At 66.1% G+C, this 57,671-nt stretch carries 51 protein-coding genes and 1 tRNA gene (1 of these 52 running past the window's edge); 22 read left to right on the forward strand and 30 right to left on the reverse strand.

Annotated elements, in window-relative coordinates:
* Positions 1 to 259: 259 nt before the first annotated feature.
* Genes MKW15_RS10755 through MKW15_RS10775 form a run of 5 tightly spaced genes read right to left on the reverse strand, consistent with a single transcriptional unit; the run spans position 260 to position 5,497 of the window.
* On the reverse strand, positions 260 to 1,003 hold the full coding sequence (locus tag MKW15_RS10755; RefSeq protein WP_240857614.1) for an SDR family oxidoreductase: 744 nt from the start codon (positions 1,001 to 1,003) through the stop codon (positions 260 to 262).
* A gap of 36 nt (positions 1,004 to 1,039) precedes the next feature.
* Entirely contained in the window at positions 1,040 to 2,089 is a 1,050-nt protein-coding gene (locus tag MKW15_RS10760) for a pyridoxal phosphate-dependent aminotransferase (RefSeq protein ID WP_240857615.1), read from the reverse strand.
* The gene (locus tag MKW15_RS10765) at positions 2,086 to 3,111 is read right to left on the reverse strand and encodes a 3-oxoacyl-ACP synthase III family protein (RefSeq protein WP_240857616.1); all 1,026 of its coding nucleotides are present in this window, start codon (positions 3,109 to 3,111) and stop codon (positions 2,086 to 2,088) included. Before MKW15_RS10765 ends, MKW15_RS10760 begins: the two co-directional genes overlap by 4 nt.
* Positions 3,108 to 3,773, reverse strand: coding sequence for an SRPBCC family protein (locus tag MKW15_RS10770; protein ID WP_240857617.1), 666 nt, complete (start codon positions 3,771 to 3,773; stop codon positions 3,108 to 3,110). Before MKW15_RS10770 ends, MKW15_RS10765 begins: the two co-directional genes overlap by 4 nt.
* 2 nt (positions 3,774 to 3,775) lie before the next feature.
* On the reverse strand, positions 3,776 to 5,497 hold the full coding sequence (locus MKW15_RS10775; protein ID WP_240857618.1) for a thiamine pyrophosphate-binding protein: 1,722 nt from the start codon (positions 5,495 to 5,497) through the stop codon (positions 3,776 to 3,778).
* Between the two features lie 117 nt (positions 5,498 to 5,614).
* Between MKW15_RS10775 and MKW15_RS10780 the strand changes: the two genes are divergently transcribed.
* Complete coding sequence (locus MKW15_RS10780; protein ID WP_240857619.1) at positions 5,615 to 7,078, forward strand: ATP-binding protein; 1,464 nt, start codon at positions 5,615 to 5,617, stop codon at positions 7,076 to 7,078.
* On the opposite strand, the gene MKW15_RS10785 is transcribed toward MKW15_RS10780, so the two are convergent.
* Together MKW15_RS10785 and MKW15_RS10790 are read right to left on the reverse strand one after the other, a co-directional pair.
* Positions 7,057 to 7,728 (reverse strand): response regulator transcription factor, encoded by a 672-nt coding sequence (locus tag MKW15_RS10785; protein WP_240857620.1) that lies wholly within the window; start codon positions 7,726 to 7,728, stop codon positions 7,057 to 7,059. The two genes, MKW15_RS10780 and MKW15_RS10785, sit on opposite strands and share 22 nt — an antisense overlap.
* A 2-nt stretch (positions 7,729 to 7,730) precedes the next feature.
* Positions 7,731 to 8,657 (reverse strand): Fpg/Nei family DNA glycosylase, encoded by a 927-nt coding sequence (locus MKW15_RS10790; protein WP_240857621.1) that lies wholly within the window; start codon positions 8,655 to 8,657, stop codon positions 7,731 to 7,733.
* A 25-nt stretch (positions 8,658 to 8,682) separates the two neighbouring features.
* Between MKW15_RS10790 and MKW15_RS10795 the strand changes: the two genes are divergently transcribed.
* Positions 8,683 to 9,423 (forward strand): 3'(2'),5'-bisphosphate nucleotidase CysQ, encoded by a 741-nt coding sequence (locus tag MKW15_RS10795; RefSeq protein WP_240857622.1) that lies wholly within the window; start codon positions 8,683 to 8,685, stop codon positions 9,421 to 9,423.
* Between the two features lie 456 nt (positions 9,424 to 9,879).
* Here MKW15_RS10795 and cobF read toward each other — a convergent pair whose 3' ends face one another.
* Together cobF and MKW15_RS10805 are read right to left on the reverse strand one after the other, a co-directional pair.
* Entirely contained in the window at positions 9,880 to 10,632 is a 753-nt protein-coding gene (cobF, locus tag MKW15_RS10800; protein WP_240857623.1) for a precorrin-6A synthase (deacetylating), read from the reverse strand.
* A 2-nt stretch (positions 10,633 to 10,634) separates the two neighbouring features.
* Positions 10,635 to 11,444, reverse strand: a complete 810-nt coding sequence (locus tag MKW15_RS10805; RefSeq protein ID WP_240857624.1) for an SDR family oxidoreductase — start codon at positions 11,442 to 11,444, stop codon at positions 10,635 to 10,637.
* Positions 11,445 to 11,572: 128 nt separating this feature from the next.
* Between MKW15_RS10805 and MKW15_RS10810 the strand changes: the two genes are divergently transcribed.
* The gene (locus MKW15_RS10810) at positions 11,573 to 12,025 is read left to right on the forward strand and encodes a flavodoxin family protein (protein WP_240857625.1); all 453 of its coding nucleotides are present in this window, start codon (positions 11,573 to 11,575) and stop codon (positions 12,023 to 12,025) included.
* A 56-nt stretch (positions 12,026 to 12,081) separates the two neighbouring features.
* On the opposite strand, the gene MKW15_RS10815 is transcribed toward MKW15_RS10810, so the two are convergent.
* A tRNA-Arg gene (locus MKW15_RS10815) sits at positions 12,082 to 12,154 on the reverse strand.
* Positions 12,155 to 12,393: 239 nt separating this feature from the next.
* On the opposite strand from MKW15_RS10815, the gene MKW15_RS10820 reads away from it, so the two are divergent.
* Together MKW15_RS10820 and MKW15_RS10825 are read left to right on the forward strand one after the other, a co-directional pair.
* On the forward strand, positions 12,394 to 13,554 hold the full coding sequence (locus tag MKW15_RS10820) for a hypothetical protein (RefSeq protein WP_240857626.1): 1,161 nt from the start codon (positions 12,394 to 12,396) through the stop codon (positions 13,552 to 13,554).
* Between the two features lie 515 nt (positions 13,555 to 14,069).
* The gene (locus MKW15_RS10825) at positions 14,070 to 15,380 is read left to right on the forward strand and encodes an acyltransferase (RefSeq protein WP_276614844.1); all 1,311 of its coding nucleotides are present in this window, start codon (positions 14,070 to 14,072) and stop codon (positions 15,378 to 15,380) included.
* Here the strand turns inward: MKW15_RS10825 and MKW15_RS10830 are convergent.
* Positions 15,377 to 16,600, reverse strand: coding sequence for an oxygenase MpaB family protein (locus MKW15_RS10830; RefSeq protein WP_240857627.1), 1,224 nt, complete (start codon positions 16,598 to 16,600; stop codon positions 15,377 to 15,379). The two genes, MKW15_RS10825 and MKW15_RS10830, sit on opposite strands and share 4 nt — an antisense overlap.
* A gap of 140 nt (positions 16,601 to 16,740) precedes the next feature.
* Here MKW15_RS10830 and MKW15_RS10835 point away from each other — a divergent pair, with 140 nt between their 5' ends.
* The 3 genes from MKW15_RS10835 to MKW15_RS10845 all read left to right on the forward strand — a co-directional run bounded on the left by MKW15_RS10835 (position 16,741) and on the right by MKW15_RS10845 (position 20,958).
* Positions 16,741 to 17,436, forward strand: coding sequence for a TetR/AcrR family transcriptional regulator (locus tag MKW15_RS10835; RefSeq protein WP_240857628.1), 696 nt, complete (start codon positions 16,741 to 16,743; stop codon positions 17,434 to 17,436).
* Positions 17,437 to 17,621: 185 nt separating this feature from the next.
* A complete protein-coding gene (locus MKW15_RS10840; RefSeq protein WP_240857629.1) occupies positions 17,622 to 19,265 on the forward strand; it encodes a cellulase family glycosylhydrolase in 1,644 nt (547 codons plus the stop codon).
* 67 nt (positions 19,266 to 19,332) lie between these two features.
* A complete protein-coding gene (locus tag MKW15_RS10845; protein WP_240857630.1) occupies positions 19,333 to 20,958 on the forward strand; it encodes an MFS transporter in 1,626 nt (541 codons plus the stop codon).
* A 769-nt stretch (positions 20,959 to 21,727) separates the two neighbouring features.
* Here the strand turns inward: MKW15_RS10845 and MKW15_RS10850 are convergent.
* Entirely contained in the window at positions 21,728 to 22,168 is a 441-nt protein-coding gene (locus MKW15_RS10850; protein WP_240857631.1) for an SRPBCC family protein, read from the reverse strand.
* A 131-nt stretch (positions 22,169 to 22,299) separates the two neighbouring features.
* Between MKW15_RS10850 and MKW15_RS10855 the strand changes: the two genes are divergently transcribed.
* Positions 22,300 to 24,261 carry a gamma-glutamyltransferase family protein gene (locus MKW15_RS10855; protein WP_240857632.1) on the forward strand — a complete coding sequence of 654 codons (1,962 nt, stop codon included), beginning with the start codon at positions 22,300 to 22,302 and terminating at the stop codon, positions 24,259 to 24,261.
* A 1-nt stretch (position 24,262) separates the two neighbouring features.
* Here MKW15_RS10855 and MKW15_RS10860 read toward each other — a convergent pair whose 3' ends face one another.
* Positions 24,263 to 24,751: a MarR family winged helix-turn-helix transcriptional regulator gene (locus MKW15_RS10860; protein WP_240857633.1), complete on the reverse strand. Its 489-nt coding sequence runs from the start codon at positions 24,749 to 24,751 to the stop codon at positions 24,263 to 24,265.
* Positions 24,752 to 24,791: 40 nt separating this feature from the next.
* On the opposite strand from MKW15_RS10860, the gene MKW15_RS10865 reads away from it, so the two are divergent.
* Together MKW15_RS10865 and MKW15_RS10870 are read left to right on the forward strand one after the other, a co-directional pair.
* A complete protein-coding gene (locus MKW15_RS10865) occupies positions 24,792 to 25,880 on the forward strand; it encodes an FUSC family protein (protein ID WP_240857634.1) in 1,089 nt (362 codons plus the stop codon).
* Positions 25,881 to 26,053: 173 nt separating this feature from the next.
* On the forward strand, positions 26,054 to 28,225 hold the full coding sequence (locus MKW15_RS10870) for a glutamine synthetase III family protein (protein ID WP_240857635.1): 2,172 nt from the start codon (positions 26,054 to 26,056) through the stop codon (positions 28,223 to 28,225).
* A 437-nt stretch (positions 28,226 to 28,662) separates the two neighbouring features.
* On the opposite strand, the gene MKW15_RS10875 is transcribed toward MKW15_RS10870, so the two are convergent.
* Positions 28,663 to 30,279 (reverse strand): PucR family transcriptional regulator, encoded by a 1,617-nt coding sequence (locus tag MKW15_RS10875; RefSeq protein ID WP_240857636.1) that lies wholly within the window; start codon positions 30,277 to 30,279, stop codon positions 28,663 to 28,665.
* A 74-nt stretch (positions 30,280 to 30,353) separates the two neighbouring features.
* On the opposite strand from MKW15_RS10875, the gene pruA reads away from it, so the two are divergent.
* Positions 30,354 to 31,988: an L-glutamate gamma-semialdehyde dehydrogenase gene (pruA, locus tag MKW15_RS10880; RefSeq protein ID WP_240857637.1), complete on the forward strand. Its 1,635-nt coding sequence runs from the start codon at positions 30,354 to 30,356 to the stop codon at positions 31,986 to 31,988.
* A 13-nt stretch (positions 31,989 to 32,001) separates the two neighbouring features.
* The gene (locus MKW15_RS10885; protein ID WP_240857638.1) at positions 32,002 to 32,952 is read left to right on the forward strand and encodes a proline dehydrogenase family protein; all 951 of its coding nucleotides are present in this window, start codon (positions 32,002 to 32,004) and stop codon (positions 32,950 to 32,952) included.
* A 7-nt stretch (positions 32,953 to 32,959) separates the two neighbouring features.
* Here MKW15_RS10885 and MKW15_RS10890 read toward each other — a convergent pair whose 3' ends face one another.
* The 7 genes from MKW15_RS10890 to MKW15_RS10915 form a co-directional block, all read right to left on the reverse strand.
* Positions 32,960 to 33,508: a molybdenum cofactor biosysynthesis protein gene (locus MKW15_RS10890; RefSeq protein WP_240857639.1), complete on the reverse strand. Its 549-nt coding sequence runs from the start codon at positions 33,506 to 33,508 to the stop codon at positions 32,960 to 32,962.
* Between the two features lie 131 nt (positions 33,509 to 33,639).
* Positions 33,640 to 34,743, reverse strand: coding sequence for a ferredoxin reductase domain-containing protein (locus MKW15_RS10895; protein ID WP_308221036.1), 1,104 nt, complete (start codon positions 34,741 to 34,743; stop codon positions 33,640 to 33,642).
* Between the two features lie 27 nt (positions 34,744 to 34,770).
* Positions 34,771 to 35,178: a hypothetical protein gene (locus MKW15_RS24545; RefSeq protein ID WP_308221037.1), complete on the reverse strand. Its 408-nt coding sequence runs from the start codon at positions 35,176 to 35,178 to the stop codon at positions 34,771 to 34,773.
* Positions 35,175 to 36,059, reverse strand: coding sequence for an FAD:protein FMN transferase (locus tag MKW15_RS10900; RefSeq protein WP_240857640.1), 885 nt, complete (start codon positions 36,057 to 36,059; stop codon positions 35,175 to 35,177). Before MKW15_RS10900 ends, MKW15_RS24545 begins: the two co-directional genes overlap by 4 nt.
* 28 nt (positions 36,060 to 36,087) lie before the next feature.
* A complete protein-coding gene (locus tag MKW15_RS10905; RefSeq protein WP_240857641.1) occupies positions 36,088 to 36,600 on the reverse strand; it encodes an FMN-binding protein in 513 nt (170 codons plus the stop codon).
* Between the two features lie 90 nt (positions 36,601 to 36,690).
* Positions 36,691 to 38,532, reverse strand: a complete 1,842-nt coding sequence (locus MKW15_RS10910; protein ID WP_240857642.1) for a substrate-binding domain-containing protein — start codon at positions 38,530 to 38,532, stop codon at positions 36,691 to 36,693.
* Between the two features lie 30 nt (positions 38,533 to 38,562).
* Positions 38,563 to 39,000 (reverse strand): type II toxin-antitoxin system Rv0910 family toxin, encoded by a 438-nt coding sequence (locus MKW15_RS10915; RefSeq protein ID WP_240857643.1) that lies wholly within the window; start codon positions 38,998 to 39,000, stop codon positions 38,563 to 38,565.
* Between MKW15_RS10915 and MKW15_RS10920 the strand changes: the two genes are divergently transcribed.
* Positions 38,978 to 39,586, forward strand: coding sequence for a DNA-3-methyladenine glycosylase (locus tag MKW15_RS10920; protein ID WP_240857644.1), 609 nt, complete (start codon positions 38,978 to 38,980; stop codon positions 39,584 to 39,586). The two genes, MKW15_RS10915 and MKW15_RS10920, sit on opposite strands and share 23 nt — an antisense overlap.
* 17 nt (positions 39,587 to 39,603) lie before the next feature.
* Here MKW15_RS10920 and MKW15_RS10925 read toward each other — a convergent pair whose 3' ends face one another.
* Genes MKW15_RS10925 through MKW15_RS10935 form a run of 3 tightly spaced genes read right to left on the reverse strand, consistent with a single transcriptional unit; the run spans position 39,604 to position 43,548 of the window.
* Positions 39,604 to 39,813 (reverse strand): antitoxin, encoded by a 210-nt coding sequence (locus tag MKW15_RS10925; protein WP_240857645.1) that lies wholly within the window; start codon positions 39,811 to 39,813, stop codon positions 39,604 to 39,606.
* 43 nt (positions 39,814 to 39,856) lie between these two features.
* Complete coding sequence (locus MKW15_RS10930; RefSeq protein WP_240857646.1) at positions 39,857 to 42,370, reverse strand: HAD-IC family P-type ATPase; 2,514 nt, start codon at positions 42,368 to 42,370, stop codon at positions 39,857 to 39,859.
* Positions 42,367 to 43,548: an MBL fold metallo-hydrolase gene (locus MKW15_RS10935; protein ID WP_240857647.1), complete on the reverse strand. Its 1,182-nt coding sequence runs from the start codon at positions 43,546 to 43,548 to the stop codon at positions 42,367 to 42,369. Before MKW15_RS10935 ends, MKW15_RS10930 begins: the two co-directional genes overlap by 4 nt.
* 138 nt (positions 43,549 to 43,686) lie before the next feature.
* On the opposite strand from MKW15_RS10935, the gene MKW15_RS10940 reads away from it, so the two are divergent.
* Genes MKW15_RS10940 through MKW15_RS10950 form a run of 3 tightly spaced genes read left to right on the forward strand, consistent with a single transcriptional unit; the run spans position 43,687 to position 46,884 of the window.
* Positions 43,687 to 44,310 carry a TetR/AcrR family transcriptional regulator gene (locus MKW15_RS10940; protein WP_240857729.1) on the forward strand — a complete coding sequence of 208 codons (624 nt, stop codon included), beginning with the start codon at positions 43,687 to 43,689 and terminating at the stop codon, positions 44,308 to 44,310.
* Positions 44,294 to 45,556 carry an alanine racemase gene (locus MKW15_RS10945; RefSeq protein ID WP_240857648.1) on the forward strand — a complete coding sequence of 421 codons (1,263 nt, stop codon included), beginning with the start codon at positions 44,294 to 44,296 and terminating at the stop codon, positions 45,554 to 45,556. The genes MKW15_RS10940 and MKW15_RS10945 overlap by 17 nt, the downstream gene beginning before the upstream one ends.
* Positions 45,553 to 46,884, forward strand: coding sequence for a D-arabinono-1,4-lactone oxidase (locus MKW15_RS10950; protein ID WP_240857730.1), 1,332 nt, complete (start codon positions 45,553 to 45,555; stop codon positions 46,882 to 46,884). Before MKW15_RS10945 ends, MKW15_RS10950 begins: the two co-directional genes overlap by 4 nt.
* 59 nt (positions 46,885 to 46,943) lie before the next feature.
* Here MKW15_RS10950 and MKW15_RS10955 read toward each other — a convergent pair whose 3' ends face one another.
* Positions 46,944 to 48,728, reverse strand: a complete 1,785-nt coding sequence (locus tag MKW15_RS10955) for a purine-cytosine permease family protein (protein WP_240857649.1) — start codon at positions 48,726 to 48,728, stop codon at positions 46,944 to 46,946.
* A 132-nt stretch (positions 48,729 to 48,860) separates the two neighbouring features.
* Positions 48,861 to 49,610, reverse strand: coding sequence for an enoyl-CoA hydratase (locus tag MKW15_RS10960; RefSeq protein ID WP_240857650.1), 750 nt, complete (start codon positions 49,608 to 49,610; stop codon positions 48,861 to 48,863).
* Positions 49,611 to 49,686: 76 nt separating this feature from the next.
* Here MKW15_RS10960 and MKW15_RS10965 point away from each other — a divergent pair, with 76 nt between their 5' ends.
* Positions 49,687 to 50,793, forward strand: coding sequence for an NAD(P)-binding domain-containing protein (locus MKW15_RS10965; protein WP_240857651.1), 1,107 nt, complete (start codon positions 49,687 to 49,689; stop codon positions 50,791 to 50,793).
* A gap of 119 nt (positions 50,794 to 50,912) precedes the next feature.
* Here MKW15_RS10965 and MKW15_RS10970 read toward each other — a convergent pair whose 3' ends face one another.
* The gene (locus MKW15_RS10970) at positions 50,913 to 51,368 is read right to left on the reverse strand and encodes a hypothetical protein (RefSeq protein ID WP_240857652.1); all 456 of its coding nucleotides are present in this window, start codon (positions 51,366 to 51,368) and stop codon (positions 50,913 to 50,915) included.
* Between the two features lie 159 nt (positions 51,369 to 51,527).
* Between MKW15_RS10970 and MKW15_RS10975 the strand changes: the two genes are divergently transcribed.
* The 4 genes from MKW15_RS10975 to MKW15_RS10990 are packed head-to-tail and all read left to right on the forward strand — an operon-like array spanning position 51,528 to position 54,604.
* Positions 51,528 to 51,857 carry a helix-turn-helix transcriptional regulator gene (locus MKW15_RS10975; protein ID WP_240857653.1) on the forward strand — a complete coding sequence of 110 codons (330 nt, stop codon included), beginning with the start codon at positions 51,528 to 51,530 and terminating at the stop codon, positions 51,855 to 51,857.
* Between the two features lie 28 nt (positions 51,858 to 51,885).
* The gene (locus tag MKW15_RS10980) at positions 51,886 to 52,494 is read left to right on the forward strand and encodes a hypothetical protein (protein ID WP_240857654.1); all 609 of its coding nucleotides are present in this window, start codon (positions 51,886 to 51,888) and stop codon (positions 52,492 to 52,494) included.
* The gene (locus MKW15_RS10985; RefSeq protein WP_240857655.1) at positions 52,491 to 53,399 is read left to right on the forward strand and encodes an ABC transporter ATP-binding protein; all 909 of its coding nucleotides are present in this window, start codon (positions 52,491 to 52,493) and stop codon (positions 53,397 to 53,399) included. Before MKW15_RS10980 ends, MKW15_RS10985 begins: the two co-directional genes overlap by 4 nt.
* Entirely contained in the window at positions 53,396 to 54,604 is a 1,209-nt protein-coding gene (locus tag MKW15_RS10990) for an ABC transporter permease (RefSeq protein WP_240857656.1), read from the forward strand. Before MKW15_RS10985 ends, MKW15_RS10990 begins: the two co-directional genes overlap by 4 nt.
* A 276-nt stretch (positions 54,605 to 54,880) precedes the next feature.
* Here MKW15_RS10990 and MKW15_RS10995 read toward each other — a convergent pair whose 3' ends face one another.
* The 3 genes in view from MKW15_RS10995 to MKW15_RS11005 are tightly spaced (at most 45 nt apart) and all read right to left on the reverse strand, a layout consistent with a single transcriptional unit that may run on beyond the window.
* Positions 54,881 to 56,155, reverse strand: a complete 1,275-nt coding sequence (locus tag MKW15_RS10995; protein ID WP_240857731.1) for a cryptochrome/photolyase family protein — start codon at positions 56,153 to 56,155, stop codon at positions 54,881 to 54,883.
* A gap of 16 nt (positions 56,156 to 56,171) precedes the next feature.
* Entirely contained in the window at positions 56,172 to 56,537 is a 366-nt protein-coding gene (locus MKW15_RS11000) for an FKBP-type peptidyl-prolyl cis-trans isomerase (protein WP_240857657.1), read from the reverse strand.
* A gap of 45 nt (positions 56,538 to 56,582) precedes the next feature.
* A protein-coding gene (locus MKW15_RS11005) for a citrate synthase (protein ID WP_240857658.1) crosses the window boundary here: on the reverse strand, positions 56,583 to 57,671 show its 3' portion. The gene runs 234 nt beyond the window's last position; 1,089 of the gene's 1,323 nt are visible here — the last part of the coding sequence; its start codon lies off the right edge, out of view — the gene reads right to left on this strand; its stop codon occupies positions 56,583 to 56,585.

The following is a 57,671-nucleotide window of genomic DNA, read 5'->3' on the forward strand; positions in this document are numbered from 1 at the left end:
CCAACGTCGCCTACATCGAACACGGACCCGACTACTACCAACGCCGCAACCCCGAACGCACCATGCGTAACGCGGTGCGCGCCCTGGAAAGCCTCGGCCTCGACGTCACCATCACCCCCCGCGAGGTCGCCTAACAGCCAACACCACACAGAAAGCGACTATTACATTTCCGCAGCTCAGCGGGATTGGTCACCTAACTCTTCGAGTCAGCGACCCACCCGCCGCCTGCGGCGGCGATCGTGGAGGCGGGAAGTGCCCGTCAGACGAGCCGACGCGCGATCGGTCCCGGGAGGTATTTCAGCGCGAACGCGATCGGCGCCCACGGCCACGCCGGTGCCGGCGCCCAGCCCTTCTCCGCCTCGATGGCGTTGACCATTGCGTCGACCCCGTCGGCGGTGTCGGCCATCAATGCGGTCTTCACGCCTCGGTTGATGTCGGTTTCGATGTAGCCGGGCAGCAGTACCGATACCTCGATCGGCGAGTTGGCGAACTCGGCCTGCAGTCCCTGGCCGAGCGCCGACAGACCCGCCTTCGACGCCGAGTACGCGGCCTGCGCCTTCGGAAGCCCGCGGATGGCGCTCATCGAGCTGATCAGGACCAAGTGACCGGAGTTCTGCTCGCGGAAGATCTCGAGGGCGGCTTCGATCTGGACGAGCGCACCGACCAGGTTGGTCTGGAGCGTCTCGATGTTGGCCTGCGCCTTTCCGGTACCCAGCGGTGCGCCTTTGCCGAGTCCGGCGTTGACGATCACACGGTCGAGTCCGCCGAGTTCGTCACGCAGTTTCCCGAACACCACCGGAACCGCATCGGTGTCGGTGACGTCGAGCTGTGCCACCGCCACCTGTGCGGCCGACGGCCGGAGTTCGTCGGCAAGCGTCTCGAGTCGGTCCAGACGCCGAGCCGCGAGCGCCAGCGACCGGCCCTCCCCGGCGAAGCGGCGCGCCATGCCCTCCCCAAGCCCGGAACTTGCGCCGGTGATCAAGATTCTCTGTCTCGTCCCCATGACCGCCAAGCCTACTGGCCGGTCAGGACCGCAGTGTCAGGCGGTTTGTGCGGTGAGACGTAGCGCGCCGATCAGGTAGTCGGTGGCGGCACGATCACCGACCGTCAGTCGATAGCCGAATCGACCACACGGTTTGCCCAGCACGCCGACCGCACTCAGGAGTCGGCCCAACTGGAGACCGTCATCTCCGGGGAGGAAGACAAAGTTTCCCTGACCCGGCAGCGGGGGCGCGCCGATCGATGCCAGCTTGTCGGACAGGCGCCGACGTTCGACTCGCATGGCACGGACCCGTTGTTCGAGATCGGCCTGGGCGGCCAAAGCAACGGGAACTGCCACTGCAGCAGCCGGATTCACCGCAAACGGGACCTCGCGGGCGCGCAGTGCGGCGGCGAACTCAGCGGCAGCGAACGCGTATCCCACTCGCAGGGCCGCCAGCCCGTGCGCCTTCGAGAAGGTCCGCACGCACACCAGCGATTCGAACCGCCGGGTCAACGCCACCATGTCCGGCGGGTCGTCGCAGAACTCCAGGTAGGCCTCGTCGAACAGGACCGTCACGTTCGGCGGCATGCTGCGCAGAAACTCGACGAGGTCGGCCTCGGGGACCACTGCACCGGTCGGATTGTGCGGCGAGCACAGCACGACGACGGCAGTGTCGTGATCGATGGCCGACGAGAGCGCGGCCAGATCCATCCCGCCATGGTCATCGAGTTCCACCGGAACCACACCCATCCCGACCATCCGAGCCAGGATCGGATAGCCGTCAAAGGTCGGGATCGGGGTCACCACAGCGGGTTCGGCCACTCCACGTCGCCGCGCGCGCCACCACGATTCCTGCAGGATGGTGTATGCCAATCCGGTCGCACCCGCTCCGACGGTCACCCGTCCGTGTTCGATCCCGAAGTGCCCGGCGATCACCTCACGCAGACGGTCCGGCAGGAATTCCGGATAGCGGTTCACCTCCGCGATCGTGCCGGCCAGCACCCGTGCCACCGCAGGCAGCGGTCCGTAGGGGGATTCGTTGAGGTGCAACCGATATGGACCGCCGCCGACCTCGGCAGGTATCGGGGGTACGACGGCCAGCGTCATCGTCCACCCCACCGGAAGGCCGCGGCTCCCGCGAAGTCGCCGGCGTGCGCGAACGCGGCCGTCATCACGACATCGCCGACACCGATCCGCCCGTCGGACACCGCGGCGTCGAGGGTCACCGGAATTCCGACGCCGAACAGGTTTCCGCACTCGTCGAAGGTGTCGGGATGCTTGGACTCCGGAAGTTCCAGTGCCTCACGCCAATTCCGCAAGAAGATGCGGTTCGGCTGATTGGTGATGAGCCAGTCCAGATCTGCGGGGGCGACACCGATCTCGTCGGCCACCTCGATCGCGACCTCGGGAACCATTCGATTTCCGCGAGCCAGCACCTTGGTGATCTTGGCGTCGGTGAAGCCGATGTGAATCTGGCCGGGGCCGGCTTCCCAGTACTTGCGATCGGGTTCGGCCACCGCGGTCATGTCACCCGAGTACTGACCGAAGGAATGGCAGCGCACACCCAGGACCGGACTTCCCCCAGCCACATTCGACGCGACCACCGCCATCGCCGCGCCGTCGCCGGGGATCGGTGCCTGCGCCTTGCCGCGCACCTGCTCCTGGGTGAACACCTGCGACGCGCTGTTCTGCGCAAGCGCGACAATGGCTTTGCCACCACCGCCCGCACGCAGCAGCGCGTCGGCGATCTCGATCATGTGCACGAAGGCCGCACATCCGCCGTTGTGCACGTCGAGCACCGTGCGCGGCCGCAGCCCCAACCGGTGCGCCAGTTCGCCGCCGCAGCCACGCACCGGCACCTCGGGCAGCTGACTGTGGGTGAGCACCACATCGACATCGTCGAACCAATCGGCGCCGTGCCGGTCGGTGAGCGTGTGGGCCGCCGCCATCATCATGTCTGCCGAGGTCTCCCCTTCGGCCGCGTGGTGCCGGTAGGCCGGAACCCGGAACATCGCGTTCCCTGCCAGCTGGTCGTCCTCGGCGAACTGCTCGAAATAGGCAGCCGGAATTCGTTTTTCGGGCAGGTAGCCGGCGACGTCGAGGAGAGTGACGGTGGGGTCGGTGATCATCGGCTCATCCAATCCGGAGTCAGCGGCAGGTTGTTGTGGTGGCGGAATTCGGCGATCGCCTTCAGATTGTCGAGTTCGAGTTGATGGCCGGCGGAGAACATGTCCCAGAAGTCGCCCACCCAGACCGGTCGTTTCGGCGGAGCGGTCTCCGGGTAGGGATTCTCGTCGTAGAACGGATGACGGCAGTTGGTCCACAGCACCACCGATCCGGGCTTGTCGAGCACCACCTGCGCGTCGACCACCCGCATCAGATAGACCATCCACAGATGCCTGCCCTGATCCCACGCACAGTGGTAGTCGACGGTCATCGCGTGCGGGTCCGCCACGGTGCGCGTGTAGATCTCGGTGTGTTCACCGAGCCGGTCGTAGGCGAGCCACAGCCCGGGTTCCTCGGTTTCGGTGAAACCTCGCAGGCTGTAGGTCCACTCCTCCAGGGAACGGGTGTCAGCCAGCCACTCGTACAGTTCGCGCGGCGGTGCATCGACATAGCCCTGGACGGTGCAGAAGTCGCCGAAGATCTTGTCGTGCGGATATACCGAGCGCAGCATGTCCACGATGATCGGCGTGGCCACCGGGCGGGGGTGTGTCTCGATACGGGTGAGTCCCGGCAACGATGCCGCGGAGTCACCGATATCCGAAAGTGCTGGCAGCGCAATGGTCATGGTCAACCTCTCGTCAGGAAGGGGGCGAACGGGGGAACTTCGTCGGCATCGATGTCGACGACGATGCAGTTGGGACCCGGGGCAGCCATCAGTTCGCGGCACGCCTCGGCGAGCGATGGGATGTCGGCCGGCGCCCGAACGTCGAGACCCGGGAACAGCGCGGCCAGGCCCGCTCCGAAGTCCGTGTGGCGGAACCGGTTCACACTCGGAGTGGTCGGAAAGAACTGCTGCTCCCGGGTGACACACATGCCGTGCGCGTCGTTGTTGAGCAACACCAGGGTCAGCGGTGCGTCGTATTCGACGGCGGTGTGAATCTCCATGCCGTGCATCAGGAATGCACCGTCGCCGGCGATCACGACCGTACGGCCGGGCTGCCGCGTGTGCGTGCTCGCGATCGCCTGGCCCACGCCGGCCGCGATCGCATACCCCATACCGCCCATACCGAGCGCGACGACGAAGCGTCCGCCCCCGAATGGCAGATGATGCACCGCGGCGGCTCCGGTGTTGCCGGCGTCGGCGAATACAGAGGAATCCGATCCCAGTGCCGCCCCGATGGTTTCGATGACCGCTCGAGTCGGCAGCCCCTTCGGCGACTCCGGCGTGGGGCAGGCCAGATTCTCGATGGTCACGGCGATCGAAGCGGGCGTGGTGTGGCCACGCAAATCCTTTGCCAGCCAACCGATCGTCTCCCGAAGATCCACGCACTCGATGATCTCGGCGGACGGGTTGGCCGAGACGACCGGGCACCGCGGACGATGCCGACCGAGGTGGATCAGCGACCGCGACGCCAGCACGGGGTCGAGGCCCGCCCGGTCGGTCACCGACATCCGGGTCCCGATCGCCAGGATGAGGTCGGCCTCGGCGAGCGCCCGGTGAGCCGACGGATGACCCATCACACCGGTGACGCCCGCACACCGATCCGGGTCGACGATCGCATCGCGGCCACCCGGCGACACCACGATCGGGGAGCCCAGAGATGCCGCAATCGAATCGATCTCGTCGGCGATCTGCAGGTAGGACGCCTCCTCCCCCGCCCACACGCACACCGTCTGGCCGTCACGCACAACCGCCGCGAGGCGGGCTGCGATTCCGCCGACCCGATCACGGAGCGCCGGGTCGGCCGCCACCGGCACCGGGCCGTCGAGCACCACCGCGGCCGGCGCGGCCTGCACGTCACGCGGGACGAGCAGCGCCGCCGGATAACCGTCGGCGAGCGCGGCACAAGCCCTTCTCAACGCGTCGTCGAGCCTCGACGGGTCGGACACCACGGCGCACGCCCCGACCACGCCCGACATCACGGCCACGAGATCGATGGTGTCCGGCGGTGTGCACATGTCCTGAAAGCCGCCTGCTCCGACAAGCGGGGTTGGCGGTGTCCCGATGATCGCGAGGATCGGCACGCGGCTGTCGTAGGCCTCCGCGAGCGCGGGGACGACGTTCATCGCGCCGCCTCCGGAGGTGGTGACCACCACGCCGTATCCACCGGAACACCGCGCGGACCCGTCGGCCATGGCGCCGGCCGCGAACTCGTGTTTGGCGACCACCGGAGTGACACCGACCGACCGCGTGGCGGCGTCGAAGACATGCTCGATGTTGGCGCCGTGCACGCCGAACACCGTCGAAACTCTCAGTGTACGAACGTAATCGATGAGGCAATCGGCTACGGTGCGCGTCGCCCCCGACGCCGACGCGACCTCCCCGATCTCCGGGTCACTCGCGGTCATGAGCCAACCATGCGACAACGAACCTGAAGGCCCGCTGAAACCGACGGCCTCGGCGACGGTTCCCTTGGACGGGCGGCGGACCTACCCTGGAACGCGGGTGACGACGAGGAGTCGACGATGGAACCATGTCGCGGTAGACGCGCCATCGGGCGAGTCCTGTTCAAGCGCAACCAGGGCGTGCGTCTGCGCTCCACCATCGTCGGAACCCTGCTTGTCGCAATCGCTCTCGCGATCGGTGCAGCCGTGATGCTGTTCATGCTCGGCCGCGCCGACAACCGGGCCATGTACGACACGACGAGCTATCACACCTATGAGATCGCCAACCTCATCGCCGACCACGGCGTGGCCGGTGTACCACCCGACGAGCTGGTCGAGGGCACCGGCGCCGATGTCATTCAAATCGTCGACGCGCAGGGGCGAGTGGTCGCGTCGTCGCCGTCGGCTCCCGACGCACCGCTCACCTCCACCCACCCGGCTCCCGGAGAATCCACCCAGGTCGAGGGCCGCTTGCTCCCGGACAGCGACGACGTGTTCTGCGGGACGGTCGCGACCGTGCGGCACGGCACCGAGGAGTACCGCGTGATCGCCGCGGTGTCTGCCGAACCGTACCGGCAGAGCCTGACCAACACCGCGATCCTGCTCGCTGTGGAGATGCCGTTCCTGGTTCTGATCGCCGGATTCGCGATCTATTACTTCGTCGGGCGGGCACTGCGTCCGGTCGGCCGGATCACCTCCGAGGTCAACTCGATCACCACGTCGGACCTGTCCCGCCGGGTTCCGGTCCCGGCGACCGACGACGAGGTGACCCGACTGGCCACCACCATGAACGCGATGCTCGAACGCCTCGAACGCAGCCACGACGCCCACCTGCGGTTTGTCGGGGACGCCTCGCATGAGTTGCGCAGCCCGTTGACCACCATCGTCGGGCTGCTCGATCTGGCCGATTGCACCGCCACGCCGGTCGACACCGACACGGTTCGCACGATCCTGCTGCCGGAGGCACGCCGGGTCCAGCACATGGTCGACGACCTGCTCCTGCTCGCCCGCGCCGACGAGAACGGCCTGCCACTGCGGACCACCGATGTGGATCTCGACGATATCGTCGTCGCCGAAGCACGACGTCTGCGCTCCCTCGGCATGGTCGCGGTGGAGACCAGCGTGGTCGCGATCCGGGTGTCCGGCGATCCGGACAAACTGGCGCGCGCCTTGCGCAACCTCACCGACAACGCCGCGCGGTACGCGTCGTCGACCGTCCGCTTGGACATGTCGCTGGACAGCGCGGCCGGACGCGCCCGGATCGCGGTGTCCGACGACGGGCCCGGCATCTCATCGGAATCCCGAAATCTGGTGTTCGACAGGTTCACCCGCGTCGGCGCCGACCGGCGCAACACCGCGGGCTCGGGACTCGGGTTGTCCATCACGCGGGAGATCGTGCGGGCCCACGGCGGCCAGGTCAGTGTCGAAGATCCGCATCCGGACCTGGAACACGGTGCCACCATGGTGATTTCGTTGCCGGTGGCGAGTACCGCCGCGCACGCCGACCACGAGGTACCCGAGGATCAGACGGCACGCAGCCGATAGCCTGCCCCGCGAACGGTTTCGATGGACCGCACACCGAACGGCGCGTCGATCCGTTTGCGCAAGTAGCCGATGTACACCTCGACGATGTTGGCGTCACCATCGAAGTTCTCGTCCCAGACCGCCTGCAGGATCTCGCTTTTGGAGACGACCGTGTCGACGTTGCGGATGAGGAACTCGAGGACCGCGAATTCGCGTGGGGTCACATCGATCTGACGGTCCCCGCGTCGGACGCTGTGCTCGGCAGGGTCGACGACGAGTTCGCCTGCGACGAGCTGCGCCGGCCGTTCCCGCACGCCGCGGCGCAGCAGCGCTCGCAGGTGGGCCTTGAGCACGACCACCGAGAACGGTTTCACCAGATAATCGTCGGCACCGACGTCGAGCGCCTCGGCCTGGTCGTACTCGCCGTCTTTGGCGGTCAGCATGAGCACCGGCGTCCAGATCCCGCGTGCCCTCAGTTCGCGGAGCACCACGTACCCGTTGTGGCCGGGCAGCATGATGTCGAGCACGATCACGTCGAAGCGCCCCTCGGTGGCGCGCCACAGACCGTCGACCCCGTCGTGCGCGGTGGTCACCGCCCATCCGTCGCTGGCCAGGGCTCGTCGCACGGTCTCGGCCACCCCGAGATCGTCGTCGACCACAAGTGCGTGCATGGCTACTTCAACAGTCGCGACATCCGTCGGTCGGCGAGGACCTTGCCGCCGGTCTGACAGGTGGGGCAGTACTGGAACGAGCGGTCGGCGAAGGACACCTCGCGGATGGTGTCACCGCACACCGGGCAGGGCAGTCCGGTGCGGGCATGCACGCGCAGACCGGTCCGCTTCTCCGACTTCAGGCGCGCCACCTCCTGCCCTTCGAGGCGGCTCGTGGCGTCGGTGAGCACCTGTCGGATCGCGTCGTGCAGGGTCGCGACCTGCGCCGGCGACAACGACTTCGCCGACGCGAACGGCGACAACTTGGCGGTGTGCAGGATCTCGTCGGAGTACGCGTTGCCGACACCGGCGATCGTGCGCTGGTCGGTGAGCACGTTCTTGATCCGCCCCGATGTCCCGGCGAGGATCGCGGCGAGGTCGTCGACGGTGAGCGAGAGGACGTCGGGTCCGAGGGTGGCCACCCGGTCGATGTCGGCGAGGTCGCGAACGATCCAGACCGCCAGGCGCTTCTGAGTCCCGGCCTCGGTCACGTCGAAACCCTCGCCACCTGCACTCGGCCCGCTCGCTCCGCTCCCGGCGCCGGAAGGCATCCCCGCGTGGACCCGCAGCGCGATCGGCGACTTGCCGCCGGGCCTCAGCGGTTTGGGTGACAGATCCTCACTCCACCGCAACCAGCCGGCCCGCGAGAGGTGGATGACCAGCAGGATCGTCGGCTCGGGGTCGTTCTCTTGCCCGGGGATGGTGCGGATCACCAGGTACTTCCCCACCCTGCTCACCGATTCGACGATGCGGCCCACGAGTGCGGTGTAGGGCGGGTCGGCGGTCTTGAGTACCGAGAGCGACGCGACATCGACGCGACGTATCGGCAGGCCGGCTGCGCGGCCGTCGACGTAGTCGGCGATCGCGGCCACCTCGGGAAGCTCTGGCATAAGCCCAGTGTGCTCTAGTTGGGGGATGAACTCCCGTCTTTCCGACGCCGACCTGGCCGCGCGGATCGCGGAGGGCGCCGGGCAGATCCTCCTCGGTGTCCGACACGGCGATCTGATGGGTGGTCGGCTGCTCGGCGACGTGGGAGACCGGATGGCGCAGGCGTGGATCGCGACCATCCTGGCCCGACACCGGCCGCACGACGCGGTGCTGTCCGAGGAGGCCGACGACGTCGGCGACCGAGCCACGGCCGACCGGGTATGGATCATCGATCCACTCGACGGCACAAGGGAATTCGCGAGCGGAACGGCCGACTGGGCCGTGCACGTCGCACTCACCGAGGGTGGCGTGGTGACCGCGGCCGCGGTGTCGCTGCCCGCCACCGGCGAGGTGTTTCGCACCGACACCGTCGAGACCACGTCGGGGCCGCTCACCCGTCGGCTCGCCACGTCCCGTTGGGGTGGCTCGTACGAGACCAGTTGGGTCTCGAGCCGTCTGCACCTGCAGATGGTGCCGATCGGATCCGCCGGCGCCAAGGCGATGGCCGTGGTGCGCGGCGACGCCGACGCCTACGTCCACGCCGGCGGTCAGTACGAGTGGGACAACGCCGCACCGGTCGGGGTCGCGCTGGCCGCGGGGCTGCACTGCAGTCGGCTCGACGGGTCGCAGATCGTCTACAACAACCCGCACCCGTACATGCCCGACTTCGTCATCTGCCGGACCGAGATCGCCGACGACATGCTGGTCGCGTTGGGCCAGATCTGGTAGAGGTGCGGTCCCGATTCGTCGGGTGAGTCCCGATGGCTGAGGTGCGAGCCTCGACGCCCCTCCCGATGGCTGAGGTGCGAGGAGCCCTGGCGACGAGCCTCGAAGCCCGCGGTGAGACAAGCACTTTCCGCACCCCGTGGTCGTCGATGATCTGGCCGATGACTGAGATCGGGCCTGTGAGGGTAGTCCTCCGGGATGTCCCGGAGCTCGGTGCTGAGGGGCCCGATCTCGGTCATGGCGTCAAGGGCCCTGGCTCGATCAACGATCTAAGGCCTCACCCGCCGACGTCGTCGGCGATCGTGGAAGCGCGGGGCGTTCCGGTGAGACCACAGGAACACGCCGCCAACCCCGTCGGATGTCTGTACGCCCCAGCCCTACCACGTGCACTGTGCATTTGACTGGGTTCCCAGGTACAGGTTTCCGCAGTTCAGGAGGCCGAACGCAGCGCTCTTCGGATCAGGGCTTTCGCAGCAAGTAGATGTCCATGATCCAGCCGATACGTTCGCGGGCCTGCGCGCGGACCGCGACGATCTCGTCGGACACCTCCCCGACCTTGCCGCTGATGAGGATCTCGTCGTCGGTGCCGAGGTAGGCGCCCCACCAGATGTGGTCGTCGGGGTCGGCGGTCTGGCGGAACGACAAGTCGCCGTCGAGCATGACGATCTGATTGGTGTCGGCACCCGGTGGGGTGTCGGCGAGACGGCGACCGGTGGTGATGTGGATGGGTTCGCCGACGCGGTTGGCGAGGATGCCGTGTGCGGCAGTGAGTGCGCTGGCGCTCGTCACGCCGGGGATCACCTCGACGTCGAGGTCGAGTCCCGGGCGCCGGGACAGGTCGTCGACGATGCGCAGCGTGCTGTCGTAGAGGGCGGGGTCGCCCCAGACCAGGAAGGCTGCCACGCCGCCGTCGGTGAGTTCGGCTCGCAACGCCGTTTCGATGAGCGCCGCTCGGGCCTCGTGCCAGCGCCGTACCTCGGCGTCGTAATCGGCGGGATGCCGGTCTCGCGGTGGATCGGCGAGTTCGAGCACCGTCCGGCCGGGGGCGTGTTGATCGAGGATGTCGCGTCGGACTTGAAGCAGGCCACCTTTGGCAGAGCCCTTGTCGAGCATGACGAATACGTCGACGTCGGCCATCGCGTCGATCGCCTGCAGGGTGATCTGCCGCGGACCGCCGGGCCCTATCCCGATGACCCGCAACGTGATTCGCACGTTCAGACCTTGACTTTGGGCAGTCCGTGCTTGCGCGCGGTCATGTCGAGGATGAACTGTCGCGGCAGCAGGCGGCGGAGCAAGAACACGACGCCGGCCTGATTTCCTCTCGCGTAGAACGGTTTCGGATGGTCGGCGAGCGCGGCGTCGACGATCTGTGCGGCCATCGACGCGGCGTCGATGCCCTCGTCTTCGTTGTGCCGGGTGGCGGCAGCGAGGGTTTCGTACTCGGCCTTGAATGGTGAATCGTCGCCGATGTAGATGCTCCGGCGGTCGCCGATGCCGGTGGCGATGGTGCCCGGTTCGACGCTGATCATCCGAATCCCGTACGGCGCCAACTCACGTCGCGATGCAAATGCGAACGCTTTGAGTGCCGACTTGGTGGCCGCGTAGTTGGAGCGGAAGGCAACCGGGAAACTCGACAGCATCGACCCGACCATCACCACGGTGCCACGACGACGCTCCCGCATCCCCGGCAGAACCGCCTTGGTCAGCGCGACCGGCCCGAAGACGTTGACCCGGAACAGATCTTCGACGGCCGACATCGGGGTGTCCTCGAGCGCACCCGCCTGCGACTCGCCGGCGTTGTTGATCAGGATGTCGATGTCCCCGACCTCGTCGACGCAGGTCTGAGCGGTGCTGTAGTCGGCGTTGTCGAGCCGCACATAGGTGACACCCGGGATGGGCTCGGCGACCGTGTCCGGATTGCGGGTGGTGCCGAAGACCGTGAGGCCTTTCTCGACGAACTGTCGCGCCACCTCGGCTCCGATACCGCTGGTCGCGCCGGTCACGAGCACTGTCTGCTGAGTCACGGGACTTACGGTAACAAGTGGTCGCCAGCTGCCGGCAGGACCCGGTTTGCAGCAGCGATGTCACATCCGATCCCGCGCCGGTGTCCTATGTCTGACAGTGGCAATCGACCATGACAGATTGAGGTGCAATGACGACCATCATCGTGACGTCCTCGCGATCCCCGCACGGCAATACCCGCCGCATTGCCGACACGCTGAGTGCCGGACTCGACGCGCGCGTCGTGTCACCTGCGCAGGCCACCGCGGACCTCCTGGCCGATGCCGATCTCATCGGATTCGGTTCAGGCATCTACTCTTTGGGGTTCGACGAGCGGCTGGTGGACTGCATAGCCACGCTTCCCGACATGGCCGGCCGCGCGGCATTCATCTTCGCGTCCAGCGGGCTGCCGGAACCGCCGTTCGCGCGGTATACGAAGAGGCTGGCACGACAACTCGAGCGCCGCGGCTTCCGCGTCGTGGGGACCTTCGTGTGCCGAGGCGTCGACACCTGGGGACCGTTCAAGCTGGTAGGAGGCGTCAGCAGAGAACATCCCTCGGCGGCCGACTTCGAGCGTGCACGCAGTTTCGCTGCGGGACTGTAACCGTAGGCCTCGCTGACCGATGTCCGGGACTCCACCCGACGGGCGGCCACGTCGAGTGCTCCCGGCAGGATTCGAACCTGCGACACCGGCTTTAGGAGAGCCGTGCTCTATCCCCTGAGCTACGAGAGCGGGACTGGGTGACCTCGTGGAGGAAATCGCAGGTCTGCGAGTTTCCGGCCCGCGTTCACGGCAGTCGCGGCCCGATCGGCCACATCAGCAGCGAATCGGACGGTCCAGAGTCTACGTCACGCGCCGGTCGGTGGGATCGGCGGTCAGCGCCGCTTACGCGCCGACCGCTCGAGCTCATCTTGTCGGAGGTGACCGCTACCGTCGCGTCATGTCACACCGGATATGGAAAACGGGGAAACATGAGTGAGTATCAGTACTACGAATTCATGGCCATCGACCGGCCGCTCACATCTGCCGAGCAGGCTCAGATGCGCTCGCTGTCGACCCGGGCACGCATCAGCGCAACGGGTTTCGTCAACGAGTACGAGTGGGGTGACTTCCGGGGCTCGCCTGATCAATTGATGGAGCCCTTCTACGACGCGCATCTGTACCTCAGCAATTGGGGCTCCCGCCGCCTGATGCTCCGTCTCCCCCGCGAAGTCCTCGACATCGATGTCGCGACGACCTACTGCACCGGGGAACCGGCCACCGCGTGGTCTACCGACGACTCGACGGTGCTCGACTTCTTTCACGAAGGCGACGGCGAGGACGATTACGGCGATCTCTACAACGCAGATGTGTTGCTGTCGACCATGATCGGTGTCCGTGCCGAACTGGCCGCCGGCGATTTGCGACCCCTCTACCTGGCGTGGCTCGGAACACTGGGCACGCCTGATCTCCAGCACATCGACGACGTCGACCACGAGGACCCGGCGCCGCCCATTCCGCCGGGTCTGGCCGACCTCACCCCGGCGCAGGATGCACTCGCCGAATTCCTCGGTGTCGATGACGACCTGCTGGCCATCGCCGCCGAATCCTCGCCGGAGCTCGAAACCCGCTCCGACACCGAGGCTCTCGCCGCGTGGATCTCCTCGCTCCCGAGCGGCGAGAAGGACGACCTGCTCCTTCGCGTCGCATCCGGCGACCCGATGCGGGTGCAGGTGGAACTATCGCGGCGCTTCGTCGACGCCACAACAACCGGACAACCCGCTACAGCATCCCCAACAGCAGCAGCCCTCATCACCGACGCGGCTCAACTCCGCACCGACCTGGACACGCAGACGGCCCTACGTCGCGCGGAGAACGACGCACGGCGCGAGCAGGAACGTGCCGCCGCCTACGAGCAAAAGATCGAGGAGCTGGCGTCGTCCCAGGATGTCGCGTGGTCACAGGTCGATTCGCTGATTTCCGTGCGCAAGCCGGACCACTACGACGCGGCCGTCGCGTTGCTCACCGACCTGCGCACCGTCGCCGAGCGCTGTGATAGCCAGGCGAGGTTCACCGAGCAGTGCAGTGCCCTGCGAAAGGCGCACTCCCGCAAGGTCACCCTCATCGAGCGACTGGATCTGGCGGGCATCTGACCAGAAACTGCCATCAAGCAGGTCTCGGCGCGCCGCCGCCTGGTCGACGCCGTCGTCGAGGCCACACCACTTTTTGGTCGTCGCCACCGGCCGTTTGTCGGCGAGGGATTCGACTGCCCTGCGCTCGACACGTTGTTCCTTGCCGCACCCATCGCGTTCAAGGGCCGCCTGGTGCAATATGCGGGCCGCGTGCTGCGCGTATCCCGGCAAGCAGACGGCCGAGGTGCACGACTACCACGATGTGGAGACCGGGGTTCTCGCCGCGTCGTTGGCCAAACGGTCACCCGGATACACCACTCTGGGGTTTCGAAGTCTGGGTTTTCGGAAACCGCCACGATGACCGGCGACCTGCACAACATTCACGGCAGCGATTCGCCGATCCAATCGCGTCCGGGACTATCGCCTCCGGCCTTGTGATGCATGTCACCGATTGCGCTCTCGTTGAGGTTATTGCCAGGAACGCTCCGTAAACTTCTGCGTTGCAGTTAGGTGACAATTTTCAGGAGGATGCTCTGTTGCGAAAGGCCAGTGACTCGCAGCGGCAGGGAATCCGAGAAAGCCGATCGATCGAAACGTCGCCCACCGCCGCGCCCGGAGCGCCGCGTCAGCCCAGAGCTCTGACCGCCGACTTCGTGCGTGCGGTGCTGTTCACCCTCGTGGTCGTGACGCACAGTGTCAACGCGATCGCCACCACCGACGTCATCCGCAATGCGGGTCTGGTCGGCACCCTGCTGCATCTCACCCGATACGGGTTCGTCGCCGTGACGCTCTACGTGCTGGTGCTCAGCATGCGCGGCAAGACGATGTCGCCACTGACCTTCTGGCGCAAACGCTTCGGGCTGGTCGTCGCGCCCTACCTGATCTGGACGGTCCTCTACAGCGTCACCGACCACATCATCATCCGCGACAACCCGTTCCCGCCCGCGGGCGAGTTCTTCACGTCGCTGGCGCAGCACAGTCTGATCGGCGAGGGCAAGTACCAGCTGTACTTCCTGCTCATCTCGATGCAGATCTACCTCTTCTTCCCCGCACTCGCATGGATGCACCGCAAGGTGGGATCGCATCCGTGGTGGATTCTCGGAGTCGCGGCAGCCATCCAGGCAACGTACTTCGTCGTCTACCAGTACCTGCCGCGTCCGGGCGGGCCGGCATGGACCTTCGTCTACGACCACGGCTGGAAACTGCTGCCGATGTACGCGCTGTTCATCGCGATCGGCATGCTGGCCGCTCATCATCGCACCGAGGTCGACGCTTGGATGCGCGAGCACGCGGTCGGCGTGATGGTCGCGGCCGGATTGTGCTTGTCGTTCAGCGTCGCGATGTACTTGATGTCGACGACGCCTGGCGTCTTCCCGGCCCAGGCCAGCACCCCGTGGAATCTTGCGTCGCTCCCCTGGTATCTCGGCGGGTTCGCGCTGTTGTGGCTGATCGCGCTGATGTGGAACGACCGCATCTCGGCCGGCCGAGGTCTTCTCTCCGCGGCCTTCGTGACGTGGGCGACCCTGCGTGCCTTCGGCGTCTTCGTCATCCACCCACTGATCCTGGACATCTTGGCCCGGATCGGATTCTTCGACTTCCTGTTCGCCGACGGCTTCCCGAATTCGCTGGCCAGCCGCGCGATCATCCTGGTGAGCACGGTGCTGGTGCTGTCGTTGGCGTCCGTCGAGCTCATCCTGCGTCTGCCGTTCAGCAAGTGGCTGGTCGCGCGGCCGCGTGTCCCGCTGTCGTTGGACTGGCTCCGCCGCATCACGGCGCGCATCCGAGCGACCCGTCGCGACGGCCGGGATGAGGAACCGACCGTCGCCGACGAGAGCGTCCCGGCTTAGCGGTAGTGCGGGTTGTTCAGAACCGGGATCTCGATGTTGATCGGCATCCGCAGTTCGGACATGTAGAACAGCACGAACTGACGCAGGAACTCGTCGATCATCCAGTACGCCTCCTTGGGCATGCCGACGTTCAAGATGCCCTCGCGGACCAGCACGTAAGGACCCCACGCGGTTTCGAGCAGCGGCGTCCAGACCGGTTCCCGCGGGATGTGCAGCGAGTCGGCGAACTTGTCTCCCAGCATGAATCGGGTGAGCGCACCGAGCACACCACGCGACAGCAGGGTCAGGTCGAGGTTCATGCCAAGGTCCAGCAGGATGTCGGCGAGCTTCTGCCCCTCGGGCGTCCAGTGCAGGATCGGGTCCAGCACCTGGCTCGCCTGCGCATCGGCCTGATCCCATGACGCCGGGATGTACTGATCCTGAACGCCCAGCATGTGGGCAGTGATCTGCCAGGAGTGCAGGAATCCCCTCGACTCGTCCTTCGCAATCGGGACGCGCCACTTCTCCAGATTGCGCATCACGGTCGTCGGCAGACTGTGCCAGGTGACCATGATGTCGGCCTGACTGATCGGCACCTTCTCCGTCGCGACATTCCTCCACCACGCCGACTGCGGGAGCATGTGACGGACCGCGGCATGGGCCAGACGGGTCTTGACGCAGGTCACAACCATCTCACCGTCGGGCCGATAGGCGTTGAGGGACCCGATGTCGTAGCCGAGTTTCGCGGTCTTGGTGATGCGGTCCTTCATGTCGGCGCCGCCACGCGAGTAGTACACGGCCTTGGCTTCGCGCGGGATCATCGTGCTCATCATGCCGCTGGCGAAACCATAGAGAACGCCCAGGTAGGTGCCGCGTTTCTGGTTGAACCGGACTGCTGTCTCGAGCTGACTCCGGTCGGCCCACGACGGCAGTTGCCGGGCGTGCTCCATGAAGTCACGCAGTTCACGCGGAAGTCCGGCCGGAAGCGGCTGGCCGTTCTTGGTCCAACTGCGGAGCAGCTGATTGACCTTGGGAACCTGGCCGCGGTCGAGCAGGTTCGCGACCACGGGATCGGCCTCGTCGTCCCACACCGTTCGCGGGTCGGCGCCGTTGCCGCGGCCGGGCACCGAGCCGGCCGGCGACCACGTCCAGGGTGTCCCCTGCGCGGCGACTGCCACGGCCCCCAGCGCTCCGACGGCACCTCCGGTCCGTAAGACCTGCCTTCTGCTGAGATTGTCCATTTTCCCCGTCCTTCATGTGGCAATGTGACAGTGATTGTCACCTTGTAACATTTCTATCACCGAGTGAGCCAGGACACAGCAGATTGTCAGAACTCGAAACAGTAGAATCAGGTCGAACGATCGTTCATCCAGGAGGCCCCGTGCGCGCAGCGCCGATCGAACCCGAGTCGACGCCCTCCCGATCGCGCCCGGAACAATCCCTGCTCGAGCGCGCATATCTCCGCGCACTCGACACCGCCGCCGACGAAGCGCCCGACCCCACCTCCGAACGTCTCCTCGATGCCGCATTTGACCTGTTCTGCCGCACCGGGATTCAGCGCACACCGATGGAGAAGGTCGCTCAACGAGCCGGAGTCACCCGCGTCACGCTCTACCGGAAGTTCGAGACCAAGGACGCCCTCGTCGAACATGTGGTGCTTCGCGAGTTCCGTCGATACTTCGACCAGTTCCGCACCAACATCCACAACGCGTCGACGGTCGAGGACCGCGTCGTACTCGGTTTCGTCGCGTCGTTGCGAGCGATCTCGCACAACCCCCTGATCGGCGGCCTGTCCGACGCCGAACCCGCGTTGCTCATCGAATCGATGATCGGCGACAACGGGCAACTCCTCGCCACGGTCGGGCAGTTCGTCGCCGGTCAGCTGAGACGTGAACAGAGCGCAGGCAACGTGGCCGCCGACCTCGACGTCGATCTGGTCGCCGAGATGATGGTCCGGATCTCGGCGTCGTTCCTCACCGTGCCAAGCCGCATCGTCGCGATCGACGACGACGCGCAATTGGTCTCGCTCGCACGACAATTCCTCGTACCGATGCTGCGCCAACCGTCGTCGGGATAACATCGCGATCGAGCGGCGGATAACCGTTGTTCTGGTTCGGGGGCCCAACGTCGGGATGCGTCATGGCCGAGTCGAGAATGCTTGACCCGCTTCACCGTTCACAGACAGGTCCCCCGTCGCACCACAGACTGGCCAGAGTCGCGATAGCCGTGTGCGCGATCGCCGCGATGGTGACCGCCGGCAGCATGACCTTCACCGACCGCGTCGAGTACACGACGGTGACCACGGCGCGCTACTCGATTCCCGTCGTCCTCGTCGCATCCATCAATCAGTCGCCGACGACGCTCGGGGTCGCCGATTCCAACCTGTATCTCCTGAGTGATGCCGAGATCGCACGCACCCTCGACGAGCTGCAAGCGATGGGTGTCAAGGACATTCGGATCGGCGCACCGTGGATCTACATCCAACCCGACGGGCCCGACTCCTACGACTGGGAGAAGCTCGACACGATTGTCGACGCCGCGCAGGAGCGCGACATGAACATCGTCATGGTGGTGTCGGGAACACCGTCGTGGGCGGGGTTCCCGATCAACGGCCACGTCGACCCGGATGTCTACGCGACCTTCGCCGGCACCCTCGCCACCCGGTACCAGGGCCGGGTCTCCGCGTATGAGATCTGGAACGAGCCCAACGGTTTCGCCTTCTACAACCCGGTCGACCCCGAGGCCTACACGGCGATGCTCAAGGCGGCTTACCCCGCCATCAAGGCGGCCGACCCGGACGCGGTGGTGATCGCCGGCGTACTCGGGGCGGTGCCCACCGGTCTCGGCACCCTGAGTCCCGTCACGTTTGTGCAGCGCATGTATGCCGCGGGCGCGAAGGACAGCTTCGACGCCCTCTCCTATCACCCGTATCACTACTGGACCGCCTTCTCGGAGGGCGGCGACGTCACCGACTCGCCCATCAACCAGATGACGGCCATCTACGCGCTGATGGTCGCCAACGGCGACGGCGACCTCAAAATCTGGGCCACCGAATACGGCCTGCCGACGGGTCAGCTGTCGGAGGCCCAGCAGGCTGCCTACATCGCCGACCTGATCACCAGGTGGCAGACGATGGACGGCGCAGGTCCGATATTCATCTACAGCGCCCGGGATTCGAACACCGGAAGCTGGGACGCGGAGGACAACTTCGGCCTGTTCCGCACCGACTGGACGGCCAAGCCCGCGGTTGCCGTCGTCACCGCGATGATCGCCGACCTCGCCGACGGAAAGCTCGACAATCCCTTCACGGGCCCGATCCCGCAACCGTCGGTGCTCACCGTGCTGTCGGTGATCGCGGTGCAGTTCGTGGCGGGCGTCCTCCGCGTCCCACTCGGCATCCTCAAGACGGGTTTCGACGCTTTCACCGGTCTGGTCACCGACATCGTCAACTCGGTTCTCGAACTGCTCGGTGTGTCGCCCGCATCGACGGCGGCCAAGGCCACCGCGGCCGTCGCCGATACCGCCGCTGTGCGCTCATTCTCGATCGCGTCGGAGCAGGAAGCCCCGGTAGCGAACGACCCCATCGTGAACAAACCCGTCGTCAACACCCCGGAGACGACCACAGCCCCAGCGCCGGCGCCCACCGTCAGCAAGTCGACCGCGCGCAACGAGCCGACCGGCAGCAAAACGAACAACAGCACAACCATCAACAAGCAGAACCAATCACCCGAATCGACCCCGAACGAGCCAGACGGAAGCGACGACGATCCGCCCGCGGATGAAACGTCCGACGCCACCGCTGACCACGGTGACACCACAACCGACACCACAACCGAGAACGACACAACCGACAGCACCACCGATCACGACTCTGACGGCGAGGGCAGTTCGACGGCGACCGAGTGACCCGCGGTTCGGGTCATCCCACCCGCATGACGGTGGTGTGACCCACTTGCGCATATGCTTTCCAGCCATGCGCAAATGGTTCGTGATCGTCATCCTCGCGGTCTCTCAGTTCGTCATGGTGCTCGACAGCACCGTGATGAACGTGTCCATCTCCACCGTCGCCAAGGACCTGGACACGACGATCACCGGCATGCAGGCCGCGATCACGTTCTACACGCTGACGATGGCGGCCTTCATGCTGACCGGCGGCAAGTTCGGTGACCTGCTGGGCCGGGCCCGGGCGTTCAAGATCGGTTCGGTGATCTACGGCATCGGCTCGTTGCTCACGGCGCTCAGCCCCAACCTGCCCGTGCTTCTGTTCGGCTGGTCGCTGGTGGAAGGTCTCGGTGCCGTGCTGGTCATCCCGGCCATCGCCGCCCTGGCCGCTGTCAACTACACCGGCAAGGCCCGGGTCACCGCGTTCTCGATCCTCGGCGCCGTGACCGGACTCGCCGCCGCCGTCGGGCCGTTGATCGGTGGCCTGGTCACCACCTACCTCTCGTGGCGCTACGTGTTCGCCGCCGAGACCGTCGTGATGATCGGCGTGCTGCTCGTGTCCGGTCGGATCAAGGACGACGAACGCAACCGGGAGACCCGCATCGATCCGCTGTCGGTTCTGCTGTCGGCGGGCGGTATGGCCCTGGTCGTCTTCGGTGTGCTGCAGTCCAAGACGTGGGGCTGGCTCAAGCCGCTCAACCCACCCGAGATCGGCGACCGAACCATTGCGCCCCTGGGGGTTTCGCCGGTCGCCTACCTGATCCTGTTCGGCGTCGTGGTGCTCTGGCTGTTCGTCATCCGGCAACGGGCCCTCGCGGATTCGGGCCGTCAGCCGCTGCTGAATGTCGACCTGCTGCGCGTCGGCGCGCTGCGCGGTGGGCTGTCGGGATTCCTGGTGCAGTACTTCGCGATCGCGGCACTGTTCTTCGTCGTACCGGTCTACCTGCAGACGATGCTCGGCAAGGACGCCATGCAGACCGGACTCAAGATTCTGCCGCTGTCGGCGGGTCTGGTGGTGTTCTCCGCGATCGGATCGTGGTTGACCGCCCATCGCTCCACCCGCTTCATCGCGCGACTTGGCCAGGTGGTGATGGCGGCGGGCATCCTGTTCACCATCGGCGCGATCGAACCCGCCTTGCGCGGATGGCTTTTCGCGATCGGCATGTTCGTGGTCGGCGCCGGATTCGGTCTGCTCGCCTCGCAGTTGGGGAATGCCAACATGTCTGCGGTGAAGGAGTCCGACACCTCGGAGGTCGGCGGCCTGCAGGGCACCTTCCAGAATCTCGGATCGTCGTTCGGAACGGCAGTGGTCGGGTCGGTGTTCATCCTGCTGCTCGGCTCGGGTTTCACCACGTCGATCGAGGACGCCCAATCCCTCAGCCCGTCACAGAAACAGCAGATCATCGCCACGGTCAACGACGCCGGGGTGCCGATCATCTCCGAGTCGGAGGCGATCGCACTGGTCGATCAGTCTGGCGGGTCCCAGGAAGCCTCGGCCGAGGTCGGCAGGGTGTACGCCGACAGTCAGATCGATGCACTCAAGCAGGCGTTGTTCATCGTCTTCGTACTCACCGTGCTGTCCCTGTTCCTGTCGAGACGACTCCCCGATCGGGTCGCCGCCCCGACCGGGACAGGCAACGAGGCTCGATCCAACTGATCCGAAGAGTACTGCTTTCGTCCTCCTGAACTGGGGGTGTGCGGAGGCTTCGCGGCGGCCATCCCATCGCGATCGCGGGGTGTCCGCCGTGACACCGGCCCTCGACGACGAGCCTCTTCCCGCCTCCGCGATCGCCGACTCGCTCCGGACATTCTGTGTCCTGTTGGAGAATCTGTGTGCTGCAGCACACGGTTGACCCGATTCGGCACAGGGTGTGGCCTGAGGCCACCCATGGCACATCACCGCCCAGGTCGGGCGCGGCTTCGGTATGGCCACCTCTCGCGTCGTCCTGCGAGAACTCGAGTTGAGTTGGAGAACGCGAGTGCTGCAGCACTCGCGTTCTCCAATTCGGCTCCTGTTGTCGCGGGTGCCGGCCGCGCGGAGCCTCCGGGCCGCGTGGGCGGCCACGTTCTTCCCACGTCCAAGATCCTCGGCAACGCCGACGGAGGGACGCTGACTCGAAGAGTACTGCCTTCGGCCTCCTGAGCTGCAGAAACACGATACCGTCGTGCCCGAAAAATCTAGGGGAAGAAGTTCTTCCCCGGGGTTCGTAGTCGTCCGCGAGAATTTTCTGGAGGAAGACACCAAGGGCCGGGGAAGAAGTTTCCTCCCCTACTTTTGTGGGCGCAGGTGCCTGGCATCGCGTTCGGCAGAACGCGATGGCCGACAATCGGTGACTGAGATCGGGCCCGAGAGCGTCCGCTTCCGGGACATACCCGGACGACCACCGTCAGGGGCCCGATCCTGGCCACCGGCCCCGACCTCCGGATCAATCTGCTTGAGCGAGATAGGCTTTGATCTTGGAGTCGGTGTATCGCACACCCTGCGACGCGAACGGTCCGATGATGGCGCCGAGCGCACGGCCGGCCAGTCCACCCGGAAGCGTGTAACCGAATTCGACCAAGACCTGTGTGCCGCCGTCCTTGTCGGCGAACTTCCACGTCGTGTCGGCCTTGAAACCCTCGATCGCCTTGAGGACGATGAGCTCGTTCTCCACCCACTCCATGCATTCGACGGTCGACTTCAGCTTCTTGGGGCCGACGTCGATGGTCACGTCGAAGACCGAGCCGAGGCCCGACTTAATGTCCGATGTCGGCTCGAACCGCTGCACGCCGAACATGTACTCGGGGACGTTCTCGTACCCGTTGACGTAGGTGAAGATCTGGTCGCGCGGACCGTCGATCAATGCTTCATGCCGTACCACTCCCACAGCGGGGCTCCCTCCGGACGAACGACAATGCGGACCGGCCCTCCACCGGCCTCGACGTCCGACCCTATGTGATCGGCACTACACGATCGCAAAGCGCCCCGTCTCCGAAGTGTCCGTCTAATCTGGCCCCTATGAGACGCCCCCGCGGCCGTCTTCGACTCCGACTGGTCGCCGTCGCCGGCGCCATCGTCCTCGCGGCCATGGCGCTGAGCGCCTGTGGCGACGACTCGGACACGGCGGCGCCGGTGACCTGCACGGAGATCCCCAACGGCGAGCACATTGCGGCGTCGCAGACCTCGAACGCGTCCACCGACATCTCGACCAATCCCGAGGTGGCCACCGGCTACCGGACCGGGATGCGACCGGTGACCACCCGCACCTTTGCCGCGGCGACCGCCAATCCGCTCGCCACCAAGGCCGCCTGCGAAGTGCTCCGCGACGGCGGGACGGCCGCCGACGCGCTCGTCGTCGCACAGCTCGTCCTGGGTCTCGTGGAACCTCAGTCGTCGGGTATCGGGGGCGGCGCGTTCGCGCTGTACTACGACGCGAAGAGCGGAACGGTGCACGCGTACGACGGCCGCGAAACGGCGCCGGCCGCGGCCACTGAGGACTATTTGCGCTACGTCAGCGCAACCGATCGGACCGAACCGAAACCGAGTGCGCGGGCGTCGGGCCGATCCATCGGCATTCCCGGCGCGATGCGGATGCTCGAGATGCTGCACGGCGCGTACGGGCAACAGGACTGGCGTTCGCTCTTCGACCCGGCGATCATGCTCGCCGACAACGGTTTCGACATCAGTCCCCGCCTCGCCGCCGCCATCGCCGCCGCGGCAGGCGATCTGTCCGCCGACCCCGATGCCCGCGCCTATTTCTTGAATCCCGATGGCTCGCCGAAGGTGACGGGCACCCGGCTGACGAACCCCGCGTACGCCAAGACCCTCGGCGCGCTCGCCACCGACGGCGCCGGCGCGCTGTATGCCGGACCGATCGCGGCCGCGATCGTGGCAAAGGCGACGAGCACGGCGAACGGCATGACGCCGAGCCTCATGACCGCGCAGGATCTCACGAATTACCGTGCGATCCAACGCACCCCGATCACCATGGACTACCGCGGACATCAGGTCGTCGGGATGCCCGGTCCGTCGTCGGGCGGCATCGCGGTCGCCTCGGCTCTGGGCATCCTGTCGAACTTCGACCTGCCGTCGATGAAGCCGACCGACCTCGACCGCGATGGCGGACGACCCGATCCGGCAGCCGTGCACCTCATCAACGAAGCAGAGCGTCTGGCCTACGCCGATCGCAACAAATACGTCGCCGATCCGGATTTCGTTCCTCTGCCCGGCCGGGGCGTGGCGACCATCCTCGACCCCGCATATCTCAAGAAGCGAGCCACGCTGATCTCCCCCGACCGCTCGCTGGGCGAGGCGCCCGCCGGGAATCTCGGACCGGTGCCGGTGGGCACGTATCCCGGGCCGGAGCACGGCACCAGTCACATCACCGTCGCCGACCGGTACGGCAACGTCGCGAGTATGACCACGACCGTCGAGTCGGCCTTCGGCAGCTTCCACATGGTCGACGGCTTCGTGCTGAACAATCAGCTGACGGATTTCTCCGCCGACCCCCGCGACGACGACGGCAACCTGGTGGCCAACCGCGTCTCACCCGGCAAACGCCCACGCTCGTCGATGGCGCCGACCCTGGTCCTGACACCCGGCACCAACGGCGCACCGGCGACCCTGCTGGCCGCTCTCGGCTCGCCCGGCGGGTCGGTGATCATCCAGTTCGTGACCAAGACCCTGGTCGCGATGCTCGACTGGGGACTCGACCCGCAGCAGGCGGTGTCGATGATCGACTTCGGATCGGCCAATACGCCCGTGTCGAATGTGGGTGGTGAGCATCCGCTGGTGGACACCGCCGACGACGGCGCGAACGATCCACTCGCGCAAGGACTCCGGGAGCGAGGCGAACAGGTCTCGGTCGCCGACCAATCCAGCGGACTGAGCGCGCTCCGCCGCCACGAGAGCGGCTGGATCGGTGGTGCCGATCCTCGTCGCGAAGGTGCCGTGATGGGCGACGACGGGACGCTGCAGTAGTTCACTCCCCCAACGAACTCAACACCCGACGCAGCAGGCCGGCGAGTGTTTCCCGCTCGGCCGGCGTCAGTGCCGCGAGAACCTGCTCGTCGTCGTCGAGCCGTCGCGGCAACTCGACGTCGACGAGTGCACGGCCGGCGTCGGTGAGTTCCAGCAGTACCACCCGACCGTCGCGTTCCGACCGTCTCCGCACGAGCAACTCTCGCTTCGCGAGACTGTCGGTCAGCTTGGTGATCGACGCACCGCTGAGCATGGTCGTGGACACCACCTCGCTTGCCCGGATCGGACCATCGGCGCGGGCGAGCGCCCCCAAGACGTCGTACTCGGAGCGCGTGATGCCGTGGCGGTCGAGGTTGCGGTCGAACCGATGCGTGGTGACTGCGGCGAGGCGTTGCACGCGGCCGAGGACGCCCACGGGTGCGACGTCGAGGTCGGGATAGGCGCGCGCCCATTCCTGCTGGATGCGGTCGACGAGGTCGGAGGGGGCCATGCCATTTATTTTACTAGTAAAATAGTGATAAAGTAACCGCATGCCGACGACCATCCGTACCCGTGTCGACGCACTTGCTCACCCCATCCGGCCACGAACGTGGCGTGACGCGTTCTCGCTGGACCTGAGCAAGGCGTCGTGGGCGGTCCCGGCCCGCGTCGGCGTCGCGGTCGGCGCGGTCCTCGTGGTCGGCGGCGTCCTCGGACTCCACGACATCGCCGGATTCGCCGCCCTTGGCGCGCTGGTCTCGGCATTCTGCCGACCGGATCCGTATCGGGTGCGATCGGTGCGACTCCTTGCGCTCGGCGTGGGCATGACCGCCGCGACGGTGATCGGCGGGGTGGTCGGGCTCAGCGGCGGTGCGCTGGTGACCGAGATCGTGGTCATCGCCTCGCTGGCCGGAGCCGCTGCGGCGTTCATCGCGTCGGTCCGGATCGCCGGGCCCGGTGCGGTCGTGTTCGTCTTCGCGGCAACCGCGGCAGCCGGAGCAGTCGACGACGCATCCGGGCTGATCCGAGCGGTCGGAGCGACGGCCGCCGGCGCCGTGATCGGGATCGTCGCGTCCCTGGCGCCGTGGCTGTGGCAGCGTGTTCGGCACCCACGACGCAACCTCGACACCGAGGAGCCAGACCCGCATTACGAGTCCATCTGGCGGTCGTTGGCCCGCGTGACCGACACACCGATCGTCGTCAATGCCACCCGGACGATGCTGGCAGCGGCCGCGAGTGCGACCGCCGCAGCTGCCGCCGGGCTGTCGCACCCGATGTGGGCCGCGATGGGTGCCGTCGCCGCGCTGCAGGGACTCTCGTACCACGTCACGGTGACCCGCGGACTGTCTCGCCTGCTCGGCAACGTCGCCGGCGCCGCCATCGCCGCCGCGCTGCTCGCAGTGCCTCTCGGATACTGGGGCGCGGTCATCGCGATCGTGATCTTCCAGGTCATCGCCGAGATCACCGCACCGGTGAACTACACGATCGCGTCGAGTGTCGTCACGCCGATGGCCCTGTTGCTCACCGCGTTGAGCGCAGGCCTCTCCCCTGTGGCCGCCGTCGATCGCGTCCTGGACACGCTGATCGGCATCGTCGTGGGCATCGTGATCGCCGCACTCACCATCACTGCACACGACTGATGTCGAAGTTCGGGTTCACGACTGTGTTTTCTTGCGCGTCACACAGGGGAAACGACCCGCATACACCGCGCTCATAGCGTCGAGTCGCTCGCAAACTGCGACACCCCCAGCGACATCGTCGTGCACGCACCCACCCGTGGGCGGCAAACGACGACCGGTTCTCAGGAGTAACCATGAGTGGCAGCATGTCCCGACGTCAGGCCATCAAGGCCGTCACAACGTACGAAGTGGAGACCGACGGTTTCCCAGAGCCGTTGGCGGACACCTTCGGCCGCAATGTCTTCAGCCTGTCCGTGATGAAAAAGCGTCTGCCCAAGCACGTCTTCAAGGCCGTCGCGGCAACCATCGACACCGGTGCACCCATGGATCCGACCCTCGCCGACTACGTCGCGGTCGCGATGAAGGACTGGGCCATCGAGAAGGGCGCCACCCACTACGCGCACGTTTTCTACCCGTTGACCGGTTTCACCGCGGAGAAGCACGACTCGTTCCTGGAGCCCGACTCCTCGGGTGCGTCGCTGGCCGAATTCGCCGGAAAGACGCTGCTGCAGGGTGAGCCGGATGCGTCGAGCTTCCCCAACGGCGGCCTGCGCGGCACCTTCGAGGCCCGCGGCTACACCGGCTGGGACGTCACCAGCCCGGCCTACATCCTGGAGAACCCCAACGGCAACACGCTGTGCATCCCGACCATCTTCATCTCGTGGACCGGTGAGGCACTGGACAAGAAGACCCCGCTGCTGCGCAGCCAGCAGGCGATGAGCAAGCAGGCAATGCGCCTGCTCAAGCTGTTCGGTCACGCCGACGTCGACACCGTGGTCTCTTACGCGGGCGCCGAGCAGGAGTACTTCCTTATCGACGAGCACTTCTACTACGCCCGTCCCGACATCATGACCACCAATCGCACCCTGTTCGGCGCCAAGCCGTCCAAGGGCCAGGAGTTCGACGACCACTACTTCGGCGCCATCCCGGAGCGCGTGCTGGCCTTCATGATCGAACTCGATCGTGAACTGTTCAAGCAGGGCATCCCGTCCAAGACCCGCCACAACGAGGTCGCACCGGGCCAGTTCGAGCTCGCCCCGGTGTTCGAGCGGTCGGTCCTCGCCCACGATCATCAGCAGCTGATGATGACCATCATGAAGGCCGTCGCCGAGAAGTACGGCATGAAGTGCCTGCTGCACGAGAAGCCGTTCGCGGGCGTCAACGGATCGGGCAAGCACGTCAACTTCTCGCTGGGCAACAGCAACCAGGGCAACCTGCTCAACCCCGGCGACACCCCGCACGAGAACATGCAGTTCCTCACCTTCTGCGGTGCCATCATCCGGTCCGTGCACAAGTACGGCGGGTTGCTGCGCGCGGCTGTCGCGTCGGCCTCCAACGACCACCGCCTCGGAGCCAACGAGGCTCCGCCGGCCATCATCTCGATCTTCCTCGGCGAGCAGCTGATGGACGTCTTCGAGCAGATCGCCAAGGGCGGGGCCACCGGCTCCAAGTCGGCCGGCGTCATCGAGCTCGGCGTCGACACCCTCCCACCGCTCAAGGCCGATCCGGGCGACCGCAACCGCACCAGCCCGTTCGCCTTCACCGGCAACCGATTCGAGTACCGCGCCCCCGGATCGAACCAGTCGATCTCCGACCCGATGGTCGCGATCAACACGATCCTCGCCGACTCCATCGACTACATCTCCGGTGAACTCGAGGGCCTGATCGAGGGCGGCATGGAACTGGCCGACGCGGTGCAGAAGGTGCTGCAGGAGATCATCAACGAGCACGGCGCGGTGATCTTCAACGGCAACGGCTACTCCGACGAATGGCAGGAAGAGGCCGCCGCACGTGGCCTGAAGAACCTGCGCACCACCGTCGACGCGGTCACCGAGTACACCTCACCCGAGGCGATCGAGATCTTCGAGAAGTACGGCGTGCTGTCCGCGCGTGAGCTCAAGGCCCGCGAGGACGTCATCTTCGAGTACTACGCCCTGACCATCCTGGTGGAGGCCAAGGAGACCGCGGAGATCGCCAAGACGATGATCATCCCGGCCGCCATCCGCTACCAGGGTGAGCTGGCCGCAGTCGCGGCGTCGCTGAAGGCAGCCGAGATCGCTGTCGAGACCCCGCTGCTGACGGAGATCACCGCACTCATCGGCGATCTGCAGAAGGCCATGGTGGTGCTCGACGAGGGCATCGCCGGCATGCACGGCGAGGACGAGTACGAGGAGTCCAAGTACGCGCTGGACAACCTGATCCCGGCGATGACCGCTGTACGCGAGGTTGCCGACAAGTTGGAAGCCATTGTGGCCGACGACCTCTGGCCGCTGCCGACCTACAACGAGATGCTCACGATCCTCTGATCGTCGCGCAACTGACGACAGTGCCCGTCGGACCTGGTGTCCGGCGGGCACTTTCGTGTCAGCGACCCATGTGCCGACCCCGTCGGCGAACATGGACGCGGGAAGAGCGTGGCTTCGCTGCAGTAACAGCCCTCTCGCCAGAAACCGCAGGTCTGGCCAGAAACCGCTGGTGCGCCTCGGGTTTCTGACCAGACACGAGGTCCCTGTCGCAGCGCAGTCCTCGGACTCGGGAACATCGTCGTCGAGCACAGAAAGCACCGTCTTCCGCCCAAGAAACTAGGGGAAGAAAACTCGTCCCCTACCCTTGGAGTCCTCCCCCAGAATTTCCTAGGGGACGACTTCGAACCCCGGGGAAGAGACTCTTCCCCTAGGTTTTTCGGCCACGACGCTTGCGCATTTCCGCAGGTCAGGAGGCCGGCGGCAGTACTCTTCGTGTGTCAGCTCACTCGCAACGACAACGCCACGACGAGCCGGGTGGCCGGGTCGTCGAGGTCCATGCCGGTCAGTTCCTGGATACGGCGAATGCGGTAACGCAACGTGTTCGGGTGCACATGCAGATCGCTTGCGGCGGTGCGGACATCGCCGAAGTGGTCGAGGTAGGCGCGCAGCGATGGCGTGAACTCGCTGCCCGACTCGTCGTCCAGGGCAGCAAGTGACGTCACCCGAGGGTCGACGAGATCCGGGTTCTCCGAGAGCATTCCGACGATCTCTCCCAGCAGCACGCCGGTACGCGAACGTTCGACGGTGGTGACGTCGTCGATGAGTTCCCCTTCGCGCTCGGCGGCGTCGAGCACCTGGTCGGCGTGTGTCCGCAACGCGGGCACCTCCGCCAAACCGTCTGCGGGTCCGGCGATCACCGCCCGGACCCGAACACCGAACTGACGATGCGTCGCGTCCACCGCGGCTCGGGCCCACGACATCGCGGCATCGGCGCTCACACCTGGGAGAACCACGTACGCCCGTGGGCCGACCAGCGTGGTGACCGACAGCGGACTGAATGCGCTGGCGTGCAACATCAATGCCGACACGTGGCCGGTGACGGAGTCCAGGGCAGCCGGTTCGCCCTCGGCAACACCGAAGGCGACCACCGACACCGGGCTCGCGGGATCGATACCCAACTGGGCGCCCAGATGTCCGGCGTCGATGACCTCGCCGCGGCTGCCGACGAGTCGCCGCACGAGGTCGTCGTGGTCGCTGCCGGCGGCGCGGCGCCGCGCGATCACCCGGGCCGCCACCGCTGCCGCTCCCACCAACACCTGTGACGCATCGTCGGCGAGCGGTGTCGCACCCTCCTGAAGCCACACCACACCCAGGAACGCGCCCAGTTGCTCGCCACCGCTCGGTGTGCGGATCGCGACCGCCAACCTGCGGCGCAACGCGAGATCTGCACGCTCGTCGACGACCACGACGTCCGACGACGTGCGCAAGGCGTCCATGACGCCCCACTGCCGGAGCCACGCCAGCATCTCCGGCGGCCCCTCCCGGCCGAGGATCGACAGTCGGCGCAGTTCGTCGGCCTCGTCGCCCGCGGTGCTGTAGGCGAGTACGTGCGATCGTTCGTCCTCGATGCTGACGAGTCCGCCCGTCCGGCGTGCCACCTCGCCCGCGAGTTCGAACAGATCCCCGGTGTTGCCCGCCCGCATCGACTCACCGCCGTCGTCGTCGAGGACGCGAACACCGTCGAGCACCCGGACGACGAGGTTGTAGAGCCGCTCCCAGCGGGCGTGCGGATCGACGGAGATCACCGCGATCCCGAGTCGGTCGGCGAGCGCCACCACCTCCTCCGACGGCGATTTCGACATCACCGCGACCGGACGATGCCCGCCCAGACCGGCCAGCAGCCTGCGGGTCGTCTCGTCGTCGAGCCCGACCAGCAGATACAGATCGGCACCACGCGCCGCGCGGCCCAACCCGTAGTGGATGTCGTCGATGTCGATCATGGCCAGCGACGACACCGACTCGTCCAGCCCTCGCGGAGCGGTGACCAGAGTGACGACCGTGCGGTCGAGGGCCAGCAGCAATCGCCCCAGTGGCAGACCGCGCCTGTTGTCCATATGGACAAACACTACGCCTCTATCTTTTGCAATCAGACATACTCGGGAGTGCCTTGCTCAGGTGAACTTGGCGTATGGATGCCATCACCACGCCACCACGACCGGCCAACGAGCCGGTTCACACCTACGCACCGGGCACCCCGGAACGACGCCGCATCACCGAGGAACTCGCGGCACAGTCGTCGGCCGAACCGCGCGAACTGCCGCACGTCATCGCCGGCGCCGCACATGTCGGCGACGGCGAACCCATCGACGTCGTAGCGCCGCACGCTCACCGCGAGGTGCTGGGCACCATCACCAACGCCACCCACGACGACGCCCGGGCAGCTGTCGACGCCGCCCGCGCTGCCGCCGCCAATTGGGCGCACACCTCCTTCGACGACCGCGCCGCCGTGCTGCTGCGTGCGGCCGATCTGCTGTCCGGGCCGTGGCGCGAGCGAATCGCCGCGGCGACCATGCTCGGCCAGTCAAAGACGGTGCAGCAGGCCGAGATCGACGCGCCGTGCGAGCTGATCGACTTCTGGCGCTTCAACGTCGCCTTCGCCCGAGAGATCCTGGCCGAGCAACCCATCTCCTCTCCTGGTGTCTGGAACCGGCTCGACCACCGTCCGCTCGACGGTTTCGTCTACGCGATCACGCCGTTCAACTTCACTGCCATCGCCGGCAACCTGCCCACGGCGCCGATGCTGATGGGCAACACCGTGGTGTGGAAACCATCACCGACGCAGGCATATTCAGCCCACCTCACCATGAAGCTGCTCGAGGCGGCCGGGCTACCCGCCGGCGTGATCAATCTTGTCAACGGCGACGGCCGCGCGGTCTCCGACGTCGCACTCGCCGACGAGAACCTGGCCGGCATCCACTTCACCGGTTCGACCGCAACCTTCCAGCATCTGTGGCGCGAGGTCGGCACCAACATCGACCGCTATCGCAACTATCCGCGAATCGTCGGCGAGACCGGCGGCAAGGACTTCATCGTGGCACATGCGTCGGCCGACCCCGACGTGTTGCGCACCGCTCTCATCCGCGGAGCGTTCGAGTACCAGGGCCAGAAGTGTTCGGCCGCCTCGCGCGCCTACATCGCACGCTCGGTGTGGGACCGCATGGGCGACGACTTCCTCTCCGAGGCAGCCGAACTCACTTACGGCGATGTTCGCGATCTCACCAACTTCGGTGGCGCGTTGATCGACCGGCGCGCATTCGACAAGCAGGTCGCCGCGATCGACCGGGCCAAGTCGACGCCATCGCTGACGGTGGCGGTCGGCGGTGAATGCGACGATTCGGAAGGCTTCTTCGTGCGACCCACGGTGCTGCTCTCCGACGACCCGACCGATGAGGCGTTCTCCACCGAGTACTTCGGGCCGATCCTCTCGGTGCACGTCTACGACGATCCACAGTTCGAATCGACCCTGTCACAAGTGGATTCGACCGCCCGCTACGCCCTCACCGGCTCGATCATCGCCGGCGATGTCGGCGCGGTGGCCACGGCCGCCGACCGTCTTCGCAACGCCGCGGGCAACTTCTACATCAACGACAAGCCCACCGGCGCTGTCGTCGGCCAACAGCCGTTCGGCGGTGCGCGCGCGTCGGGCACCAACGACAAGGCGGGGTCGAAGGCGAACCTGATGCGTTGGACATCGACCCGGACCATCAAGGAAACCTTTGTGCCACCGACGGTTTCCGGCTATCCGCACATGAACGCAGAGTGAAGGGGGAACGGTTGTGAGCAAGGTTTTCGATTCGGTACTCCGGCCGGCCATCACCGCCGCCGCCAAGAGCGACCGCATCAAGGAGACGTCACAGCGCCTCGCGGTCACCGAGCGCGTCGTGCGCCGATTTGTCCCCGGCGAGAGCGAGGTCGACGTCCTCGCCGCCATTCGAGCCGAGTTCGACGACGGACTCTCGGTGACGATCGACTTCCTCGGTGAGGACACCGTGGTCGAGGCCCAGGCCGACGCGACGGTCACCGCGTATTTGTCGCTGCTGGAGGCGATGTCGGGGTTGGGTGCGACTGCTTCGGGTCAGCTTGAGGTGTCGCTCAAGCTGACGGCACTCGGGCAGTCACTCCCCGAGCATGGTGCCAAGATCGCGGAGGCCAATGCTCGTCGCATCGCATCCGCGGCCCGTGCGGCGGGAGTGCTCGTCACGGTTGATGCCGAGGACCACACGACCGTGGACGAACGACTGTCGATCGTGCGGTCGCTCCGCGGCGACTTCCCCGAGGTCGGGACGGTGCTACAGGCGTATCTGCGTCGTACCGAGGACGACTGCGCCGAGTTCGCTGCGTCCGGCGCCCGCATCCGGCTGTGCAAGGGCGCCTATGCCGAGCCCGCGTCGGTCGCGTTCCCGGATCGTCGTCAGATCGACGAAGCCTATCTGCGCTGTCTGCGAATCCTGATGAAGGGCAACGGTTATCCGATGGTGGCCAGCCACGATCCGGTGATCATCGAGGCGGCCGGCGTTTTGGCTCGCGAACTCGGCCGCGAGCCCGACTCGTGGGAACACCAGATGCTGTACGGCATCCGGACCGACGAACAGCGCCGTCTGGTGCAGTCGGGTGCACGGGTCCGCGTGTACATCCCGTACGGCGAGGAATGGTACGGCTACTTCGTCCGTCGGCTAGCCGAGAAGCCTGCCAACCTGGGCTTCTTCCTTCGCGCCCTCGCCGGCTGACTGTCCGTCACATCGGCTGCGCACGTCGCACTTGATCGGCGGCACGCGTGGCATCGAGTTCGACGTCGCAGCGCAACAGTGCGGGCCCGACGTGCAGGGTGCCCGACGACAGCGGTTGTGCGCGTAGGCCACCGCGTCCGATCAGCGCCTTGCGCACACCTTCACCGGCCATCGTGTCCATCCACGCACACGGATGCGCCGGCCGGCCGCCGCGGAATCGGATGGGTCCGTCGCCGGTGTCGATCGCGAACTCGCGACCGCGCAGTGGGTCGAGTTCGACGCCTCGGACGACGACGTTGCGGCGCGCGAGGATCGGGTCCGCCTGTCCGGCAGCGGCTTCCCACGCCTCGATGGCGAGGAAGGTCACGGCAGCCTCGGTGTGCGCCCGCACCCCGAAGAACCGGTCGCCGCGGATCCCTTTGTCGGCGATCACCTCCACGGCGTCGGGTGTCGTGGTGGGCGCATCGTCGGCCGGACCGTCTTTGGGTCGGCCGAAATAGGCATGACGAGGCGACACCACGAGCATCACGATGTCGCAGTGGTACTCGAAGTCCATGCCTTTCAGGCTGCCACAAGAGCCCGCCCTGAAAGTAGGGGAAGAACTTCCTCCCCTACTCTTGGTGTCCTCCCCGCATATTTTCTAGGGGAAGACACCAAACCCCGGGGAAGAAACTTCCTCCCCTACTTTCAGTATCCGACGAAGGTGTCGGTGTGAATGCGCCACGGGCGCAGGCGGGTCGACGGGTCCAGTCGCCGGATCGACGACGAGGTGTCCGAAACAAACGTCGGCGCTCCGGACACAAAGTAGTGCGCACCTGCAGACAACAGCCCCTTCGGCACGCCGCCGTCCGCTGACACCACAACCTCGACGCGAGCACCTGCGGCCGCTGCCGCGTCGAGAACGTCGGTGTACACCCGACGCGCATCCGACCGGACAATATGCACCACAGTCAGATTCGAGAGATCAACACCCGAATCAAGGCGGGCCCGAAGCATGGAGACAAACGGCGTGATCCCGATTCCGCCGGCGACCAGAACAACGGGCGACCGTGCGAGCAGCCGATCGCGTAGCACGAATCCGCCACCGCGATTGTCGATGAAGGCTCGCGAGGCAGTTCCGTCGATGAGGTCCTGCTTGAAAGGCGACGGCGGTCCGGCCACGGTGAAGCCGAACTCGACGGGCGCGGTTCGGGATGCCGACACGAACGAGAACACCCGACGCGAACTCTGCCACAGCGGCCGGTTCCATCGCGGTACGCTGACACTGGCCCACTGGCCGCGCGCGTAGCTGGGCGGTGCGCCACTCGACACCGAGCCCTGCACGCCAAATATGTTTTCCGCCAACGGGTCCACCCGGATATCGGTCAGCGGAACACGGCGCGCCGACCGCGTGGCCAGCCGCACGACGAAGGCGAACACACAACCGATCCCCAGTGCGATCTCCGGCGTGAATTCGAGAGTGTACGAATCGGTGATCTCGACGAGTTGCTGACAGTGCAGAACTGCGCCGACCAACACGCCGTACACAACGCGGGCGACCCTCGTGGCGGGCGACGTCAACGGTTCGGGCAACATGATCGCCGCCAGGAAGATCATCGGACTCGACGTCAGCCACAGCTCGAGATCCTGACCGCCCTGGTCGAGCTGCACATAGCCGATGGCCCCAAGCGCGCCAACGAAATAGCCGACAATCAGCGGCCACTCCCGCAGCACCGTCACCAACACCGCCCCGATCACGATCATCGGGATCAGCAACGGCTTCGCGGCGACCCACCAGAACGGATAGCTCACGTCGTCGGCGCCCGCATAGGCGACGGCTTAGCAGGTGATCGCCCCCGCCACAGCAGGATTGATGATGAGCCGACGCCGCCAAACCAGCACGTACTTCGACACCGCCGCAGCCGCCGAACCCAAAGCGACCGTCGCGACGGCGGTCTCCGCCGAGCCACCGGGCAGCACGAAGAACAGGATCAGTCCGGTGATCAGCCACGAGTCGGAATTGGGCGGAACGCGAATGACGAACGCGCACAGGTACGTCACCACACCGCTCACAACCACGGCGACGACGATCCAGGTCAGCAGGTCCGACGGTTCGTAGCCGAAGTCAGCGTCGAGCGCCGACACGACGAAGGCCGCCGCGGCCAGGAGAAGCAGGGCCAGCAGCACCGCACGGTGCGGAGTGAGCCGTCGCGACGCCCATCGACCGGGTCCAAGAATACGATTCACAGGAACAACTCCAATCCCGGCACCGCCGTGTGCTCGACGCCACCTCCGCGTCGAACCGTCACGTGATGGAAACCCTCGGGGCAATAGTCGAACCGAGTGCGCAGCGCGGCCGCCGGGGTGAAGAACAAGGCGGTCGCCAAACCGTCGGCGATCATCGCGGTCGGCGTAATCACCCACGTCGCCAACACTTCTCGCGCAGGCGATGCGGTACGCGGATCGACGATGTGATGCCACTGCGCCCACGTCCGACGATTGCTCGCCGACGCACAGATCGCCGCCCCGCTCACCTCGACCACGCCGATCGCCTTCGTCGGGGCGGAGGGATGTTCGAGCGCGACCCGGCGCGGGGTGTCGAACGCCGAGATGAACATGTCACCACCGCCGTCGACGATGTAGTCGTTCGTGGACTCGGACACGATGGCGGCAACCCGGTCCACGGCGAAACCCTTGCCCGCAGCGCCCACATCGATGACGGTGGGGACCAGGACGTCGAGCACACCGTCGTGACCACCGAGCACGGTTTCCCACGGCGGCGCAGCACGGACGCGCTCTGATGGCCGTAGCGTGTAGTCGGCGTCATAGCCGGCATCGACGAGGGTCTGGCCGACGAAGGGCGACACCGCACCCGCGGTGAGTTCGTACAGTTGCCGATACCAGTCCATCAGTGGCCGATCACTCTCTGCGATCGGGTAATCACCTGCCCGCGCGGCGATCTCGGTGACCAACGAGTCGGCGCGGAAGCGCGACCAAACGCGGTCGATGCGGTCGAGTTCGCCCGCCACCTCGGCACGCGCCGATGCGGACATCGGTGCCGGCGTGGTGATCGTCCAGCGGGTGCCGAGGGCGTCGAACACCCAGTCACTACCGGCCGGCGCGCTCATCGATCCTGCGTGTCGAAGGTGCGCCGGGTCAGGCCTGAGCCTGGGTCTTGATGTTCTCGATCGCCTGGTTGAATCCGCCCGACGTCAGCGACGAGCCGGATACCTTGTGCACGTCGATGTCATCGATGTTCTTGCCGACGACCACGGCGCTGATGCCGCTCGAGAATTTGCCCTGATACTCCGCCGACGGGCCCTTCGCGAAGCTGGTGTCGATGGTGACGCCGGTGATGATGGAGTTCGCGAGGGTGATCGTCACCCCGACCTCCTGCTGACCACCGGGTCGCGTGTATTCGCCGGTCGCGGTGTAGGTCCCGTCCTTGTACTCACCCGAACCCGACGCCGAAGTCGAACCCGCAGCAGAGGTTGCGGTGGTCGATTCGGCCGCGGTACTGCTCGACGAGTCGGCGTCGTCGGAACCGCACGCGGCGACCATCCCGACCGCGGCCATTGCGGCGAGGGCTCCCCCGGTCCGTCTCAGCGTCTGCCCGCGGGCGCCGGCAGTCGGGACAGTGCTGGGCGATCGAGGCGCGGTGGCGGTCATGACGACAATTGTGCCCACCGAACACGAGGAAGGCAGCCCCCGCAGACGTTTCAGTAGGTAATCCTCAGGTAAAGGACAGGCCGCGCCGACTCATCGTCCGGCCGCCTGCACGCGCGCCGCGATGGCGTTGGTGAACACCTGCTTGATGTCGCCCGCGTTCTCGGCGACGTAGGTGGTGCCGCCGGTGGCCTGCGCGATCTTCTTGAGCGAGGTGGTGTCGGCGTCCTCGGAGATCCCGATCGTCAGGATCAGAACCGGGCGGGCCGGATCTTCGAGCCGCTTCAGCGTCGCGAGAAGTTCACTCAGGCTGATGCTGTCCGGATCCTCGTTCTTGCCGTCGGTCATGATGATGACGCTGTTGGAGTAGTTCGGGTCGTAGGTGGACTGAACCCTCTTGAACGCCGCCAAGGTGGTGTCGTAGAGACCCGTGCCGCCGCCGAGCGCCGACGGCGCCAAACCACGTCGAACGGCCGCGGCCAGTTCGTCGCGATGGTCGCCGCCCTCCGCCGGAGCATCCAGCCGCCGGATCGACGCCAACTCGACCCAGTCCTGACCCTGCCCACCCTTGTTGATGCCGAAGGCCCAGCCGCCGACCATCGCGTTGCGCGGGAAGATGTCGAGGCCGGTCATCGACGCATCGATGAGCAAGCCGGCCCGCGTGGTGTTGCCGACGGGGGTCTCCATCGATCCGGACGTGTCCTGCACGACGAGTGTGCGGATCGGCACGCCGAGAACCTGCCACTGGCGGAGGGCACGGTCGACTGCCGTGGGATCGCGCAGGGCGAGAACCTTCACGTCTTCGCCCACGCCGCCTTGCGCTGCACCGCTGCCGTCCGGGGCGCGGTAGCCGGCGGCAGCCAGCGCTTTGCGTCCATCATCGGTCTTCACCGCCGCGACAAGCGCTGCGCCGGCATCGGCGGCGTCGCCATGCCGTGCCGACGACGCGGTGTTCACCAGCGGGTAATCCAGCATCACGGTGCCGTCGGCCGGAACCACGGCCTTGAGTTCGGAACCCGGGTGAGTGCGGGTGAACAACAGGAACTGCTGCTCGGTGGTGACCACGGGCACGTTCGACGTGTTCGCCAGATTGAGTCGGGTGCCCTCGTTGTCGTTGGTGAGACGGGCGTTGTTCTGCTGGATCGCCAGGATCGACATCGCGCCGGTCAGTTCCTGCTGCGTCAACGCGCCCGAGTCGACCTCGGCAAGTGCGCCGATGATGGGGGCGTCGCCGGTGGAGGTGTCCAACGGCGAGCCGGTCCGCAGATCCTGGAGCTTCATCACGTCGACCCAGCTCTTCAGCGCAGGCACCTGTCGTCCGGCGACGACGGTCGGCGTGACGGCGATCGACGGCGTCACCAGGTCGAGGTCTTGACGCACCTGGGTGGTGACTCGTCGGGCTTGCACCTGCGAATCGGCCAGCCACAGGTCGGGTGCCTTGTCGCCCTGGGTGAGCAGGCCCGGAACGTCGGCGCCTGCGGCGCTCTGCACGTCGAAGTCGAAACAGGAATCCGAGGAGGCCTTGGCCGCGATGTCGCGCAGCGCCCCGGTCATCGCGGCGTCGGACGCAACCGCCACCGTCTTCCGGTCACCACCGCAACCGGATGATCCGGCTCGCCACAGGATGAACCCGGTGACCAACGCCGCGATCACGACGAGAGCGGCCAATGCCCACCACCAGCCTCGACGTCCGCCGGACGAGGACACCTCGCGGTGTTCGAACCCGAAGTCGTCATCGGCCGGAACCGGCGTCGTCGCCAACGGAACACGGCCCGACGGTGTTGTCGAGCCCGCCGTCGTCGAGCCCCCAGTCGTCGAGCCGACAGCCGACTGGCCGACGGTGCGACGCTCAACCCGTGCCGTGTTCGCACTCGATTGATCGGCACCGCCTGACCCGTTGACGGGCCGGTCGGAGCCGGAGCTGTGACGCCCCATGTCTTGCCTCGTTCCCCTACTGCTGATGAATCAGCCGAAAACCTCACGGAAATTGTCCAGCGACTTGCGCAAGTCCCCCGACACAGCCATCGCCGCTGCCTTCCCTGCAGGCCCGATGAGTGGCAGTCCACCCAGATCAACTGTGAAGGTTACTGCCGATCCCGCAGAAATGGGAACGATGCCCAGCTCGAGCTTGGCCTTCACCCCACCTTTGCCGTTGCCCTTGAGGCGGACCTTGGTGATCGGCTCGTACGCTTCGATCACCCAGTCGACGCGCACCCGGGTGCCCTTCACCTTGACCACGGACGTCACCTCGACGCCCTTGGCGAGCTCACCCGCTGCCGGGAGCGGGCTGCGCCAACCGTCGTGCAGCACGAGCCAGTCGTCGTAGCGCGACAGATCCGACGCCGCCGACCAGGTATCTTCCGGTGACAGGTCGACCTCGATGGAGCTGCTCGTCTTGGCCATGGACAGAGAGAATAGCGTCAACGCCTTCGCACGCTCATTGCTGGGCGGTCACCTGACCGGCCACGGCGTCACCGTCCGGATCACCGAGGTGGAGGCATACGCCGGACCGGACGACCCGGCGTCGCACGCCTACATGCGTACCTCACGGTCGGAAATCATGTACGGCCCCGCCGGTCGGCTCTACGTCTACCGCATCCACGGCCACCACTGCGCCAACGTGGTGCACGGCCCCGAGGGCAGCGCGTCGGCCGTCCTCCTGCGAGCCGGGGAGGTCGTCGCGGGTGAAGAGCTGGCGTTCGCCCGACGACCGGCTGCTCGCACATCGGCACACCTGGCGCGCGGACCCGGCAACCTGACGCGGGCGCTCGGAATCACCATGGCCGACCTCGACACCGACCTGGCCGGCGCGGGACCGGTTCGGTTCGACGCGATCGAAAGCAGTCCGCTCACCATCGAATCCGGACCGCGCGTGGGGGTTCGCCGGGCCGCCGACCGCCCGTGGCGACACTGGATCGCCGGCGACCCGACGGTATCGGCGTATCGGCGGCACCCGAAGGCGGTCGGCGGTGCTTCGAGAACGAACTGACTACCGAAATGGAGCGACTACGGCGCACCCTGTTGCGGATCGTTGGCCTGCGGGTCGCGAGGCTTATCCGAGCCGACGGCCTTGCGAGCGGCGTCCTGTGCCTTGTCGACGTGCTTTGCGTACTTGCCGCCGGTCGCCTTGTCGACGGCGTCGCCGCCCTTGTCGATGAGGCTGGGGTTGCCCTTCAGTGCTGCCTTGGCCTTGTCCACGAGCCCTTTGAGGTCCATCACATCTCCTGATCGACGCGCCGGCGTCTCCGGCGGCTTGACGTCAGTCTATCGACTTCGCCTGATCTGACGAGTCGGCCTGATCTGACGAGTTGACTGGGGCGCGACGCATGTCTCGGGCGGCAACCACGCGGGGCACGATTCGCGACACCGCTTCTACGGCGACAATGCCAATTGCCGCCGAGGTCAACGCCACCGAATTCATCTCCCAGTTCGACGAATCGAGTTTGAACAGGTGCTGGGTGAACGGCCAGGCGAAGATGATCACGTACGCACCGGCCGATGCCGCGATCAGCACCACCTTCCACCAGGTGTACGGGCGCGCGACGACGGCGAGGACATACACGGCGACGGCGATCAACGTCATCAGCGTCGCGGTGGCAGCCTGCGTTTGCGCCGGTGACAGGTCGACTGCATCTCCGCCGACCTCGACTCCCGCACCGCCCGGATTCACCAGGACGTAGGTGGTGAACGCCGCGAGGCCGACGATGATGCCGTTCGGGACGGCCATCAGCAGGACGCGTCGCACGAACCCGCGTCGGGCGCGTTCGTTGTTGGGCGCCAACGACAACACGAACGCGGGGATGCCGATGGTGAACCAGGCCGAGATGGTCACGTGGATGGGTTGGAACGGGTAGCTCAGCGGGTCGGTGCCGAGCATCTTTCCGACCACCCCACCGATGCCCACGAACAGCGCGAGCAGCACCGCGTACACGGTCTTGGTGAGGAACAGATTGGAGACGCGTTCGATGTTGCCGATGACCCGGCGGCCCTCCCCGACCACATACGGCAGCGTCGCGAACTTGTTGTCCAACAGCACGATCTGTGCAACCGACCGCGCCGCCGAACTCCCCGACCCCATTGCGACGCCGATGTCGGCATCCTTGAGGGCAAGGACGTCGTTCACTCCGTCGCCGGTCATCGCGACGGTGTTGTCGTGGGACTGCAACGCCTTGACCATGGCCCGCTTCTGGTCCGGGCGCACTCGGCCGAAGGTCACGCCGGACTCGACGACCTCGGCGAGTTGCTCGGTGTCCGTGGGCAATTCACGCGCGTCCACCGACGTCTCCGGTGAGCCGAGTCCCAGCGATTGCGCCACCGCGCCGACCGAGCGCGCGTTGTCGCCGGAGATCACCTTCACCGCGACTCGCTGCTCCGCGAAGTATTCCAGGGTGTCGCGGGCATCCGGACGAACCTTCTGCTCGAGCACCACGAGCGCCACCGGAACAAAGGCACCCGGCACGCTCGAGCCGGCCGCCGGCTCCGAGTCCACCGGCACGTCGGTGCGGCCCAGCAGCAGTATTCGCAGCCCGGTGGACCCGAGTTCGCTTGCCACCGAAGCGGTCTCACTCTCCGGATCGAGCAGCACGTCCGGGGCGCCGATCACCCAGTTGCCCACGTCTGCGCCACCGGCGTCGTCGCGGAACGATATCCCGCTCCACTTCTTGGCCGACGTGAACGGCTGCACGGCGGTCGGCGTCCAGGCCGGAGCCTGCGGCTGGGCCTCGGCGATCGCCTGCATGCTGGCGTTGGGCCGCGGGTCGTGGGCGGCCAGCGCCGACAGCACGGTCTCCGGCGGGGCCGGCGGCGACTGCTCGACCGCTCGGACCTCCGCCAATCGCATGCCGTTCTCGGTGAGCGTCCCCGTCTTGTCGGCACAGACCACGTTCACGCGGGCCAGGCCCTCGATGGCGGGCAATTCGTTGACCAGGCATTGCCGTTGACCCAGCCGAACCACGCCGACGGCGAATGCGATCGAGGTCATCAGCACCAGGCCCTCCGGCACCATCGGCACCAGCGCGGCCACCATGCCCAGAAGCGACGCCTTGATCCCGTTCTGGCTGATGAAGAGCTGATTGACGATCGTGAGGATGCCCGCGGGGATCAGCAACCACGTGATGACCCGCAGGATCTGATCGATCCCAGACCGGAGTTCGGAGGACACCAGCGTGAACTTCGACGCCTCCGCGGCGAGTTGCGCCGCATACGCCTCGCCACCCACCTTGGTGGCCCGGTATGCGCCGCCGCCGGCGACCACAAAGCTCCCCGAGAGCACGTGCGCACCTGGATCCTTGTCGACCGGGTCGGCCTCGCCGGTGAGCAACGACTCGTCGACGTCGAGCGCGACAGCCTCCACGACGTCGCCGTCCACCACGATCTGATCCCCGGCCCCGATCTCGATGATGTCGTCGAGGACGACCTCGTCGGGTGGGAGTTCCTTGACGACGCCGTCGCGGCGAACACGCGGACGGGTCTGCCCAACGATGGCGAGCTTGTCCAGGGTCCGCTTGGCCCGAACCTCCTGGATGATGCCGATTCCACTGTTGGCCACGATCAACAATCCGAACAATCCGTTGATGAACGAACCGGTGAAGGCCACGATCGCGAACAGGACGCCGAGAATCGCGTTGATGCGGGTGAACACGTTGGCCCGCACGATGTCGGAGACGGTCCGTCCGGACCGGTCCGGCAGTGCGTTCACCTGACCGGCCGCAACGCGCGCCGCGACCTCGTCTGCGGTGAGGCCGGGCACGGCGGCCGTCGTCGGTGACGTCACGCGGACTTCTCCCACCAGTCACGGCTCGTCAGGCCAGTGCCTGCGCGGGAAACGAGGTCGATGGTGCCGCCGGGCTGCGGCACGAGGACCGTAGTGGCGTTGCGGGCGGCATGCGGCAGCAACCGAGCGATCGGCTCACCCCACGGGTGACGGGCCAGATTGAAAGTGCCCCAATGGATCGGGATCATCACCGCATCGGTACCCGCCGAGCCCGACAGCATCCGGTGGATGGCGACCGCCTCCTCCGGGTTGACGTGGATGTCGGGCCAGACCGGGTCGTAGGCGCCGACCGCGATGAGGGTCACGTCGAACGGCCCGTGCAGTGCGCCGAGGTCGGCGAAGCGTTCGGTGTACCCGGTGTCGCCGGAGAAGAATGCGCGATGCACCGGCCCCCGGATCGCCCAGCTGGCCCACTGGGTGAGGTTGCGGGCCAGCGCACGACCCGAGAAGTGTCGCGCCGGACCACACGTGAACGTCACTGCGCCCGACGGTGTCTGCACCGTCACGTCCCCCCACCAATCCGCCTGCCGGATACGGACTCCCGGGATACCCCAGCGCACCAGGTGTGCGCCCACACCGACGGGAGCGACGAAGATCGCGTCGGGCATCGCTCGCGCGATGGCCGCCACCGTCTCCATGTCGAGATGGTCGTAGTGGTCGTGGCTGATCAGGACCACATCGACGGGCGGCAGGTCGGCCACCGTCACCGGCGACGGGTGCAGTCGCGCAGGTCCGATCTGCTGGCTCGGTGAGCACCGCAGGCTGAACACCGGATCAGTGAGCACCCGCACCCCGTCGATGTCGATCAACGCCGAAGCGTGTCCGAGCCAGGTCACGGCCAGTGAGCCGGGCTCGTCGAACTCGGGCCGCGTCACCATGATGGGACGACGCGGGCGGCCGGGACGCCGGAGCATGTCGGCGAACACCGACAGATCCGGGGTCGCCTCGCCGGCCGGTTCCGGATTGTCGAAGGCACCTCCGACGCGGTGCGGCGAGGCCTCGACGTGCGGCAATATCTCGTCGCGGGTCGCCCCGAGCGCCATCGCGGGCGCCAGGCCGGCATCGGCGAGCCGGCCGACTGCGGCGTCGGCCACCTTAGAACCCGCCAACGCAACCCGGCCGATCGCCCGTGTCGCCACTTCGGTACCACCCTTGCCCGTCATCGATGTCACGATCACCAACCTAGTGGTACGAGTCCGGCACGGTCGATCAAGATCGCTCGACAGGTCGTTGCCACTGATAAGCTCCCTGAGCACTTGTTCATACGCACGCGCTGGGTCGCGTGCGGGCGTAGAGGTAGACGTTCTGTGGCACGGATGTCGGTCGACGAGCGACGCAGGGCGCTCATCGAGTCAGCGTTTCGCGTAATTGCCGACCACGGCGTGGAGGGGGCCACGACGCGGCGGATCTGCGCTCACGCGGGGATGCCCCTCGCGAGCTTTCACTATGCGTTCGAGAGCCGAACGGCCTTGCTCAGCGCCGTGATGGAGACTGCGGTACCCACCGACATCACGGAAATGCTCGACACGGTGATTCACGACACCGACGTCGATAATGCAGATAGCAACAGCAAACGCCTCGGGATGCAGGAGAACATGGAACGTCAGCTGACGACGTTCTTCGATCTGGTGAAGGCCGACCCCGGGCGCACACAGGCGACCATCTCGCTGGGCATCTACGCACACAACCATCCGGAGCTGCAGAGCTACGGCAAGCGGATGTACGAGAAGCAGTTCGAGGTGGCTGCCGTCGCGTTGCGGATTGCCGCGGAACGGTCGGGGGTGCGGTGGAGTCAACCACCCGAGACGCTGGGTCCCACCGTGATCGCCACCACCAACTCGATCACCCTGATCTATCTGAGTACCGCCGACGAGGAGGTGATCCGCTCGGTCATGACGTCGGCCGTGCGGGCGATGATGACCTATGTCGTCGAGGACTGATCCGCACTCTCTGGTCTGGTCCGACGATCCCGACGCCTACTGGGCGGGAATCGACCGGGCGGTCCGCGACGCCGGACTCGACGCGCCCGTCCTCGCTCTCGATCGCAGAGCACTGGACCACAACGTCGCCGACCTGACCGCCCGGGCCGGATCGGTTCCGATCCGGATCGCGTCGAAGTCGCTGCGGGTGCGGTCGGTCATCGATGACGTGCTGCGCCGGCCCGGTTTCGCCGGCGTCCTGGCCTACGATCTCGCCGAAGCCGTCTGGTTGGCAACGGTTTCCGGCGTCGCGGACGTTCTCGTCGGCTATCCGTCGACGAGGCGCTCGGCGATTGCCGCCCTGGCGGCCGACGAGGTGGCAGCGGCGCAGGTAACGCTCCTTGTCGACTCGACCGACCAACTCGACCTCATCGACGCGGTCGTGCCAACTGACCGGCGGCCGACGATCCGTGTGGCCATCGACGTCGACGCCTCCTATCGGTTGCTGCATGGACGCGTGCACATCGGAGTGCGCCGGTCTCCGGTGCACAGCCGGACCGATGCGGTGCGCCTGGCCAGGCAGATCGCTGCGCGGCCCGGATTTCGGCTCGTCGGCGCGATGTCGTACGAGGCCCAGGTCGCCGGGGTCGGCGACGCGGTCGAATCATCGGCACTGCGCAACCGGGCGGTCGCGCTGATGCAGCGCAGATCGATGGCCGAACTGCGCCGTCGCCGCGGCAGCATCATCGCGGCGCTGCGCGAGGTTGCCGATCTCGAGATCGTCAACGCGGGCGGCACCGGTTCGATCGAGGAGACCGCGCGCGACCGTTCGATCACCGACATCGCCGCCGGCAGCGGGCTTTTCGGCGGTCACCTGTTCGACGGATACCGGCGATTCCGGCCGGCGCCAGCCCTGGGCTTCGGTCTGGACGTGGTCCGCCGCCCGGCCACCGACATCGCGACCTGTGCGGGCGGCGGATGGATCGCGTCCGGACCGCCCGGCTCGGACCGTCAACCGAAGCCGGTGTGGCCCAGCGGACTTGGATTCCTCGGCACAGAAGGGGCCGGCGAGGTTCAAACGCCCTTGCGTGGCCGGTCCGCCACAAAGCTGAGCATCGGCGACCGAGTGTGGTTCCGGCACACGAAATCCGGCGAGGCATGTGAGCGGGCCACCGAGGTGGCCTTGATCGAACGGGACGACGACGGCACCACCCGGGTACGCGACGTCGTCCCGACCTATCGGGGTGAGGGACAGTGCTTTCTATAACGCAGGGGTCGGCAACGCCGGTGTGGCGCAACTGGGGTGGAACCCAGTCGGCGGCACCCTCTCTGGTGGTGACGCCGCACGACACCGCAGAGCTCGTCGAGGTGATCACCCGGGCCCGCTCCGATGGGCGCACCGTCAAACCGGCGGGCGCCGGGCACAGCTTCTCCGGCATCGGGGTGCCCGGCGACATCCTCGTGGACCTCTCTGCCATGCGCGGTCTCATCGAGGCCGACGCCGACCGGTCGCGGGTCACCCTTCGCGGCGGCACGCACCTGTTCGAGATCCCGGAACTCCTTGCTCCACACCGGCTTGCGATGGCCAATCTCGGTGACGTGGACCGGCAGACGATCACCGGCGCGACGTCGACCGGCACGCACGGCACCGGCCTTCGGTTCGGCGGCATCAGCACGCAGGTGGTCGGCGCCACCATCGTCACCGGCACCGGCGCGGTGCGGACCATCGGCGAGGACGACCCGGACCTGCCCGCAGTTGCACTGGGGCTCGGCGCTCTCGGCGTTGTCGTCGACCTGACCCTGGCGTGCGTGCCGGCCTTCTACATGCGCGCGGAGGAACTGCCCGTGTCGGCGGACGATGCGATCGACGGCTTCCTCGAGCGGGTCCACGCACACGACCATCACGAGTTCTACTGGTTTCCGCACACCAATTGTGCTCTCGCCAAGACGAACACCCGACTCGGACCCATCGCCGAGGTGTCCGGCCCCGGACGGGTGCGGCGGTGGATCGACGACGAACTGCTCAGCAACAAGCTCTATCACGGCATGTGCGAGATCGGAAGGCGGATACCGTCCGCCGTGCCCACCATCGCCCAGGTCGCCGGTCGAGCGCTGTCGGCCCGCACGTACACCGATACCTCGACCCGGGTGTTCATCTCGTCGCGCACCGTCCGATTCCGCGAGATGGAGTACGCGGTCGAGCTCGACGCGATTCCCGATGTGCTGCACGAGATTCGGACGATGATCGATCGGCGGCGGTATCGGGTGAGCTTCCCCATCGAGGTACGGGCCGCGGCCGCCGACGATCTGATGCTGTCGACCGCTTCCGGTGGCGCGCGCGGTTACGTCGCGGTGCACCGGTATCACCGCGACAACCCGGCCGATGCCGCCGCCTACTTCGCCGATGTCGAGGCCATCATGGTCGAGCACCGCGGTCGACCGCACTGGGGCAAAATGCACACACGCGACGCCGAATACTTGCGTGGCGTCTACCCCCGGTTCGACGAATTCCTCTCGGTGCGTGACCGATTCGATCCCGACCGGATGTTCACCAACCCCTACCTCGACCGCGTGCTCGGCCCCACCGCTGTCTGAGGCGCGACGGAGACCACTCGGCCCACCTCAGCTCAGGAGCGGAAGTGGGCCGAGGACGATCAGTCGGTCGGCTCCTTCTCCGCCGACTCCGCCGGGGCATCCACCGCGATGTCCGACGTCGCCGACGCGGACACGGGCGGCTGAGCGGGCAGCACGTGCTCGCCGGTCTTGTCACATGACAACGCCAACGAGCTGATGTACTGCTTCTCCCCGTTCGGCCCCGGTACCGCCGAGGCGATCATGTCGGGCCGTTCGAACTCGATGCCGGTGACACAGCACAACAGTCGCACGTCGGTCGGATTGCCGTGTTCGTCGTACATCGGGATGTCGATACCGTCGTCGGTGCGGCGCAGGTAGTACTTGCCCTTGGTCGCGAGCGCGATGATGGGCGGCAGCACGAGCGCGAGCACCAAGGCCACCAGCGGCGAGTACGGCTGGATGGTGTCCCCGAAGACATGGAAGTAAACCATGATCGACAGGGTGCCGGAGACGATCACCGACACGAAGCCGACCGGGTTGAAGTTGTAGAGCATGCCGCGCCGGAACTCGGGTTCCTTCGGTGAGATCTTCAGTAGGTACTTGTTGATCGCGATGTCGGAGGCGACGGTCACGATCCAGGCGATTGCCAGGTTGGCGTAGAAGTTCAGCAGTTCGTTGAGGAAGCTGAACATGTTTGCCTCCATCAGCACGATGGCGATGGTGACGTTGAAGACCAGGAACACCAGACGTCCTGGGTAGGTCTTGGTGACACGCGTGAAACTGTTGGTCCAGGCGAGCGAGCCCGAATACGCGTTGGTCACGTTGATCTTCACTTGACTGATGACCACGAGGATCACCGCCAGCGTCATGGCCAGCCAGTGCGGCATGAACTCTTCGTACACGGCCAGGAACTGGTGCACGGGCTCATTGGCCACTCCAGCCGACTCGGCGAAGTTCATGATGAGGTACACCGCGAGGAAGAGACCGACGACCTGCTTGATGGCACCGAAGATGACCCAGCCGGGACCGGCGGTCAGCACGGCGGTCCACCACTTGCGGCTGTTCTCAGGGGTTTTCGGCGGCATGAAGCGCAGGTAGTCGATCTGTTCGGCGATCTGCGCGATCAGCGACAGACAGACACCGGCGGCGAGCATGGTGCCGGCAAATGAGACCCCGTGCCCGGCTTGGCCGTCGGTGCCACCACTGAAGGAGAGGAAATCACCGATGGCATCGGGGTGTTTGAAGACCAGGTACAGGAAGGGCGCGACCATCATCAGCAACCACAGCGGAGTCGTCCAGACCTGCAATTTCGCAAGGGTGTTCATGCCGTAGATCACCAGTGGGATGATCAGCACCGACGACGCCAGATAACCGAGCCACAGCGGGATGTTGAGGCCGAGCTTGAGGCCCTGGGCCATGATCGACCCCTCGAGCGCGAAGAAGATGAATGTGAACGACGCAAAGATCACGTTGGTCAGGACTGACCCGTAGTAGCCGAATCCACTTCCGCGCGTTATGAGGTCGAGGTCGATGTTGTACCGGGCCGCGTAGTACGACAGCGGGTAGCCGGTGAGCATGATGACGATCGCGAAGAACAGGATGCCCCAGAGGGCGTTACCCGTTCCGTTGGCGATGCCGATGTTGGCGCCGATCGCGAAGTCGGCGAGGTAGGCGATACCGCCGAGCGCGGAGATCGCGACGACGCCGGGACCCCATTTGCGGTAGCTGCGCGGCGCAAACCGCAGTGTGTAGTCCTCGAGCGATTCTCGCGCCGCGGCGGCTGCTGCACCGGTGGCGATGATGCTGTGTTCTGCGTTCTCGATATCACCGATGTCTTCGGTGAAATGATGAGCTTCCTTCGACATACTTCTCCCCTGCTATGTGACGGGATTGCCTGAAGGGAAGCTAAGGATCGCGTGTTTCGGTCAGTTGATCGAAATGTTTCCGCGAGGATAATTCGGGCCAGATGTCCGATATGTCGGGATAATCGATGCCTGTCAGGCGCCGATGAACTTGGGGGCCCGCTTCTCGGTCCGCGCCGCGCGACCCTCCTGCAGATCCGCACTCTCCCAAGCGCGCATCATTGCCGCGAGGCGCTCCTCGGGGGCGGCATCGCGCGCGCCGTCACCGTTGAGGACGAGCTTGTAGTGCTGAAGGGTGAGCGGCGCGAACGCTGCGATCGTCGACGCCCAGTGCTGCGCGTCAGCGAGATCGCCGATGCGGTTGGCGAATCCAAGTTGGTGGGCCCGGTCTGACGTGAGCGGATCGCAGCCGATCAGCATGCCGCGCGCATGCCCGGCACCAACCAGCGACACCAGCCGTCGAATCGTCCACTCATCAACCGCCACGCCGATCTTCGCGGCCGGAATACCGGCCAGAGCGTCGGGCGCCATCACCCGTAGGTCGGCGGCCATCGCCAGTTGCAGGCCCGCGCCGAGCGCGCTCCCGTTCAGTGCGGCGATCACGGGCACCGGCGTCGACTCGATCTGCCGCAACGTGGCGATCAGCTTGTCGAGGAACGACTTGTCGTACACGGGTCCCGAAAGGTCGGCACCCGCGGAGAACACATGACCGCGACCGGTCAGCACGATCGCGCGGGCCCCCTGCTCGACCGCCCGGGAAAAGCCCTCCGCCAGTTCGGAGACCATGGCTTCATCGAGCGCGTTGCGCTTGTCTACGCGATCCAACTCGATCGTGACGACGGCATCTTGCGTACTGAAGTGAATCCGCTGAGCTGAACTGACCATGCGCGGAAGCCTACCGATCGCTGTGCCCGCCGGTGTCGCGCAGGTCAATTTTCTCTTGCCATGCCAGGCTTGCAGAGTGGACAACACCGCCAAATCCGACGTGCTGGTGATCGGTGGGGGCCAAGCGGGCTTGTCGGCAGCCTACTTCTTGCAGCGTTTCGGCCTCGACGACCGGTATCTCGTCGTCGACCACGCCCCTCACCCTGGTGGCGCTTGGCAGTTCCGCTGGCCGACGCTCACGCTGGCCGCAGCCAACCACGTCCACGATCTTCCCGGATACGGATTGATCGAGGCGCTCGGTGTCGAGTGCGACGAGTTCCCGGCACGAACGGCAGTACCCGAATATTTCGGCAAGTACGAGAAGAAGTTTGGCCTACGCGTCGAGCGTCCCGTGCACGTGCGCTCGGTCCACCACGATGCCGACGGGTTCTTGTCGACGCGCGACGATGGCCGCGAGGTGCGGTCGCAACTCATCGTCAACGCCACCGGCACCTGGGATCGTCCGTTCATCCCACATGTGCCCGGTGCCGCGGATTTCGGTGGGCGACAACTGCACACCCACGATTACACCGGCCCCGACGAGTTCGCCGGCAAACGGGTCCTGGTGGTAGGTGCGGGCATCTCCGCGATCCAACTTCTCATCGAGATCGCACGTGAATCCGAAGGCGCACAGACCTTCTGGTGCTCACGCACCGAACCGGTGTTCAATCCCCGCCCGTTCTCGCCCGAGCAGGGGCGGGAAGCGGTGGCCCGCGTCGAACGTCGCGTCCGCGCGGGCCTGCCCCCGACATCGGTGGTCTCGGTGACCGGGCTGGCGCTCACGCCGGCGGTCGCAGCGGCCCGCGACGACGGAATCCTCACGTGGCGACCGATGTTCACCCGAATCACCGAGACCGGTGTGTGCTGGGACTGCGACGAGGGCCGCGACCACCTCGACGTCGACGTGATCTTCTGGAACACCGGATTCCGCAGCGCCCTCGACCATCTCGCGCCGCTGCATCTGCGTGGACCGGGCGGCGGCATCACCATGACCGGACGTCTCGCCACCGTCGTCGAATCCGATCCCCGCGTCCAACTTCTCGGATACGGACCGTCGGCGTCGACCATCGGCGCGAACCGCGCCGGGCGCGAGGCCGCCCGCGTGGCTCGCGATCTGCTCGCGAGACCCTCCTCCGCCGGCTGACGTGCGAGCCAATCCGTTGGATGTCTGTACGCCCCAGCCCGTCCAAGTGCACTGTGCACTTGATCTGGCCCCCAGGTACAGATTCCCGCAGTTCAGAAGGCCAAAGCAGTACGCTCCGATCAGCCGACGCGGAGCTCTTTGCCGCAGTCGCCGTTGGTGCTGCCCGGGCCGATGCTCGAGGTATTCGCCGCAGCGAGAACCAGCGCGATCCGCCCCTTGCCGGTCTTCAGATTCGGCACGGTGAGGGTATTGGCAGATCCGACGACCCGCTTACGTACGTCACCGCCACCGTTCTTGCCGGTGTCGAGATTCGCCCAGGTCACGCGGAAGGTCTGCTGGTATCCCAGCAACGACATCGAGTTGGTCTTCAGGGTGAACGTCACTGTGTCCGAGCCGATCTGGGTCGCCGACGCGGCGCTGCTCGCCTGGATGACGAACAGGTTCGGATTCGCATAGGTGAACGAGCACAACTGGGTGGTCGCGCCCTGCGCAGGCGCTGACACGGCAGCGGGCAGGACAGCGGCACCGAGCCCTAGTGCGGAGACAGCGATGGCGGTGCGAGCGGTATTCCTCACGAACTTCCTTTCGTCTGCGGGTGATGTGCGGGCACTGTCGGCCACGTCACATCGGTCATATCGGGCGACCCACCCAGATCATTAACACAACCGAACAATTCGGCTCCTCAGTGATGGTCGCTGTTGACATTTCGTTGTGTTTTCACAACACTCTGATATGTGAGTCCAGTACGACGCGGAGACAAGCTCCCGATCTACAACCGCATCGCGGTGCTGCGTGCCGAGCGCAGGATGTCGCGGGCCGATCTCGCCGCGCTGGTCGGCATCAATGTTCAGTCGGTCGGCGCACTCGAACGCGGCGACAACTACCCCAGCCTCGACCTCGCGTTCCGGATCTGCGCGGTCTTCGACCTCCCCGTCGAAGCCGTGTTCAGCCGCACCGAGTTCGGCGCGATGTCGGCCGAGCTCTACCGCCGCACCGCCGAACGCGGCGACACGCAGATCACCGGCACGAAGACCGACGTCACGATGACACCAGCACCCGACTGACACAAGCACCCGACTAGGGAGGTATGCAATGAACGACCCCAACGTCGCGATCCCCGCAGAGGCAACACCGGCCCTCTGGCGACGCTACGACGAATGGCGCGGCAATCGATACCTTCAGTTCAATCAGCGTCACGCACATCAGCTCTCGACGTGGCGCAATCGCCGTGGGTATCGGCGGCTCGTGTTGCTGCTCGCTGTCATGCTCGCCATGATGATCGTGGCGACCGTCATGGCGTTCAGCAGCCGAACCTGGTTCGTCATCCCATTCCTGGTGGGCCTCGCCGGGGTCATGGCCTCGCTGTATCTGCTGCGCATCGTCACCGGGTCGGTGGCCGACGCCCCGGTGTCCGCACTCGACGAAATACAACTGGCACAGCGGAACTCGGCGCGTTCGATCGGCCTGTTCGTCATGTTCGTGCTCATGTTCGTCCCGTACCTCGTCCTCATCGCCCTGAGTATCGGCGACGACCCGGTGTCCGCCGACCTCGTGTACGGCACTGCGGTCCTGCTCATCTCGCTGCTGCTGACCGCGATGTGCGTCCCGACGATGCTCACCGCCTGGTGGATGAGCGAACCCGACCCCGAGGACCTCGCCATTCCCAAAGATCTCGACGATACCGAAAGGACCACACAGTGACCGCACCGCTCATCGTCGACGGCCTGCACAAACGCTATGGCGACCTGGTAGCCCTACAGGACATGACCTTTCACGTCGATCCCGGTGAGATCTTCGGATTCGTCGGCAGTAACGGGGCAGGCAAATCCACCACCATGCGGATCGTCCTCGGTGTGCTGTCCGCCGATGCCGGCGAGGTTCGGCTCGGGGATCGCCGCATCGACCTGCAACTCCGCCGACGCATCGGCTACATGCCCGAGGAGCGCGGACTGTATCCGAAGATGAAGGTGGGCGAACAACTTCGGTTCCTCGCCCGACTGCACGGCATGACGCCGTCGGAGGCAGCCGACGCCGTGACACGGTGGACGCAGCGTCTCGGGGTCGGCGAAAGGGTCGACGACAACGTCGGCGACCTCAGCCTCGGCAACCAGCAACGCGTCCAACTGGCCGCGGCACTCGTCCATGACCCCGACGTGCTGGTGCTCGACGAACCATTCTCCGGACTCGATCCGGTTGCCGTCGACGTGATGAGCGACGTCCTCAAAGAGAAGGCCGCCGAGGGAATCCCGGTGATCTTCTCGTCGCACCAACTCGACCTCGTGCAGCGATTGTGCGACCGGGTGGGAATCGTCGCCAAGGGACAGATGCGCGCCCTCGGCGCTGTCGACGCGCTTCGCGGGCGGGACGGTATGACGTTGGAGGTGATCGGCCCAAGGACCGACATCCGTTGGGCCGATGGAATTTCCGGCGTCCTCGATGCCGATTACTCCGACCAGCGCGACGGCCGTACCGTACTGCGGATCGATCCCGACGGCGTCGACGATCAGCAGATCCTGGCTGCCGCACTGCACCACGGTCCGGTGCACCGGTTCGCCACCTCCACCCCATCCCTCACCGAACTCTTCCGAGAGGTGGTGTCCGTATGACGACCACGCACAGCATTTCCCCCGAAACCCGCGCGACGACGTCGATCGCTCTCATCGCCCAGCGGGAGATCACGACTCGCGTACGCACCAGGTCGTTTGTCGCCACGACCGCGATCCTCATGATCGTCATCATCGCGGGCCTCATCGTGTGGTCGGTCTTCAGCGGCGGCGGAGACTCCAAGGAACGAATCGGGTTGGTGGGCAACGACTCTACCCTGACCGCCGCGATCACCGCGGTCGGGGATCAGAGTGGCACACCGGTCACTGTGGTGACACTGGCGTCCACCGATCAGGCCCGTGACCGGGTCGCCGACGGCGATCTGGAAGCCGTGGTCGTCACCGGGCCCAACTCGTCGTACACCCTGATCAGCAAGGACGGCATCGAGGAGTCGCTGTCCGGCGTCCTGCGCGGTGCGATCGCCCAGACCGAACTCGCTCGCGGTCTTGCCGCGCGCAACGTCGACGCCACAACACTGCCGCAGCCATCCATCTCGATGAGCGAGACCGAACCCGCGGACCCCGCCGTGGGGCAGCGGATCGTCGTCGCCATCGTCGGATCGATGCTGCTGATCACCGCCATCATGATGGGCGGCAACATGATCGCCGTCGGCGTGGTCGAGGAGAAGACGTCGCGCATCGTCGAACTCCTGCTCGCCACGATCAAACCGCTGCACCTCATGTGGGGCAAGATCATCGGCATCGGGGTGGTCGCGCTCGGTCAGATGGTGTTGCTCGGAATCACCGCGCTCATCGCGGGCACGGCCACCGGCATGCTCACCATCGCGGGTACAGCACTCGGCATGTTCGCCGCGGTACTGATCTGGTTCCTGCTCGGATTCGTGTTCTTCGCAACGCTGTACGCTGCCGCCGGGGCGATGGTGTCCCGACAGGAGGAAATCGGGTCGACGATCACGCCGCTGACGATCCTGTCCCTGGCCGTCATGTACTCGGGTATCTTCGGCATCCAGGCACTCGACTCGACGTTCATTCAGACGCTGTCCTGGATACCGCCGTTCAGCTCAGTGCTCATCCCGATCCGAATCGCCACCGGCGACACAGATCCGGTTCAGATCGTCGTCTCGCTGCTGCTGATGGTCGCGGCCTGCGTCATCGCCACCTGGCTGGCCGCCAAGGTGTACCAACGATCCATCCTCCGCACCGGATCGCGCGTCAAATGGGGTGAGGCACTGCGGCTGTCGCGGTGATGCATCCACTGCCGAGCGGTGCGAGTCCCCACTCGCCGGCTGAGGTGCGAGCCTGCGAGCCTCGAAGCCCCTGGTGAGATATGCGATGTCGTCTCACCTGGCCTTCGAGGCTCCTCGCTGGCGCTCGTCGCACCTCAGGCAGCGGAGGTTGGCTCCGTTCCCACGAATCCAGGCTCAGGCAGCGGAGCGCTCTCGCTTGCGCTCGCTTTAGGTCAGCAGCGGAATGGGCGGCGTGCGTTGTTTGGCGCAGCTTGCCGCTCCAACCAGCAGGGGTGGTCACAGAGAACGGTAGCGCCGCAGCGCCTCTTCGCGTTCGGCCTTGTGGTCGACGATGGGTTCGGGGTAGTCGGCGGTACCGACCTCGGGTACCCAGCGTGCGACGTACTCACCGTCGGGATCGAACTTCTTGGCCTGTGTCTCCGGGTTGAACACCCGAAAGTACGGTGCCGCATCGGTTCCGGTGCCGGCCGCCCACTGCCAGCCGTGCTGGTTCGATGCCATGTCGCCGTCGACGAGCTGGTCGAGGAACCAGCGGGCACCCCACCACCACGGCAGATGCAGGTCCTTCACCAGGAACGACGCCGTGATCATTCGAACGCGGTTGTGCATGAAGCCGGTCTGCGCCAGTTGACGCATCCCGGCGTCGACGATCGGGAAGCCGGTGCGACCCTCCCGCCAGGCGTCGAATCGGCGTTCGGCGTCCTTGTCGGTGTCGAGATCGATGTCGTCGAATCCGCTGTTCCAGTTGTGCCACAGACTGCCCGGCCAGTGATACAGCACGTCGGCGTAGAAGTCCCGAAACGCCAGCTCGCGGAGATAGGCTGCGGCAGAAGGATTCCGCCCGTCGAGATCGGCGGCCATCGTGCGCGGATGGATGTTTCCGTACTTCAGGTAGACCGACATCCGGCTGCTCGCGTCGAGATCGGGACGGTCACGGTCGGAGTCGTATCCGTCGAGATCCTCCGCCACGAACTCGTTCCACCGTGCACGCGCGGCGTCCTCCCCCGCAACCACGTCGATCTTCGTCGGGGACGCCGGCACGCGGATGCGACCCGACTTCCGAATATCGCTGGGATCGACAACGTCCGACGCCTCAAACGGACCCGCAGGCTTGCGCCAACCGTGCTCGCGCCACTGCCGGAAGAAGGGCGTGAACACCTTGTACGGTTCACCGTCGGACTTGGTGATGCGTCCCGGCGACACCAGATACGGCGACCCTAGCGACTCGAACGCCACGTCACCGAGTTCGCGCACGACGGCGTCGTCGCGCCTGCGCCCGAACGGCGAAAAGTCTTCGCTCACATGAACAGAACCGGCGTCTACCGACGCAACCAGCCGCGGGACCTCGACCTCCGGCCGGCCACGGACCACGAGCAAATTGCCGTCGAGCTTGGTGTTCAGCTCACGCAACGAGTCGAACAAGAACGCGAGGCGACGCTCGCCCGACGACTTCTCCAGCAGCGGGTCGAGGACGAAACAGACCAGGACACGACCACGTTCGGCCGCGGCCACAGCCGCAGGAAGGTCGTCGAGCCGCAGGTCGCGGCGCAACCACAGGAGAGAAGTGTCAGACACCCAGCAGGTCGATGACGAAGACGAGAGTGCGCCCGGAGAGTCGGTGTCCGGCACCGGCAGGTCCGTAGGCAAGCTCCGGCGGCACCGTCAGCTGACGGCGCCCTCCGACCTTCATGCCGGGAATCCCTTCCTGCCATCCCGGAATCAGCCGGTCGAGCGGGAAGTTGGCCGACTGACCGCGATCCCAGGACGAATCGAACTCTTCACCGGACTCGAAGTCGACTCCCACGTAATGGACGTCGACGATCCCACCACGCTGGGCCTCTTCACCGTCGCCGATCACCAGATCCTTGATGGTCAGCTCGGCGGGCGCGGGGCCGTCCTGGAATTCGACTTCGGGCTTTTCGGTACTGGTCACTGGACTCTCCTTTGAGTCGTTCGGATCAGAGGTGCGCAGGACGCGTCAGCGGTCACCCATGGAGACGTAGTCGCGTTCGGTGTAACCGGTGTAGAGCTGGCGCGGACGGCCGATCTTGCCGGCGGGATCCTGATTCATCTCGCGCCAGTGCGCGATCCACCCGGGCAGACGTCCGAGTGCGAACAGCACGGTGAACATGCGCGTCGGGAATCCCATGGCGCGGTAGATGACCCCGGTGTAGAAGTCCACGTTCGGGTACAGCTTGCGTTCGATGAAGTAGTCGTCGGACAGCGCGACCTCTTCGAGGCCCTTGGCGATGTCGAGCAGATCGTCCTGCACGCCAAGGGATTCCAGGATCGTGTCGGCGGTCTTCTTCACGATCGCGGCACGCGGATCATAGTTCTTGTACACGCGGTGACCGAAGCCCATCAGCTTGACGCCGGCTTCTTTGTTCTTGACCTTGGTCATGAACTCCTTGGTGTCACCACCGGAAGCCTTGATGTCGTCCAGCATTTCGAGCACGGCCTGGTTGGCGCCGCCGTGCAGCGGACCCCAGAGTGCGTTGATGCCGCCGGAGATCGAGGTGAACAGGTTGGCCTGCGACGAGCCGACCAGACGCACCGTCGACGTCGAGCAGTTCTGCTCGTGATCGGCGTGCAGGATGAACAGCATGTCGAGGGCCTTGGCGACCTCGGGATTGACCTCGTAGGGCTCGGCCGGGAAGCCGAAGGTCATCCGCAGGAAGTTCTCGACCAGGCTCAGCGAGTTGTCCGGGTAGAGGAACGGCTGGCCCGACGACTTCTTGAAGGCGTAAGCAGCAATGGTCGGGAGCTTGGCCAGAAGACGGATCGTCGACAACTCGACCTGCTCCGGATCCTTCGGGTCGAGCGAGTCCTGGTAGTAGGCGCTCAGTGCGTTCACCGCACTCGAGAGCACCGGCATCGGATGCGCGTTGCGCGGGAATCCGTCGAAGAACCGCTTGAGGTCCTCGTGCAGCAACGTGTGGCGCTGGATTTTGGTGGTGAACTCTTCGAGCTGCGACGGCGTCGGGAGCTCACCGTAGATGAGCAGGTAGCTGACCTCGATGAAGGTCGAACTCTCGGCCAGCTGCTCGATCGGGATTCCGCGATAGCG

Source organism: Gordonia gummivorans (assembly GCF_022513585.1).
Classification (GTDB): Bacteria; Actinomycetota; Actinomycetes; order Mycobacteriales; family Mycobacteriaceae; genus Gordonia.

Coding starts and splice junctions, on each gene's coding strand:
- MKW15_RS10755 (WP_240857614.1), bottom strand. CDS start 1,003: ATGGGGACGAGACAGAGAATCTTGATCACCGGCGCAAGTTCCGGGCTT.
- MKW15_RS10760 (WP_240857615.1), bottom strand. CDS start 2,089: ATGACGCTGGCCGTCGTACCCCCGATACCTGCCGAGGTCGGCGGCGGT.
- MKW15_RS10765 (WP_240857616.1), bottom strand. CDS start 3,111: ATGATCACCGACCCCACCGTCACTCTCCTCGACGTCGCCGGCTACCTG.
- MKW15_RS10770 (WP_240857617.1), bottom strand. CDS start 3,773: ATGACCATTGCGCTGCCAGCACTTTCGGATATCGGTGACTCCGCGGCA.
- MKW15_RS10775 (WP_240857618.1), bottom strand. CDS start 5,497: ATGACCGCGAGTGACCCGGAGATCGGGGAGGTCGCGTCGGCGTCGGGG.
- MKW15_RS10780 (WP_240857619.1), top strand. CDS start 5,615: ATGGAACCATGTCGCGGTAGACGCGCCATCGGGCGAGTCCTGTTCAAG.
- MKW15_RS10785 (WP_240857620.1), bottom strand. CDS start 7,728: ATGCACGCACTTGTGGTCGACGACGATCTCGGGGTGGCCGAGACCGTG.
- MKW15_RS10790 (WP_240857621.1), bottom strand. CDS start 8,657: ATGCCAGAGCTTCCCGAGGTGGCCGCGATCGCCGACTACGTCGACGGC.
- MKW15_RS10795 (WP_240857622.1), top strand. CDS start 8,683: ATGAACTCCCGTCTTTCCGACGCCGACCTGGCCGCGCGGATCGCGGAG.
- MKW15_RS10810 (WP_240857625.1), top strand. CDS start 11,573: ATGACGACCATCATCGTGACGTCCTCGCGATCCCCGCACGGCAATACC.
- MKW15_RS10820 (WP_240857626.1), top strand. CDS start 12,394: ATGAGTGAGTATCAGTACTACGAATTCATGGCCATCGACCGGCCGCTC.
- MKW15_RS10830 (WP_240857627.1), bottom strand. CDS start 16,600: ATGGACAATCTCAGCAGAAGGCAGGTCTTACGGACCGGAGGTGCCGTC.
- MKW15_RS10840 (WP_240857629.1), top strand. CDS start 17,622: ATGACCTTCACCGACCGCGTCGAGTACACGACGGTGACCACGGCGCGC.
- MKW15_RS10845 (WP_240857630.1), top strand. CDS start 19,333: ATGCGCAAATGGTTCGTGATCGTCATCCTCGCGGTCTCTCAGTTCGTC.
- MKW15_RS10855 (WP_240857632.1), top strand. CDS start 22,300: ATGAGACGCCCCCGCGGCCGTCTTCGACTCCGACTGGTCGCCGTCGCC.
- MKW15_RS10860 (WP_240857633.1), bottom strand. CDS start 24,751: ATGGCCCCCTCCGACCTCGTCGACCGCATCCAGCAGGAATGGGCGCGC.
- MKW15_RS10865 (WP_240857634.1), top strand. CDS start 24,792: ATGCCGACGACCATCCGTACCCGTGTCGACGCACTTGCTCACCCCATC.
- MKW15_RS10870 (WP_240857635.1), top strand. CDS start 26,054: ATGAGTGGCAGCATGTCCCGACGTCAGGCCATCAAGGCCGTCACAACG.
- MKW15_RS10875 (WP_240857636.1), bottom strand. CDS start 30,279: ATGGACAACAGGCGCGGTCTGCCACTGGGGCGATTGCTGCTGGCCCTC.
- pruA (WP_240857637.1), top strand. CDS start 30,354: ATGGATGCCATCACCACGCCACCACGACCGGCCAACGAGCCGGTTCAC.
- MKW15_RS10890 (WP_240857639.1), bottom strand. CDS start 33,508: ATGGACTTCGAGTACCACTGCGACATCGTGATGCTCGTGGTGTCGCCT.
- MKW15_RS10900 (WP_240857640.1), bottom strand. CDS start 36,059: ATGAGCGCGCCGGCCGGTAGTGACTGGGTGTTCGACGCCCTCGGCACC.
- MKW15_RS10905 (WP_240857641.1), bottom strand. CDS start 36,600: ATGACCGCCACCGCGCCTCGATCGCCCAGCACTGTCCCGACTGCCGGC.
- MKW15_RS10910 (WP_240857642.1), bottom strand. CDS start 38,532: ATGGGGCGTCACAGCTCCGGCTCCGACCGGCCCGTCAACGGGTCAGGC.
- MKW15_RS10920 (WP_240857644.1), top strand. CDS start 38,978: ATGGAGCTGCTCGTCTTGGCCATGGACAGAGAGAATAGCGTCAACGCC.
- MKW15_RS10915 (WP_240857643.1), bottom strand. CDS start 39,000: ATGGCCAAGACGAGCAGCTCCATCGAGGTCGACCTGTCACCGGAAGAT.
- MKW15_RS10925 (WP_240857645.1), bottom strand. CDS start 39,813: ATGGACCTCAAAGGGCTCGTGGACAAGGCCAAGGCAGCACTGAAGGGC.
- MKW15_RS10940 (WP_240857729.1), top strand. CDS start 43,687: ATGTCGGTCGACGAGCGACGCAGGGCGCTCATCGAGTCAGCGTTTCGC.
- MKW15_RS10945 (WP_240857648.1), top strand. CDS start 44,294: ATGTCGTCGAGGACTGATCCGCACTCTCTGGTCTGGTCCGACGATCCC.
- MKW15_RS10955 (WP_240857649.1), bottom strand. CDS start 48,728: ATGTCGAAGGAAGCTCATCATTTCACCGAAGACATCGGTGATATCGAG.
- MKW15_RS10960 (WP_240857650.1), bottom strand. CDS start 49,610: ATGGTCAGTTCAGCTCAGCGGATTCACTTCAGTACGCAAGATGCCGTC.
- MKW15_RS10980 (WP_240857654.1), top strand. CDS start 51,886: ATGAACGACCCCAACGTCGCGATCCCCGCAGAGGCAACACCGGCCCTC.
- MKW15_RS10990 (WP_240857656.1), top strand. CDS start 53,396: ATGACGACCACGCACAGCATTTCCCCCGAAACCCGCGCGACGACGTCG.